Origin of the sequence: Paenibacillus terrae (assembly GCF_005217525.1) — a bacterium.
Taxonomy (GTDB): domain Bacteria; phylum Bacillota; class Bacilli; order Paenibacillales; family Paenibacillaceae; genus Paenibacillus; species Paenibacillus terrae_C.
On sequence record NZ_PNXQ01000002.1, the window covers coordinates 1,170 to 45,700 of the forward strand.

44 protein-coding genes, 2 tRNA genes, 2 rRNA genes and 1 pseudogene are annotated in these 44,531 nt (G+C 47.1%); 8 read left to right on the forward strand and 41 right to left on the reverse strand.

The annotated features are described in order from the left end of the window. Positions 1-75 precede the first annotated feature (75 nt). The 19 genes from C1I60_RS01725 to uptA all read right to left on the reverse strand — a co-directional run bounded on the left by C1I60_RS01725 (position 76) and on the right by uptA (position 15,357). Positions 76-151 (reverse strand) — tRNA-Ala (locus C1I60_RS01725). Between the two features lie 22 nt (positions 152-173). Continuing rightward, positions 174-250: transfer RNA gene (locus C1I60_RS01730), tRNA-Ile, on the reverse strand. A gap of 38 nt (positions 251-288) precedes the next feature. Continuing rightward, positions 289-405 (reverse strand): 5S ribosomal RNA (rrf, locus tag C1I60_RS01735). Positions 406-456: 51 nt separating this feature from the next. Further along, positions 457-1,577: ribosomal RNA gene (locus tag C1I60_RS01740) — 16S ribosomal RNA — on the reverse strand. 509 nt (positions 1,578-2,086) lie between these two features. Beyond that, positions 2,087-2,965, reverse strand: a complete 879-nt coding sequence (locus C1I60_RS01745) for a nucleotidyltransferase-like protein (protein WP_252361520.1) — start codon at positions 2,963-2,965, stop codon at positions 2,087-2,089. A 130-nt stretch (positions 2,966-3,095) separates the two neighbouring features. After that, complete coding sequence (locus tag C1I60_RS01750) at positions 3,096-4,814, reverse strand: glycosyl hydrolase family 18 protein (protein WP_137060234.1); 1,719 nt, start codon at positions 4,812-4,814, stop codon at positions 3,096-3,098. A gap of 164 nt (positions 4,815-4,978) precedes the next feature. Then, positions 4,979-5,425 carry a peroxide-responsive transcriptional repressor PerR gene (gene perR / locus C1I60_RS01755; protein WP_137060235.1) on the reverse strand — a complete coding sequence of 149 codons (447 nt, stop codon included), beginning with the start codon at positions 5,423-5,425 and terminating at the stop codon, positions 4,979-4,981. A gap of 110 nt (positions 5,426-5,535) precedes the next feature. Beyond that, on the reverse strand, positions 5,536-6,933 hold the full coding sequence (locus tag C1I60_RS01760) for a DUF4097 family beta strand repeat-containing protein (protein ID WP_137060236.1): 1,398 nt from the start codon (positions 6,931-6,933) through the stop codon (positions 5,536-5,538). A gap of 7 nt (positions 6,934-6,940) precedes the next feature. Next, positions 6,941-7,594, reverse strand: a complete 654-nt coding sequence (locus tag C1I60_RS01765) for a hypothetical protein (protein ID WP_137060237.1) — start codon at positions 7,592-7,594, stop codon at positions 6,941-6,943. A gap of 82 nt (positions 7,595-7,676) precedes the next feature. Then, a complete protein-coding gene (locus tag C1I60_RS01770; RefSeq protein ID WP_137060238.1) occupies positions 7,677-8,390 on the reverse strand; it encodes an MgtC/SapB family protein in 714 nt (237 codons plus the stop codon). Positions 8,391-8,466: 76 nt separating this feature from the next. Beyond that, positions 8,467-8,928: a GNAT family N-acetyltransferase gene (locus C1I60_RS01775; protein ID WP_137060239.1), complete on the reverse strand. Its 462-nt coding sequence runs from the start codon at positions 8,926-8,928 to the stop codon at positions 8,467-8,469. A gap of 164 nt (positions 8,929-9,092) precedes the next feature. Further along, positions 9,093-10,538 (reverse strand): Asp-tRNA(Asn)/Glu-tRNA(Gln) amidotransferase subunit GatB, encoded by a 1,446-nt coding sequence (gene gatB / locus C1I60_RS01780; protein WP_137060240.1) that lies wholly within the window; start codon positions 10,536-10,538, stop codon positions 9,093-9,095. Between the two features lie 26 nt (positions 10,539-10,564). Beyond that, positions 10,565-12,022, reverse strand: a complete 1,458-nt coding sequence (gene gatA, locus C1I60_RS01785) for an Asp-tRNA(Asn)/Glu-tRNA(Gln) amidotransferase subunit GatA (RefSeq protein ID WP_137060241.1) — start codon at positions 12,020-12,022, stop codon at positions 10,565-10,567. 27 nt (positions 12,023-12,049) lie between these two features. Then, positions 12,050-12,337 carry an Asp-tRNA(Asn)/Glu-tRNA(Gln) amidotransferase subunit GatC gene (gatC, locus tag C1I60_RS01790; RefSeq protein WP_044644442.1) on the reverse strand — a complete coding sequence of 96 codons (288 nt, stop codon included), beginning with the start codon at positions 12,335-12,337 and terminating at the stop codon, positions 12,050-12,052. 280 nt (positions 12,338-12,617) lie between these two features. Then, the gene (locus C1I60_RS01795; RefSeq protein ID WP_025684465.1) at positions 12,618-13,004 is read right to left on the reverse strand and encodes a hypothetical protein; all 387 of its coding nucleotides are present in this window, start codon (positions 13,002-13,004) and stop codon (positions 12,618-12,620) included. A gap of 81 nt (positions 13,005-13,085) precedes the next feature. After that, entirely contained in the window at positions 13,086-13,295 is a 210-nt protein-coding gene (locus C1I60_RS01800; RefSeq protein ID WP_137060242.1) for a hypothetical protein, read from the reverse strand. A gap of 243 nt (positions 13,296-13,538) precedes the next feature. Then, entirely contained in the window at positions 13,539-14,168 is a 630-nt protein-coding gene (locus C1I60_RS01805; protein WP_137060243.1) for an MBL fold metallo-hydrolase, read from the reverse strand. A 3-nt stretch (positions 14,169-14,171) separates the two neighbouring features. Beyond that, the gene (locus C1I60_RS01810) at positions 14,172-14,741 is read right to left on the reverse strand and encodes a thioredoxin family protein (RefSeq protein ID WP_137060244.1); all 570 of its coding nucleotides are present in this window, start codon (positions 14,739-14,741) and stop codon (positions 14,172-14,174) included. A 1-nt stretch (position 14,742) separates the two neighbouring features. Beyond that, positions 14,743-15,357 (reverse strand): undecaprenyl phosphate transporter UptA, encoded by a 615-nt coding sequence (uptA, locus tag C1I60_RS01815; protein WP_137060245.1) that lies wholly within the window; start codon positions 15,355-15,357, stop codon positions 14,743-14,745. 143 nt (positions 15,358-15,500) lie between these two features. Between uptA and C1I60_RS01820 the strand changes: the two genes are divergently transcribed. After that, positions 15,501-15,824: a dehydrogenase gene (locus C1I60_RS01820; protein ID WP_137060403.1), complete on the forward strand. Its 324-nt coding sequence runs from the start codon at positions 15,501-15,503 to the stop codon at positions 15,822-15,824. A 111-nt stretch (positions 15,825-15,935) separates the two neighbouring features. Here the strand turns inward: C1I60_RS01820 and C1I60_RS01825 are convergent, their stop codons facing one another. From C1I60_RS01825 to yyaC, 4 genes are all read right to left on the reverse strand, one after another. After that, positions 15,936-17,150 (reverse strand): class I SAM-dependent methyltransferase, encoded by a 1,215-nt coding sequence (locus C1I60_RS01825; RefSeq protein WP_137060246.1) that lies wholly within the window; start codon positions 17,148-17,150, stop codon positions 15,936-15,938. Further along, positions 17,137-17,793: a DUF6483 family protein gene (locus C1I60_RS01830; protein ID WP_137060247.1), complete on the reverse strand. Its 657-nt coding sequence runs from the start codon at positions 17,791-17,793 to the stop codon at positions 17,137-17,139. The genes C1I60_RS01825 and C1I60_RS01830 overlap by 14 nt, the downstream gene beginning before the upstream one ends. Before the next feature lie 205 nt (positions 17,794-17,998). Continuing rightward, the gene (locus tag C1I60_RS01835; protein ID WP_137060248.1) at positions 17,999-18,793 is read right to left on the reverse strand and encodes an alpha/beta fold hydrolase; all 795 of its coding nucleotides are present in this window, start codon (positions 18,791-18,793) and stop codon (positions 17,999-18,001) included. Positions 18,794-18,879: 86 nt separating this feature from the next. Further along, entirely contained in the window at positions 18,880-19,470 is a 591-nt protein-coding gene (gene yyaC, locus C1I60_RS01840) for a spore protease YyaC (protein WP_137060249.1), read from the reverse strand. A gap of 120 nt (positions 19,471-19,590) precedes the next feature. On the opposite strand from yyaC, the gene C1I60_RS01845 reads away from it, so the two are divergent. From C1I60_RS01845 to C1I60_RS01865, 5 genes and pseudogenes are all read left to right on the forward strand, one after another. Then, positions 19,591-19,818, forward strand: coding sequence for a DUF1128 domain-containing protein (locus C1I60_RS01845; protein WP_044644451.1), 228 nt, complete (start codon positions 19,591-19,593; stop codon positions 19,816-19,818). A gap of 171 nt (positions 19,819-19,989) precedes the next feature. Next, positions 19,990-20,106 (forward strand): annotated as a pseudogene (locus C1I60_RS25090) (phosphatase PAP2 family protein); the annotation flags it as partial. Positions 20,107-20,354: 248 nt separating this feature from the next. Then, the gene (locus C1I60_RS01855; protein WP_137060250.1) at positions 20,355-20,612 is read left to right on the forward strand and encodes a GlsB/YeaQ/YmgE family stress response membrane protein; all 258 of its coding nucleotides are present in this window, start codon (positions 20,355-20,357) and stop codon (positions 20,610-20,612) included. A 41-nt stretch (positions 20,613-20,653) separates the two neighbouring features. Next, on the forward strand, positions 20,654-21,058 hold the full coding sequence (locus C1I60_RS01860; RefSeq protein ID WP_137060251.1) for a YtxH domain-containing protein: 405 nt from the start codon (positions 20,654-20,656) through the stop codon (positions 21,056-21,058). A gap of 97 nt (positions 21,059-21,155) precedes the next feature. Further along, the gene (locus C1I60_RS01865) at positions 21,156-21,569 is read left to right on the forward strand and encodes a DUF5665 domain-containing protein (RefSeq protein WP_043922285.1); all 414 of its coding nucleotides are present in this window, start codon (positions 21,156-21,158) and stop codon (positions 21,567-21,569) included. A gap of 91 nt (positions 21,570-21,660) precedes the next feature. Here the strand turns inward: C1I60_RS01865 and C1I60_RS01870 are convergent, their stop codons facing one another. From C1I60_RS01870 to C1I60_RS01920, 11 genes are all read right to left on the reverse strand, one after another. Beyond that, positions 21,661-22,629 (reverse strand): magnesium transporter CorA family protein, encoded by a 969-nt coding sequence (locus C1I60_RS01870; RefSeq protein ID WP_137060252.1) that lies wholly within the window; start codon positions 22,627-22,629, stop codon positions 21,661-21,663. Positions 22,630-22,736: 107 nt separating this feature from the next. Next, positions 22,737-23,510, reverse strand: a complete 774-nt coding sequence (locus tag C1I60_RS01875) for a sigma-70 family RNA polymerase sigma factor (RefSeq protein ID WP_137060253.1) — start codon at positions 23,508-23,510, stop codon at positions 22,737-22,739. Then, complete coding sequence (gene rsbW, locus C1I60_RS01880; protein ID WP_137060254.1) at positions 23,507-23,959, reverse strand: anti-sigma B factor RsbW; 453 nt, start codon at positions 23,957-23,959, stop codon at positions 23,507-23,509. The genes C1I60_RS01875 and rsbW overlap by 4 nt, the downstream gene beginning before the upstream one ends. Before the next feature lie 18 nt (positions 23,960-23,977). After that, positions 23,978-24,316, reverse strand: coding sequence for an STAS domain-containing protein (locus tag C1I60_RS01885; RefSeq protein WP_137060255.1), 339 nt, complete (start codon positions 24,314-24,316; stop codon positions 23,978-23,980). Positions 24,317-24,428: 112 nt separating this feature from the next. Then, entirely contained in the window at positions 24,429-26,099 is a 1,671-nt protein-coding gene (locus tag C1I60_RS01890; RefSeq protein WP_137060256.1) for a response regulator, read from the reverse strand. Between the two features lie 19 nt (positions 26,100-26,118). Next, positions 26,119-26,988 (reverse strand): CheR family methyltransferase, encoded by an 870-nt coding sequence (locus tag C1I60_RS01895; protein WP_137060257.1) that lies wholly within the window; start codon positions 26,986-26,988, stop codon positions 26,119-26,121. A gap of 77 nt (positions 26,989-27,065) precedes the next feature. Continuing rightward, complete coding sequence (locus tag C1I60_RS01900) at positions 27,066-30,764, reverse strand: response regulator (protein WP_137060258.1); 3,699 nt, start codon at positions 30,762-30,764, stop codon at positions 27,066-27,068. Then, complete coding sequence (locus tag C1I60_RS01905; RefSeq protein ID WP_137060259.1) at positions 30,748-31,929, reverse strand: PP2C family protein-serine/threonine phosphatase; 1,182 nt, start codon at positions 31,927-31,929, stop codon at positions 30,748-30,750. The genes C1I60_RS01900 and C1I60_RS01905 overlap by 17 nt, the downstream gene beginning before the upstream one ends. Positions 31,930-32,164: 235 nt before the next feature. Further along, a complete protein-coding gene (locus C1I60_RS01910; RefSeq protein ID WP_137060260.1) occupies positions 32,165-32,506 on the reverse strand; it encodes a YflT domain-containing protein in 342 nt (113 codons plus the stop codon). A 100-nt stretch (positions 32,507-32,606) separates the two neighbouring features. Continuing rightward, entirely contained in the window at positions 32,607-33,125 is a 519-nt protein-coding gene (locus C1I60_RS01915; protein ID WP_137060261.1) for a hypothetical protein, read from the reverse strand. 51 nt (positions 33,126-33,176) lie between these two features. After that, on the reverse strand, positions 33,177-33,698 hold the full coding sequence (locus C1I60_RS01920) for a DUF948 domain-containing protein (protein ID WP_137060262.1): 522 nt from the start codon (positions 33,696-33,698) through the stop codon (positions 33,177-33,179). 259 nt (positions 33,699-33,957) lie between these two features. On the opposite strand from C1I60_RS01920, the gene C1I60_RS01925 reads away from it, so the two are divergent. Continuing rightward, positions 33,958-34,125 carry a DUF1328 domain-containing protein gene (locus C1I60_RS01925; protein WP_137060263.1) on the forward strand — a complete coding sequence of 56 codons (168 nt, stop codon included), beginning with the start codon at positions 33,958-33,960 and terminating at the stop codon, positions 34,123-34,125. Between the two features lie 139 nt (positions 34,126-34,264). Here the strand turns inward: C1I60_RS01925 and C1I60_RS01930 are convergent, their stop codons facing one another. Both C1I60_RS01930 and C1I60_RS01935 read right to left on the reverse strand, forming a co-directional pair. Next, positions 34,265-35,434 (reverse strand): C40 family peptidase, encoded by a 1,170-nt coding sequence (locus C1I60_RS01930; RefSeq protein WP_137060264.1) that lies wholly within the window; start codon positions 35,432-35,434, stop codon positions 34,265-34,267. Positions 35,435-35,625: 191 nt separating this feature from the next. Next, positions 35,626-36,495, reverse strand: coding sequence for a cation diffusion facilitator family transporter (locus C1I60_RS01935; RefSeq protein WP_137060265.1), 870 nt, complete (start codon positions 36,493-36,495; stop codon positions 35,626-35,628). A gap of 582 nt (positions 36,496-37,077) precedes the next feature. Here C1I60_RS01935 and C1I60_RS01940 point away from each other — a divergent pair. Next, positions 37,078-37,263 carry a hypothetical protein gene (locus tag C1I60_RS01940; protein ID WP_013311941.1) on the forward strand — a complete coding sequence of 62 codons (186 nt, stop codon included), beginning with the start codon at positions 37,078-37,080 and terminating at the stop codon, positions 37,261-37,263. Positions 37,264-37,438: 175 nt separating this feature from the next. On the opposite strand, the gene C1I60_RS01945 is transcribed toward C1I60_RS01940, so the two are convergent. The 5 genes from C1I60_RS01945 to C1I60_RS25095 form a co-directional block, all read right to left on the reverse strand. Continuing rightward, complete coding sequence (locus C1I60_RS01945) at positions 37,439-39,067, reverse strand: ABC-F family ATP-binding cassette domain-containing protein (protein ID WP_137060266.1); 1,629 nt, start codon at positions 39,065-39,067, stop codon at positions 37,439-37,441. A 258-nt stretch (positions 39,068-39,325) separates the two neighbouring features. Next, the gene (locus C1I60_RS01950; protein ID WP_137060267.1) at positions 39,326-40,141 is read right to left on the reverse strand and encodes an ABC transporter ATP-binding protein; all 816 of its coding nucleotides are present in this window, start codon (positions 40,139-40,141) and stop codon (positions 39,326-39,328) included. Beyond that, complete coding sequence (locus C1I60_RS01955) at positions 40,131-41,114, reverse strand: FecCD family ABC transporter permease (protein WP_137060268.1); 984 nt, start codon at positions 41,112-41,114, stop codon at positions 40,131-40,133. The genes C1I60_RS01950 and C1I60_RS01955 overlap by 11 nt, the downstream gene beginning before the upstream one ends. A gap of 14 nt (positions 41,115-41,128) precedes the next feature. Then, positions 41,129-42,064, reverse strand: a complete 936-nt coding sequence (gene isdE / locus C1I60_RS01960; protein ID WP_137060269.1) for a heme ABC transporter substrate-binding protein IsdE — start codon at positions 42,062-42,064, stop codon at positions 41,129-41,131. A gap of 158 nt (positions 42,065-42,222) precedes the next feature. Next, positions 42,223-44,531, reverse strand: a 2,309-nt coding sequence (locus C1I60_RS25095) for an NEAT domain-containing protein (RefSeq protein WP_252361522.1), incomplete at its 5' end; no start/stop codon positions are given.

A 44,531-nucleotide genomic window follows, 5' to 3' on the forward strand; every position in this document is an offset into this window, starting at 1 on the left:
CTGTAACCTGTGTGATTATCAGCCAAACTCCGAAGAGTTCACGATCACCATGCAGTTTTTTAATGAATTTGTAATTGGTGGAGCCAAGCGGGATCGAACCGCTGACCTCCTGCTTGCAAGGCAGGCGCTCTCCCAGCTGAGCTATGGCCCCAAAAGGTGATATAAAATTTATATGGTGGGCCCTAGTGGACTCGAACCACCGACCTCACCCTTATCAGGGGTGCGCTCTAACCAGCTGAGCTAAGGGCCCATAATAAACCACCAAAGAAGTTCTTCTTTAGTGGTTGCGCTTGGCGACGTCCTACTCTCCCAGGACCCTGCGGTCCAAGTACCATCGGCGCTGGAGGGCTTAACGGTCGTGTTCGGGATGGGTACGTGTGGAACCCCTCCGCTATCGCCACCAAACGTTTGAGAGTTTGAGCTCTCAAAACTGAGCAACGAGTGAGTAACAGGCCTAAACCTGGATTTGAAGCTTACGCTTCATATTTGAATGTTTCCGTTGCAGGAAACGATTCTCCATAGAAAGGANTAGCAATTCCGACTTCATGCAGGCGAGTTGCAGCCTGCAATCCGAACTGAGACCGGCTTTTCTAGGATTCGCTCCAGATCGCTCTTTCGCTTCCCGTTGTACCGGCCATTGTAGTACGTGTGTAGCCCAGGTCATAAGGGGCATGATGATTTGACGTCATCCCCACCTTCCTCCGGTTTGTCACCGGCAGTCTGCTTAGAGTGCCCAGCTTGACCTGCTGGCAACTAAGCATAAGGGTTGCGCTCGTTGCGGGACTTAACCCAACATCTCACGACACGAGCTGACGACAACCATGCACCACCTGTCTCCCCTGTCCCGAAGGAAAGGTCTATCTCTAGACCGGTCAGGGGGATGTCAAGACCTGGTAAGGTTCTTNCTACCAGGGTATCTAATCCTGTTTGCTCCCCACGCTTTCGCGCCTCAGCGTCAGTTACAGCCCAGAGAGTCGCCTTCGCCACTGGTGTTCCTCCACATATCTACGCATTTCACCGCTACACGTGGAATTCCACTCTCCTCTTCTGCACTCAAGCTCCCCAGTTTCCAGTGCGACCCGAAGTTGAGCCTCGGGATTAAACACCAGACTTAAAGAGCCGCCTGCGCGCGCTTTACGCCCAATAATTCCGGACAACGCTTGCCCCCTACGTATTACCGCGGCTGCTGGCACGTAGTTAGCCGGGGCTTTCTTCTCAGGTACCGTCACTCTTGTAGCAGTTACTCTACAAGACGTTCTTCCCTGGCAACAGAGCTTTACGATCCGAAAACCTTCATCACTCACGCGGCGTTGCTCCGTCAGGCTTTCGCCCATTGCGGAAGATTCCCTACTGCTGCCTCCCGTAGGAGTCTGGGCCGTGTCTCAGTCCCAGTGTGGCCGATCACCCTCTCAGGTNCGGTAGTTATCCCAGTCTGAGGGGCAGGTTGCCTACGTGTTACTCACCCGTCCGCCGCTAGGTTATTTTAAAAGCAAGCTTCTAAAATAACCCCGCTCGACTTGCATGTATTAGGCACGCCGCCAGCGTTCGTCCTGAGCCAGGATCAAACTCTCCATTAAAGACCAACCGAAGCTGGTTTATAGAAAGAGCGATTCGCTCATTTTGAAACTGACGAGATAAAATATCTCATTGTTCGCTTCCATTTTATACAGCCTGACGGCATATACCAAAATCTCAGCGTTGGATTTTGCAAGCAAAATCCGTACTCACTCGTTGTTCAGTTTTCAAAGATCAAACCTACATTATTTCTTACTTTTGTCTCACTTCGTTTCACCACCGCGTCTCAGCGGCGACTTAAATAATGTAACACATAACCTCATTTTACGTCAAGCATTTTTCGAAAATTTATTTTCATGCTTGTTTGCAACATATTTATCCTGCTGTAAACAGGTCTAAATTATTCATGTTGTTTAATGGGGCGAGTTATAACTTAGCATATCTTTTATAAACTCGTCAACCTTTAACGACAATTTTTATGTTTTGATCGTCAATGTGGTTCTATTACGCATAAAAAAAGGAAGAAAAATCCGTTATAACGGACTTTCCTCCCGCTGATTCGATGTATCCATTAAATAAGGGAATAACGTAATTCAATATGGTTTCCGCGATTCCTGAGATTCCCGCCAGCCGATTCCCTGATCAATGAGCGGTATACGAGCTTACGTAGCACTACGGTAAGATCCAGTTGAAGATTTTTTAGCTCAGGATGATTAATAAGCTCACCTATGGACCAAGGTTCCCGTCTGCTGCCTAAAATGCGGAATAGTAGTGCTGAACACCCCTCCATTTTAGACATCACTGAAAATTCGCAAGCAAGCAGCACAAGCTCAACCCGCTGCTCAAGAGTTTCCGTACTTAACGTGAGTTCGTTGTATAGCTTGTAGATCGTTCGATCCAACGGCTGTGTCTGAACCCACAAGTGAACCGTTGGATAAATCCCTCGCTCAATAAGCTCAATGGATGCCCAATGATCCAACGCCTTCAGAATACTCTGATGAGCGTCAATAATCCGACCTTCTCGCATCGCTCTTTTACCATGAACGTAATTAGCCAGAAAACGGGCAAATTCATGAAATTGCTTTTGCTCGCGTAACGGGTCGTTGAATTCGATAATTTCCCGCCTTAAAAGGCTGACCCTTTCATCCTGCTCCCACAGGATGCGGCCTTCCAGTAAATAATCTATTATGTTGGGATGTTCACCGGCGATAATCCACGCTTTCAGACAATCCAGTGTTGCGTACAACACCTGACACCTTAATCCATTAATCAGTAAATGCTGAATGGAACAGGTTGGCTTCCGGCTTTCTCCAATAATTAGTATGAGTTCATCAAAATCGTATAGCATGGTTCCATGAAAATATTCGCTCGGCTTTCTATACAAAATAATGCCGATCGAATCCTCCTGCAACAATTCATCATACATCAAGCTTAATTTGGTTAGCTGCACTTCTCCCTCCATACCTGTAAGGCGGCCATTACCGCTAAATTTAGATATATGTGAACATTTCTACATAAAAAAGAAACTTCCTTCTTCAATTCTATAAATTTTATATTTTATTTCAGGTTTTGCAAATTCCTCATTTACTTATTTCTTTTAAAGTATCCCAAGCGGCTTCATCCGCAAAGGTTCGGTTCCAAACACCGATTCCTCCAAGCTTCAATGACTTGGCAAGTTGCACCCTCGCTTTCAGGGATATACGATCCTCCAGCCAAATCTTTTTTACAACGCCATCCTCATTATACTCGACATAGTTCTGGCCTTCTGACGCTCTGAAATTAGGCTTCAGCTTAAATTTCTCGATAATCGCTGCTGTCGACTCCATACCAAGCGATTTAGAGCTAACCTTGATGCTGTCCCCTTTGGATGTTTCAGACCATACACGAGTGTATAGCGGAATGCCTAAGACAACTTTTTGAGATGGTACTTCATCCTCCTGAATGATTCGCTTGATCGACGCTTCCACCCACGGCAGCGAGGCGACAGAACCAGCCTTCGGGCTGGCTGCCCAATGCTCATCATAGGCCATAACCATGAGATAATCCGTAATGGAACCCAATGATTTTCGATCCAGAAAAGCAGACCACATTTCACTTTGAGACTTAGGTGTCACATCTATAGACAATATCAAATCATGTTCACGAGCCATCGGCTTAAGCTCTCGCAAAAATTGGGTGACATTGGGTCCATCCTTCGTATGAACATTTTCAAAGTCAATATTGATACCGTCCAGACCATTTTCCTCGGCAAGTGTAATTATCTGATCTATAATCGACTTTCGTCGTTCAAAGCTAGACAAGGCCTCTGTCGTTAATTCAGGATTAAAGCTGTTGCTCAACAAGCCCCATACTTCCATCCCCTTGCGATGCGCCCAACTGACATAGGCAGGATCCGCTTTGCTTTGTACGGTGCCCTCATTATCTATGACACTGAACCAGGTGGGGCTTACCACATTCACTCCAGGCATAGGGCCAAATTTGGAAGGATCGGGTTTACGATTGTAAACAGCCTCCCAGGCGAGGTTCACAGGTCTCCCCTCCCAGTGCTTCTCGGAGATAGATGGAGTATCTTTAGCCGGAGCAACCGCAAGCTCTTCTCCTTCAGAGACATTGGCTGCCTGCACATATCCAGCGTAGCCGTTATCCAGTTGAACAAAATACCAATCAGCCTGCTTGGACCAAATACGCACCTTCGTTTGTTGAGGTATATCCGTCAAAATAAAAGACAGGCTGGAGGCTTCTTTACGCAAAGCAATTCTGGCATCCTGTCGTCCATCCTTCTTCTCCACGTTCCCCAGTCTGACTTTCTCTCCGGCTTTCATCAGGATAACTGCACCCGTCACTGTGTCTTCATGAACGGATACACCATACACTTCACGGACAGCTTGCATAGGTATATAAACTGATCCACTAATAATCTGGGGAGCTGCGCTGAGCGTATATGATGTTCCATTCAATTCCCCTTGGGGCTTTGAAACGGTCATATGCAGCAAATTTTGCCTCGTAGCCAAAATAATAGTTTGGCTGTCGCCCTCATAACGGATCGCAGGATCAATTTTACTTTGCACAAATTTGAGCGGTACCAGCATGTTCTTGCCTGAGTTTTGGGCTTCATACCCGGTCAGCTTTCCCTGGATAAAAATAGGACGGACACTGCTTTGCCAATCGGGTTTTTCATGCAGTGGATTACCGAACCATACGACAGTAATTGCGCAGATGATCGCTGCGAACAATAGCAAGCTTGCTGCCCCTTTGAAACGTGAACGTTTACGGCGGCGTCTGGAATGATTTCTGGCCAATATTCAACCTCCATTGTCGGAACTTTGAATTACAGGATAACGTAAACTGAACTGGTTACTTAAACAAAAGTTATTTAAACAAAAAAACGCGGTAAATCCCCGCTTGTGGGGAATTTCTCACGTTTCCAACCCATTACAATATATACATATCGTACCAAAAAACTCTATTCCTTGTTTCGCTGAATTTCCTTGTTCATACAAGCTTTGCACACTCCGTATAACTCCATACGATGTCCATGCACTTCGAAACCTGTCTCCAACGAGGCATGGTGTTCCACATCAGCCAAGTACGGATAGCTGAAATCCTCAATCTTTCCGCATTTTTCACAAATGATATGATAGTGCTCCGAAACATTGGCATCATAACGACTGGCGTTATCTCCATAGGTCAACTCATGTACCATACCCGCTTCTATAAACATCTTTAAGTTATTGTAAACCGTAGCCACACTCATGCTTGGAAACTTGGATTCGAGCGCACGATATATTTCATCTGCGGTCGGATGCCCCATAGATTCCATCAAATAGTTTAATATGGCATGGCGCTGGGGTGTTATGCGTACACCTGTCTTCTTTAGAAGTTCCAAAGCATGCTGGACGCGAGCTGCCATATATGTCCACCGCCTTATCCCTTACTTACTATTCGCTTTATTACAACCATTTTACATTCTATTCACGTTATAAGGTCTATCCACATTGTACGGTCAATTCAAGTTTCTTGTCAACGCACTGCATTATCGTTGGATGTCTCGTTGGAGGCCCCGGTAGCGGGAGATTCAGCCGAAGGCGTTTTTGATGCATCAGGTATATTCGGTCCTACTGACTCGTCCAAGCCAGGTAGCGATGGCATCAGTAGCCTTTTGATCGTTAAATTACTGTTGCCTTCCACGTTGACCGTATACTTACCTGTCCCATTTTGGCCTGAGATACTTTTACTGTCTATTTTAAAAGGGAAGTCTGATCGAAGGTTACCGTAACTGCTGGACCCCTCCAACTGAAAGTCACCATTCGACGGAAGGTCCAATGCAATATCACCGACGGCACTGTATATTTTCCAATCTCCGCCTACCTGCTCGCTATGAACTTTGATCCCACCATTAAGCGAATTTGCATTCAGCTTTGCTGTGGGATTCAGAACGTTCATGTCACCGTTTTGAGTATCAACCGTAATATCACCTTCCGAGCGGGCAAGCTGGATGTCGCCTATCATCGTGCGCAGCGCAACTGTTCCTTCAATATCCCCTGCCTGCATATCGCCGCGATTGGTTCGAATATCTACATCTCCAGTGATACGATGCAGTTTGACCTGACCGTTCAAGGTGACTCCTTTGACATTGCCGATAGCACCATTAACCGTGAGATTCCCATTTCCGCTCTCAAGCCGGATGCTGTCGATGGCATCTACTCCGTTCAGGGTAATATCCCCGTTGGAGGTTCTGATCTGCATATTAAATCGCCGATCCTCCGGCACTGTAATTAGCATATTCGTACGGGGCTGACGTCTGCTCGATGCTCCGTATGACTGTACCTCCGGACGAATCTGAATGGTCTTGCCATCTGTAGAAGTCAGCGAGGAGGCTTGAGCAATCTTGTCCGCTTCGGCAGCAGGCGCTTGATCCACCCACAAGGTCGCACGTACCTCTACATTGGATACAGGTCGTCTGATTAGCGTTACATCGCCATTGACCGAATCAACTATCAAATCGGACGTCTGCATCGTTACAGGCACCAGGACGCCGCCCATATCATATCGGTTTCCCTTCGCCTGACTAAAATCCATGGACGCCGCGGTCAGATTCAAACTAACCTGGTTCCACAGGTACATATAATGATTTTGTTGGGTCATGGTAAAAACAGCAGCGGTCACTACCAATGCGGAGACAATTCCCTTCAGATCAGGTCTGAAACGCCGTCCGTTGTCGGGCTTGCCCTCCTTGCGGTAGTAAACCCCAAAAAAAACCAGATACTCCAGTCCCCACAGCACAAAAATAACGGGCCACCATACGAGGAGCAAAAGCATATATTCGGTATGCTGGACAACATCCAGGATAAGCAGAACACCTACAGCCATCAACAGAAGCGAAGAGGTGTAGCGCCCGACTCTTATTTTGCGGTGCACGCCAGCTTCACCCTCTTTCTTTTACCTTTTTATGCTTGACCGACAAGCCGACTTCTCGCATAAAGGCTAATAGTCCGATCAGCATTAATAAAATAGCTAGCGTCAAAAAGCCATAATCCTCGAAAAAGTTGCCCAGCCAGCGTGGTTTCATACGAAACAGAATCATAAGTCCGCCACCCACCACGAGCAGCACGGCAAAAGACAAGCCTTTCTCCCAAGCATAAAATGGACTGCTTCGCTGTCCTCGTGCATCCATCTGTGCATTACGATCTGGCTTACGGCGATAGCGAACCATATAATCCGCTGATTGTAACACGTCATATACATTATAAAAATATAAAACAGGAATGAACAAGCCGAGCAAAATAAGCAACGGAATGTTAATCCTCAAGCCGTCAGAAACAACATACAGCATCGCAAAAGTATCTAACAAAAGCAATACGATAAAAGTAAGCCCTCTAATGAATAGCCCCAAAAAGAGATGCCCCATTCCGGGTAACAATGCTGCCATTATAATGGAAATACCTTTGCGAAATTTAGCGTATTTAAAACGTTTACCCTGTTTGGGATGTTCCTGCTGTTCCGGCTCCGGTGACTGTTGTCCCTCTCCAGACAGTATCGGTTGTTCCGAGTCCATGCCATCCTCCCCCTTGAATTCCATGCGTGATCCGCAGCAAATGCTCCAATGGTTAGATAGTACCCCAATCGGATTCAAGAGTAACTGGAAAAATTATGTTAAACCCTCATTCCACGGAAACTGCCGCTACATCCTCCCACTGTCTGAGATCGGCAGCAATACGCACCGGATTAAATTCGCGGCGAACCAGCACTTCCAAGGAAACCTCCATGCTTTGCCGATTTGGATGCAGTTCGTGAAAAGGGACATTCTCATGCTCTTTAATCACTATTTTACGTATTTCCACTTTTTCTTGCTCTAAATAAGTCGAAATTTGCTCCAGCAATTGATGGGATGACAATCCGTACAATGTTATAAGATGAGCTTGTCGTCCACGCATATACCGCAATTCAACTTTGTTAAACACCCATAAGTTTAGAAATACAAGTACAGTCGCCGCAATAGATGGAAAATAAAAACCTGCCCCGACTCCAAGGCCAATGGCTGCTACGACCCAGATAGAGGCTGCTGTCGTTAAACCAGTGATGGACTCGCCTGTAAATATAATAGTTCCAGCGCCTAAAAAACCCACTCCCGTAATCACAGCCGTAGCCAAGCGAGCCGGATCAATACGTACATTTGCTTCCTTGATAAAATCGGCAAAGCCGTAAATGGAGAGCAGCATAATAAGCGTCGAGCCGAGACTGACCATAATATGAGTCCTCAAACCAGCCGCATGCTTTGAACGCTCGCGCTCAAAGCCAATGCATCCACCGAGGAGCATGGACAGCAAAAGCCGTAAAATGATATGCGAATTGTCTATAACCCAAGGATTATCCATAAAGCTCCCTTCTCCGGTTATGTTGTGCTTCCCTCGCCGGGTTCGTGGTTTCTGTGCTAGTAAGGCTATTTGAGTGCTATTTCACGTTATGCAGGTGGTATGTGGTTAACTCCACGCCCGGAGCCACCTCCACCGCCGATACGGGGCGACAACCATGTTTTCGATAAAGGGCCACTGCAGGAGCATTTAAAGTTCCTGTAGTTACGATAAACAGCGGTATATGATGATATTCATTCAAAACATGCTTCATTAAAGAGTCGGCAATCCCTTTGCGAAAATGATCGGGATGAACCATCATACGTGTAAGAGTGAGCGAGTCGGGTGACTCAGACTGCACCGCCAGCGCCCCTAACAGGTCGCCCTCCTCAATCCAGCCATAAAATGTCTCTCCGCAGCTTCGCAGCGTATCAAACGTATCCAAAAGGGGTGGTATTGTATCAAAACCGATCCGCTCAGCCTCCAGCCTGTAGGCGATATGCTGAAGACTCCATATCTGACTGACCATTTCATCATCTTCCAATGGACATATGCTAATCATGCTGTATCCCTCCTTTTATTCAACAGGGCAGCTATATTACTGTTTTCTATAGGAAAACTCGTAGCATGTCATTGCGCTTCCAAATTCCATACAGCAACTCTAACAGGGCCTATACAAAAAGGGACCTGTCCCTATTAAGACAAGCCCCTTTCAAATCTATGCCATTAGCGGTTTAACACTTCGGTCAGCAGCTTGTTGGCGAGGCCAGGATTTGCTTTGCCCTTGCTCTCCTTCATTACTTGACCAACCAGGAATCCGATGACCTTCTGCTTGCCAGCTTTGTAATCCTCAACCGACTGCGGGTTAGCCGCTACAACCTGCTCTACGATCGTCAGGATCGCACCCTCGTCGCTGATTTGCACAAGCCCTTTTTCTTCAACAATTTGCTGCGGCAGTTTATCACTCTCCAGCATTTCCTTGAAGACTGTTTTAGCAATTTTACTATTGATCGTTCCCTTCTCCAACAGCCCGATCATTTCACCCAAGCCCCGACCTGTCAGTTTAACCTGTGACAGCTCCACACCGACACTGTTTAAATAGCCGAGCAAATCCCCCATAATCCAGTTGGATACTGCTTTGGCATCCTTCGTGTATTGAAGACTATCCTCGAACAAATCCGCCAGTGGCTTGGAAGACGTAATGACCTGTGCATCATACTCAGGCAATCCATATTCCGAGGTGTAGCGTGCTTTACGTTGGTCAGGCAATTCAGGAATCGAAGCACGAATGCGTTCTTTCCATTCTGTATCAATATGCAGCGTAACAAGATCCGGGTCCGGGAAATAACGATAGTCATGCGCCTGTTCCTTACCGCGCATGGACAGGGTTTTGCCTTGAGCTTCATCCCAACGGCGTGTCTCCTGTACAATCGTTCCGCCTTCCTCCAGCGTCTGCTCCTGGCGGAACTGCTCATACTCCAATCCGCGCTGTACGCCACGGAAGGAGTTCATGTTTTTCAGCTCTGCTTTAGTACCCAACTCTTGCTGTCCATGCGGACGAAGGCTGATGTTCGCGTCGCAGCGAAGCGAGCCTTCCTCCATCTTCACATCGGATACGTCACAATACTGCATAATGGCACGTATCTTTTCCAAGTAAGCCTTGGCTTCCTCCGGTGAAGATATTTCCGGTTCCGAAACGATCTCGACCAACGGTGTACCGACACGGTTAAAATCAACCAAAGACGCATAGCCGCCATCGACGTGTGTTAATTTGCCTGCGTCCTCTTCCAGATGCAGTCGGGTAATACCGATACGCTTTGTCTCACCGTTCACTTCAATATCAATCCAGCCATGCTCGCCGATCGGCTGATCGTATTGCGAGATTTGGTAGGCCTTGGGTGAATCGGGGTAAAAATAGTTTTTGCGGTCAAACTTGCTCACATCAGCAATCGTGCAATTAAGCGCCATCGCCGCTTTCATCGCATAATCAACGGCCTGACGGTTTAATACCGGCAGTACCCCCGGATGTCCAAGACAAATGGGACATGTGTGCGAGTTTGGCGGTGCTCCGAAGGATGTCGAACATCCGCAAAATATTTTAGACTTCGTATGCAGTTCCACATGGACTTCCAGTCCGATGACCGTCTCATATTTGGGTGTAGTTGTAGACATAAATAGGTTCCCTCCTTTTCGGCAAATTACAGCTGCGGACGCTGCTTGTGAAATTCGGTATTTTGTTCAAATGCATGCGCTACACGCAGCACGGAAGACTCGTCAAAGGCTTTTCCGATAATTTGCAGTCCAACCGGCAATCCATCTGCAAGACCACAAGGGATGCTGATGGCTGGCACTCCAGCCAAGCTCACCGGAATCGTCAAGATATCGTTTAAATACATCGTTAATGGATCATCCACTTGCGAACCGATTTTAAAAGCTGTGGTCGGCGCAGTAGGTCCGATAATGACATCATATTGCTCAAACACACGATCAAAATCCTGTTTGATCAGTGTACGCACTTTTTGAGCTTTCAAGTAGTAAGCATCATAGTACCCGGAACTCAGCGCATAGGTGCCCAGCATAATCCGGCGCTTCACCTCGGGGCCAAAGCCCTGCGTGCGGGATTGATGGTACAGATCCAGCAGGTTGTCTGGATTGTCTGCACGTACGCCATAGCGTACACCGTCAAAACGGGCCAGATTGGACGATGCTTCGGATGAAGCCAGCAGATAGTATGTGGCTACCGCATATTCGGTGTGCGGAAGAGAAACTTCTTCCCATACCGCGCCCAGTCCTTCCAGCGTTTTCAGTGCGTCCAGCACCTTTTCCTTGACCTGTGGATCGACACCCTCACCCAGATACTCCTTAGGTACAGCAATACGAAGCCCTTTTACATCTCCGGTCAAAGCGTTCAAGTAATCAGGAACGTCTACCTTCGCAGAAGTGGAGTCCTTCTGATCATAGCCTGCAATGGCTTGCAGGACGTACGCCGAATCCTGAACATTTTTCGTAATCGGTCCAATTTGGTCCAAAGAGGAAGCAAAGGCTACCAGGCCAAAACGTGATACCAGACCATAGGTTGGCTTCAAGCCCACTACGCCACAATAGGACGCAGGCTGGCGAATGGATCCACCTGTATCCGATCCGAGAGTGAAATAAGCCTCGCCCGCTGCTACAGCCGCAGCCGAGCCGCCACTGGAGCCGCCGGGAACGCGTTCCAGATCCCAAGGATTTCGTGCCGGGAAGAAGCTGGAGTTCTCGTTAGAGCCGCCCATGGCGAATTCGTCCATGTTCATTTTGCCCAGTGTCACGGTTTGCGCCGTACGCAATTTGCCAACTACCGTTGCATCGTATACAGGATTAAAATTCTTCAAAAACTGACTGCCGCATGTTGTACGCAGCCCTTCTGTCACGATGTTATCCTTAATGCCGACTGGCAGGCCAAACAGCAACCCTCGTTCCTCTCCCGAGATCAAATGATCGTCCAGCTGACGTGCGGACGCACGTGCCTGCTCCTCGTCAACCGTAATGTAGGCCTTGATCTTGTCTTCCCGCGCACCAATCGTCTCCAGAGCGTGACCCACCAGGTCACTCACGGAAATTTCCTTTTGATGCAGCTTGTTATGTATTTCCGGCAATGTATGATCAAACAAGCTCAATTTGCATCCTCCTTTCAAATGTGAAATCTATTCCAGAACAGCAGGAACTTTAAACTGTCCGTCTTCTTCTTCAGGCGCATTGCGCATCACTTGCTCGTGTGTCAAACTTTCGCGAACTTCGTCGTCCCGCATGACATTGCTGACGTGCAGCACATGAGTGGTCGGTTTTACCTCTTCCGTATCCAACTCATTCAGCTTCTCCGCATAATGGAGAATGGCGTTCAATTGCCCTGTCATCGTGTCTTCCTCGGCTGCGGTCAGATTCAACCGGGACAGCTTGGCTACGTGACGGACATCTTCCGTGGAAATGTTCATACAAAAACCTCCTCGTGTATAAGAGGATTTTGCAAAAAAATTTTGCAAAATCCTGATATCAAAAATGCTGCACCGAACTTTGAAATAACGTTTTTAATTATAGGATAGAACCCTTTACAATTCAATCTTTGACGCGGTACAGAATCAAACTGTACAACCAAGCGGTAAATGTTGCTAAATGTATATAAAAAAAGCACCTCTCGGTGCTCTTTCGAAAAGCGATAGGAGCTAAGAACGTGCTAATTATATATTCTTAAAAAGAGTGGGCATTAGCCTCCACCTATATCCAAGCACGTAAATTGACTTGTCTAATAAAATCAGCCTGTGATAACAATTCTGTCGCGGTTTCTTCTTCCTCAGCCTCTACCGAATCAAGACCACCATTCATCACATGTCTGAACAGCTTCTCATTATGCGTAGCAAGGGCGTAATCTATCAGCGCTTCACGCTCAATTCGCTCGGCTTCCAGCTTCAAAATACTTTCTTCCAGCTCGATGTCCCCGGATGGCACAAAAAAGTTGCGATTCACCTTCGGGACGCGAATGACATAGTCAAAAGCATTGTCCGCATTACGGTCGTAAGCAATGATATAACCATGTTCGCCCACAGGAAGATTCTGCTCAAAAGCATCCGCGACGATCATAATTCTAGTTCCTAAATGATGCATCGTTAGCCCCCCCCGTTTGTCTGAACTTATCTGCTAAGTCTACTAAAAAAAAAGTAGCTTGTCTATATCATCTATGTATCTTCAAAATTGTCCGTCACCACGTCCCAGCCTGTACTCATTCAGCCTTGCGTGCCAATTCTGTGCGATGGTTCCATCCTGTTTTGTTACCTTTGTCCAAGTTATTATCTTCGCTTCAGAAGCCTGTACAGAAGCTCCATCTTCTTTCTTTATGGAAAAATGGCGGCTATCTCCATTCTCACGATGCAACCCAGATATATACTTCCTTTTCATTGATGCTCCCCCTTGTGATCTGACGGCAAATGCCTCTTTATCCTCTTAATGGGCAAAAAAAAGAACGCAAACCGGGATTCATCCACAGCTTGCGTGCTTCGCGAGTTTAGTATGTAACTTCAATATGTGTATGTTAACAAAAATAAAAACCTTTGTCTATACACTATTTATAATTTGTTGTCGAAATGGGGCAAAACCTGTCACAACCTTGATTATGCCCCAGTTGAAAACATTCATCACTTTTTATCGTATATACGGATTGTTGGCTTTCTCATAACCGATGAACGTTTTGGGACCGTGACCGGAATACACCGTAACGTCATCTCCAAGCGGGAACAATTTGTTCTGAATGGAATCGTACAAGTCTCGTTCTCGCCCGCCTATCAAGTCTGTGCGGCCGACACCCTGACGGAATAATACATCGCCAGAGAACAAGTCCTTACCACACAAAAAGCTGACGCTTCCGGGTGAGTGCCCAGGTGTATGGAACACCTTGAATGTATGCCCAATCAGGTTCAATTGCTGACCTTCCGCCAAATCATATTCGGCAGGCTCCGTCGAGATCGGCGGGGATGCCTCGGGCCACATCAAAGAGCCGTTTAATTTAGGGGATGTAAGCCAGTCCTGCTCCAAAGGATGCAGATAAACCGGACAACCCTTCGCTTTGCGAATCTCATCCACTCCACCGATATGATCAAAATGAGCATGAGTCAGCAAGATGGCTTCAATCTTCAGTGACTCAATGGCTCTCAGCAAAGGACCCGGATTCATGCCAGGATCAATGATAACGGCACGCTGCGGGTCATCCCCCTGAAGCAAATAGGCATTCGTTTGGAGCGGGCCCAGATTAAAGCTGCGAATAGACAACGTCATATTTTAAAATCCCGAGATGAGCTCGCGCAATTCCTGAACAATCACAGGATGAACCTCGGTTCCCTCCCCATATTTCTCAGCCATTTCTTTACGGGCCACCGCAATTTTTTCTTGATAATCATCGGCTTCCCGATCTGGATTTTCACGTTTGAACCCGATCATAATTTGTTGAACATGTGCAGGACGCGGCCCCCAGTGACCCAGTACATGGCCCCCTGTATCGGCAAAAATAACAATCGGCACAGCACGTCCGCCCATCGTCAGAAAGTCATCCATCAGCGCTTGATGATTTTCCAAAATCAATACTTCAGTCGGAATCCCGCTATTCTCCAGCGCACGGAATACGACCGGCACGTTACGTACTACATCTCCACACCAGTCGGCGGCCAAAATGAGTACACGCAGGTCATCCCGATGGTTCAGGCTTTCAAAATACTCACGGTCCTCTTCACGGTTCCACACAAACTGATCATACCCGGAGCGGAAGGTTTCCTTGTTCTTTTCCATCCCCTCCATAAACTGTTCGGGGCTCAGACCTTTTCCAAAATATTGCGACACGTTAGTACGACTCATGTTACACACTTCCTTTCTTGTTTTTGGACACAATCCATTTGATAACAAAATAAATGATCAAGAGCGCAAGAGCAACCAGCAAAATCGGTTTGATATAAGGTGCTGCCACTTCGTCAATCTGCTCCCACTTGTCTCCAAGCAGCATTCCTAAATATATAAACAGAACAGACCAAGGTATAACTGCCAGCGTCGTCAAAATAATAAAACGCCATACACTCATGCGAGCCAGCCCGGCAGGGATTGAGATCGCGTGACGCACAACAGGAATAAAGCGGGCTGTGAAAATGACCCCTGTTCCGTATTTGTTAAACCAGGCTTCGGCGTGGTCGACATGGCTTTTTTTGATGAGTATGTATTTTCCGTACTTATCCAATACCGGTCTGCCGCCATAGCGTCCAATCCAGTAAATAAACAGTTGTGCCAGCACTCCGCCAATGGTTCCAAACACGACCGCACCAAAAAAATTAATGTGACCTGAGGAAACTAAAAAGCCGCCATAAGCGAGGACAATTTCACTTGGAATGACCTCAACCATCAGGCCTAGCATAATACCAAAATACCCAAGACTACGAATGATCTCAAACAAATAATTAATGATACTAGATATATAGTCCATTTTCTTCCCACTCCCTGCTTGTTTCTCTATTTTCATTAGTGTATCACAGCGGCAGAACAAGTCGCCACTTCGCCCAAACAGGGAGGTCAGTGACCCTCGCTCTTCTGCCCGCATAAGTTGTGAGAGAGAGGAGGGGATATGATATGCCTCCCGGCAAAATCCCCAAACATAACAATCCGCAATCCCGTTTACCCACGGCTCGTGGTATCCGGCGTGCATGCAGCAAAGAGCTGTACCGAGCCTGCAAGCGTCTGCCTGTTCACATCGCCCCCGATCTGGTCAAGCAGGGCGAGGAGCTGTACTGCCGCAAGGTCGTCGGACACCTCATCTGGATCGCCGAAAACCACAGCAATCGCAGACTACTGTGCGACTGGTGGGATGAGGATGTCAGTGAGGAGCTCGCGGCATTGTGGAAGGTTGATCGCACCGTTTTGTGCACTGCCTTCAGAAGTGCCTATGGCGGATAGCTCTGCGTATCCAAGAATAGGCAAGGGAAGCAACCTTAAGCAGCAAACTGTAAACTGTGATTTGCAAAAAAAGTGGAGCCACACCGCAGTGGCCCCACTTTTGCTATATTTCTATCCCTGCTTCTTCGTTTGCCCTGCTCCCTCGGGAAGCAAATCCGCACAAGCACGCTCCAAATAAGGATCAGCATGAATAAAATCCCGAAATGCCGTGTATTCACGCCATAAAACAGAGCGTTCCCCGGCTTGGCCTTTGACAGCACGGATCAAAATATTTTTAGGCGTATGCTCCATGTCGATAAATTCCAGCAGCTGTGTCCGATATCCCATCATGTCCAGCAGCTTGGCCCGGATACCGTCTGTCGCCAGCGCTGAAAAGCGCTCCTTCAAAATACCATGGGAAAGCAACGGCTCCAGCACCGGATTTTCCAACTGGCTGAACAGCTCATGCTGACAGCACGGAACCGACAAAATGACAGATGCATCCCAACGAACTGCCTTCTCCAATGCGGCATCCGTTGCGGTATCACAGGCATGCAAAGTCACAACCATATCCACCTGCTCCAGCTCGTTATAGTCCGCGATGTCACCGACCAAAAACTCCAATTGGCGGTATTGCAGCTTTTGAGCCAGAAGATTACAGGTTTCAATAACATCTGCCTTCAAATCCAGACCGACGATCTGCAAAGGTCGTTTTTGCTGTACTGCCAAGTAATGATACAGTGCAAAGGTCAAATATGATTTGCCGCAGCCAAAATCCACAATGGTTAACGGGCGGCCTACGGGAAGGTTAGGCAGTACATCCTGCACCATTTCGAGAAAACGGTTGATTTGGCGGAACTTATCATACTTGCGGGCCAGTACCTTGCCGTCCTCATTCATGATCCCAAGCTCAATCAGGAAAGGAATCCGTTCCCCTTCTTCCAGCACATATTGCTTTTTGCGGTTATGAGACAGGTCGGCTGTACTTTTGCTCGGTGATTTTGTCAAAACAGACACTTTATATTTTTTACTGATCAGCACCTGATAGTCCGCATCCTTCGCACACAAGAGTCCTTGACGGAACGTGTCCTCAAACAAGGCGGTCATGCGCTCGTTAGCTTCGTCAGGGAGCAGGTTTTCATGAATGACCTTGTTGCTATAATGAAAAGCAAACTGGTAATGCAGCTTGTTCTTCAATTCCACAGGCTTGATTTGCACTTTAGTAAAGGAAGCATCCTCCCGTTTGCGAAGCTGACTCAGCGTAGCGGTTATGAGGGACCCTCCTGTAGTTAGTTGGTATATAAGCTCACGCAGTGAATCCAAAAGGTACATCTCACTTTCTTTCATGTAGTTGGGTAATCTCGACCAGACCCTCGGTTACTTCCCGGCGTGAAAGTCCACCCCGTTGAAGCTCCGCATCAGTCTTATTCAGCAATTGAGTATAAAATGCCTCTGCTTCCGGCAGCAGCTCCGACTGCTCCCATGCCAGTCCAAACCAGACATCAGCAGCCTCGTCCAATCTGTTCTCTCGCTCGTAATGGGCAGCCAGCAGCTTGCTTGTATCGACTGGCAGCTCATATTCCCGAACCAGATTGACAATACACACAATTCGCTCAGGCAGCACCTGAATGTCACGGGTTGCGCCATTCAAATCACTGTACAAATATAGATGAAGGGATTTAATCAAGATTCGTATGCCCTCGTCTGTTCTGTCGGTTTCCAAGTAAATAGCGGCTTCTTCTTCCAAAATGCGAGCCACCTGCTGAAGCTTGTCTGCTTCAATACCGGGACCCAATCGAAAAAGCTCTATAATTTGTTCCGGCGGCAATCGTCTGAGCAAATCTGAACGAAGACGAAACTGCTTGTTAAGCAGGTCATCCAGTTGTTTCAGCGCTTCGACGTGTTTATTTTCACGCCTTAGACCGAGCACCGATGCCACTGCGGATGTCATTTCTTCCATCATACTGAGCAAATAATCTTTTCTGAGCAAGCCGTTCGCTTCCTTTCATCCCGATGCCTCAACAACCAGGAGCCATTACACTTCTGATTGTAAGTCATCCTTGTACAAAAGCCAAATAGCTCAGTCGAGGCGGAATCCGGTTTGTAACAACCAAAATCAATTTAGAACGAAAAAAAACCGGAGACCCTCTGTATTTGTACCAGATGGTTCCGGTTTTTGGCTTGACTGCTTGAGCTTATTGCTGGATGTTTTGTTGTAAAAATGCCAAAATGGCATGTGCCACTTGTTCCGGCGCTTCGAACAGGCTCATATGACCAACTCCAGATATGGTGACCTGAGTGACCCCGGCCCGATCTGTCGTAAACGTCCGGGCGGGAGGAACCGCCTGATCCTGCTCACCCGCCACTAACAGAGTTGGCAAGGTGGAGGCTGACAGAACGTCGCGGCGGTCAGAACGCTCACGCATAGCCAAAGATGTGCCTACGGCTCCTTGCGGCGGCGTTTTATAACCGATTTCTTTGATCTTGAGTACCTGATCCGATAAGGACTCTACATGTTCTGGAGCAAATAGTCCAGGGACGAGTCCATCTACAAATGTGGTAATCCCTTCGGTTTGAATAGTGGATACGGCCTTGTTCCGTTTTTCTTTTCCTTCCTCCGTATCCGCGTATGCAGTGGAGTGAATCAGTCCGAAGGCTGTAAGCCGCTCGGGATGGCGCTGTACCGCAGAAAGCGTCAAATAGCCCCCGAGGGAATGACCAAACCAGGCAGCCTTTGGGATGTCCAGTTGCTCTTGAAGCTTAAGCACATCGTTCGCCATTTGATCAATCGTGTAGGCTCCAAGCGGAGCATCGCTACGTCCATGACCACGCAAGTCCGGAACAATGCAGCGATAGCTTTGGGACAGCAATGGAACAACCTCATCCCAATAGGAAGAGCTTCCACAAAATCCGTGCAACAGTATTATGGGCTCTCCTTTTCCCTGTTCGGCATAGCAGATCGTCGTTCCTTCACATAGTACCTTTTCCATGTGGAACCCTTCTTTCTCTGTATATAATCTATTGGAGCGAATATATTATGATTGGAACATGCTGATGTATATTATTAAGCAGACCATCAATATCTGAAACGGTAGCCCTCTGGAAATTCTTGCGAATCTGCTCTTAAACCAAACCCGCAAGACGCAGCATGGGCTATGTGTGCAGCCATCGTCATGACGAGATGTAGTGATGTCATTTGCAATGTCCAGTAGGGTTTGGGACTACGCTCATTCACAATAGCTGCGACGCTGTAATCTCCGACAGACGGCAGCGCCAGTCCGACCGAACGCGCCGGAGTTAACGGCTCACGGGCAACCAGAAACATCCCCGCCGCTCCTTGCTGTCCCAGACAAGCGTCGATGGCAATCACATGATGGTCCTGGGGAATACGCTCCAAATACGAAACCAGATGATCCGCGTCGCACGGCTCAGTCATTGTGCCGATCACGTGCGGAAAGCCCTGTCCCATAAGCATGGTGCCGACCAGCGGTCCCAGTGAATCGCCTGACGAACGATCCGTGCCGATACAAACAAAGGTCAGCTTATTCATCTCATGCTGAGAATGAATTTCCCGAAAAAACGGTACGAGCCCTTCACGATCTGTTTTTTCCGCACTACTGTCTATAGGAGAGCGTCTGGATACAGAAGCCCGATTATACAAAGACACCTTCGTCCATCCTCCTTGATCCGGCCATTGACCGATAATCTGACTTTCAGTACATTCTACAATAAAAACATGATACAATACAGGCAACTTCCCCTGATATGAAAGGATGGAACATTAACGATGGATTTGTCTGTACCGTCTCATGCCAACATTGAACATATGATTGAAGGCATCAAAACCAAGCTTCGTATGGCGAGTGGCGCTGCTATGCAGTCCTCCGCTTTCTCTCTGGAGCAATACGAGGATCTCCGTGATGTCTATGATATGGTGATAAACAAGCCTAATCTGAGTATTTCAGAAGTCGAGGCCATCGTCTCCGAGCTGGGAAGATTACGTAATCCCTCCTAATCAGAAGACAGATGCACGCCGTTTAGCATACTTGCAGCCTATCATCTTGGGTGACACTGTTCATGGTAGCGGCCTGTGCCCGTAAATAAAGCTCGTATCTCCGTTCGCATCAACAGACGCGCAACGGGATAGGAGCTTTATTTTTTATCATTCTCTTCTGGATTTTCTTCGCGGATGTCTTTCCTCCTTCCTTGCGTACTTGGCGCGCTTTTGATTCTCCCGATTGGGCTAAGCCTTATCTATCTGGGGGTTCACTGTCCAACCGACATCGCGGGCGGTTATATTGCCTGAATCATTTGGCTCGTGTTAACCGTTCCTGTTATCTATAGGCGACCACGGCTGCGGGGTCCTCTGCCTATTTCTGCCCCCTCCCGTAAGCGGTTCGAGGCGCTTTCTTGTTTCACACGGAGTCACGGCGTTTATATACGAAGTAAGCGAGACAATACAGCACTCTAAACTCACCACTCACAAAAAAGCGTTATGATTCTGTTAAACAGACGTTTCTGCTAAACTAAAGGATAAAGGAGGCGATCCTTGTGTGGGGAATAGTATTAAGTATTGTAATGGCTATTATTATCGGATTGATTGGCGACGCGCTCGCTGGCCATGAAATGCCCGGTGGCATTGCAGGCTCTATGATCGCCGGATTTGTAGGAGCTTGGCTCGGTGTCACGCTGTTGGGAAACTGGGGTCCGGTCATCGGTGATTTTGCAGTCATTCCCGCCATACTCGGAACCGCATTATTTGTGTTCCTGCTCGGACTTGTGTCCAGGCTTTTAAGAAGGGCTACCTAACATTTATATATTTTTTTATTCTATACGAGGAGTGATATGACATGAGTAACATTGATAATCAAAATACAGTAGGTAATACTTCAAGCTTTGCAAAAGGTTTATTTATCGGAGGTTTGATTGGTGCTGCGGCAGCCCTGCTGTTCGCTCCTAAACCGGGTCGAGATTTGCGCAGCGATTTGTCTGATAAAATTACAGTGGTTGCCGATAAAACAAAAGACGTTGCAACCGTAGTCAGCAGCAAAGCAACGGATCTGGCTAAAACGGTTTCCACTAAAACAGAAGATGTAGCTAAAACCGTATCCGATAGCAAAGACATTATTTTATCCAGCGTTGCCAGAGCCTCTGCCGATGTTGCTGATGAAGCAGTCAAGGCTGATCAAGAAATTAAGGATGCAGCGGCCCAAGCTGCCAAGGAAACGCAAAAACAATTAAACACTACTTCCTAATGACAGGGAATTCTATGTACAACAAGAATAGACCTTAAAACACTAAACAGCCAGCATGCACGAAGCTGGCTGTTTTTTAGATGACAGAAAGGCAGGGATGACGATGAGCAAGCCAAACTCGTATGGAGATGATCTTAGCGTAAACAACAAACGGACCTTTCATCCCCGACAGGGTCAGGATCAAACCAGGGATTTTGATGTGAATGAGCACCCTTTTGAGCTGCGTCATGAGGTGAAGCGGCTTAATAAGCGCTTAGATCAAATAGCCGACATGCTGGAAAGAGTAGAATTTCGCGATGTATTGGAAACGTATTCCAATCCTAAAAAAAGGATCATCAGCAACCTGACCGCAGGCATTGCAAGGGGTCTTGGCCTTACGCTGGGTACGGTCGTCATACTCGCCCTGCTCGCTTGGCTGCTCAGCTTCCTTGTACAACTGAATCTTCCGATCATCGGAGATTTTATTGCCGAGCTGCTGGGCTATATTAAAATGAGCCAAGGTGGAAATTAGACGGCAAACGATCCATAGTAACCAGAGGTTCGTGTGTACACGTAGCCCATTACCATGGATCGTTTTTATCTGTACATTTGGGATGACTCAGCTAAAGTTTGTGGCGCTTGTTCGTTTTCAGCAAATCTCCTGTCCATCCCTTCATCATCAGCCAGCCGTACATACCCACCATACTTAACAGGGTCGCCGCAATCACGGCGGTAAAGCCCCAGCCTGTTTTGATCCAGGGCAGATTCTCGAAGTTCATGCCCCAAATGGCGCCCACTACGGTTGCAGGCGTAAATACGGCTGTTACAATGGTGAGTGTCTTCGTAATCTCATTTCCCCTAAATGCAGAAATGGCATCGTCAATGGAGATCAACGTGTCAATTTCCTTTTCATAATGCCGGAACAGCCCTTCCATTCGATTGACACGGTGAAGCAACTGCTTAAAAAAGCGATTTTCCTCCAGCTCATCCAGATACGCTTCCCGGGAAGCCGTTACCAGTTCTGAAAATGGAATGAACATATTACTCCAATACAACAGCTCAAAACGCGCATTCAATATGGAGTCCATTAGCGTACGGGCATTTCTTTTCTCCATAGTCTCTTCCAGTTTTCTCAGGTTAATCTCGAATTTGTCCATCCCCGTATGAAAATAATGAAGAACGGCCCTTGCCAGTACAAACATGCCATCAGCTGCACTTTCACATCGGTCGAGCATTTTTTGACGTTCGGCCGTGTGCATGATTTCGCGGGTATTTTGATCCAGGTTTAAGGTTACTAATTTCTGGCCCACGACCAGGAAATAGAACTTGTTACCATCGCGTTGGCTGTCGATTTCCTCCTGAATGGAATAGATCAGCGATCCGCATATCAAGGGTTGAACGCCATCCAGAAAGCGCACAGAAATAAAACTGGATGGGATGTCCTCTACCTTGTCCAGCCATTCCCGGGCCTCCGAAAGTTTCTCTTTCAGCTCTTGTATAATGGGGTCCTGCCAGTCTGTAGCGCCAATATCCCACCATTCCCACCCTCCGCGAAAGGAGGAAATCTGTTCAAATGCTGCCGTAGATTTCAACCTTCCTCCCCTCCTTTTCCGCTTAAAAAAGGACACGCTTCCCTTATGGAATGGCGTGTCCTATTATGTGACGTCCAGTAATCGAAACCATGAAGTTCTTCTTCCTCTCATGAGATAGAAGAATTAGACATGATTTGCTTCAGCTTCTCGGTCGCCCGCTTCTGGATGCGGGATACGCTCATCTGCGATACGCCCAAGGTCTGCGCAATCGAACGTTGAGATTGACCATCCTGAAATGCCAGAAGGAGCACCTTCTGTTCCTGCTCTTTCAGCTGGCTTAAGGCTTGCTGCAGATCCATTCGTTTTTCCACAGTGTCGTAGTCGTTGGCATCCGAACTGATAAGCTCGCCTAACGTAGCCGCACTCTCCTCCTGGGATAAAGGGGAGTCTAGTGACACATAATGGTAGCACTCACGGCCTGCGAGCACTTCGATCGTTTCCTCTACGGTAAGGTCCAAATACTCCGCAATCTCGTTCACATTCGGCGAACGTTCCAGCTTAACGGTCAGTTCGTCGATGGCATGCTGAACGAGCGCACCCTTTTCCTTGATGCGGCGTGGAACCTGAATGTACCAGGATTTGTCGCGCAAATAATTTTTCATATGTCCCAGCATACTTTTCATAGCATACGGTTCAAAGGGGATACCCAAGCTGATATCGTATTGCTGAAGCAGACGTATCAATGCCATCTGACCGGTTTGATATAAATCCTCGTATAAGTCCGGACGGTTACGGGAGATTTTCCCGGCAGCCATCTTGACCATCGGCTCATACTTGCGGATCAGTACGGTAGCAATCTCGTTATCTTTGGTTTGCTGGTACTCCCAGATTAGACCAACGGCTTCATCCATCGACTCCGGGGGAGTTACCTTTTCATTCATACTTTTTCCTCGCTTCTGACCAGACGCTTTACAAGCACGACTTCAGTGCCTTTTCCAGTCTCATTCAAGATATGGACATCGTCCATAAGCGCCTGCATGAGATAGAAGCCCAGTCCGCCTACCTGTGCATCATTCAGCTCTTTGTCATGCAAGGATGCAAGTCGGGACGGGTTCTCCATTCGTTCAAAGCTCTCCCCTTCATCTTTGACACGGATGGACAACGAAGCTTCGTCAAATTCGAATGTTACTTCCACCACTCCGCCTTCATGACCGTAAGCATAAAGGACAGAGTTATTACAGGCTTCAGATACAGCCACTTTCATGTCTTCTATATCCTCGTAAGAGAATCCCATTTTCACGGCAATTCCGTACAAATTTAATCTTACAATATCGACAAAGTCAGCAGTTGCCGGCAAGTTAAGAACTACTTTTTGAATTTGAGCGTTCATTTCTTTTTCTTTCCTTTCCTATTGGGAATTCTCCTGGGGGACAAAGAATTTGGCAATACCGGTCACATCGAACAGTTTTTGAATTTGAGGGGGTACCTCCTGAACGGCAAACCGGGACTCCATCCCATGCCTTGCCTTCAAAATAGATAACAAAATACCGATACCTGTACTGTCAATGTATTTAAGTTCTTTTAAGTTAATAATCAAGTCTTGGGCGGATTCCCCCACCAAAGGCTCCATCACCAGACGAAAATCAGGTGCCACCGAAAGATCCAGCTCTCCGCTAAGGTAAACGGTGTTTACTCCATCACTTGTTTCTGTAATCGCATTGAATTTCTCATTTTTATTAGTATTCATAGGCCTACTCTCCCGAAAAAAGATTTCCTTACTTACTAACCCATTATACGATCGCTTGAATCACCATATGATGCTTTCTGCACCTTCCAAATGTCACCATCTACGCATCAGGCTACGCCTCATGAATTTGATCTTTGCCTGGTTGCATTGGAAAATGATCCGGAGAATGCCGCAGTAGAGCCTGTTTTACACTGCTGATTTTCACAGGCTTGCTGATATAATCGTTCATTCCGGCTTCAATACATCGGGGCTGAATACCATCCATCACATTCGCTGTCATGGCGATAATAGCAGGCTGTGACCTTCCCGCCAATTGTTCACGCACCTTGCCCGTACACTCTAATCCGTCCATCACAGGCATTTGCAGGTCCATGAAGATATAGTCATAATCCTGATTAGCCATGACCATATCAAGCGCCTGCTGCCCGTCTGCTGCCACATCCGCAGCCAAACCGAGCTTATCCAGTATATTGACCATCAGCTTCTGGTTGATTGGATGGTCATCTACGACCAATACGGGTTTACGGCTTAAGGAGTTCTGATGGGGAATTTCCCATTCGTAACTGGACTCTCCCTCCAGTTCATTGTCCTGAGCACAGCCAAGCTTCGTTGTAAAATGGAATGTTACCCCCTGCTCTCCACTTGGATCCACACCGATATCGCCGCCCATCATGTTCACCAATGTTTTGCAAATAGCGAGTCCCAAACCAGTTCCACCATACTTGCGCGTCATCGAGGAATCAAGCTGGGAAAAGGGCTGAAACAGCCTTCCAACCTTGGCTGGCTCAATACCAATGCCTGTATCCTTCACGGAAAATTCGACAGTAAGTCCTTCGGCGCTATGCTCTTTGACCGATGCGAAGACGTATACACCACCACGATCTGTAAATTTGACGGCATTGGATACCAGATTAATGAGAACCTGACGCAGTCTTCCCATATCACCGTATAATACTGGAGGTAGCTGTTCATCCAGAAAATAATCCATCTCCAGATTCTTTCGATTTACTTCCACCGTAAACAGGCTGAAAACTTCCTTGATACAGGAAACCAGATCGAACGGATATTCCTCTACCTCCATTTTGCCTGACTCCAGCTTGGTAAAGTCCAAAATATCATTAATGACCGCTACGAGCGCATCTGCACTGCGGCGGATGATATCGGCATACTCCTGCTGATCGCTGTGCAGCTCTGTTTCCATCAACAGGTCAATCATGCCAATCACACCGTTCATAGGAGTCCGAATTTCATGGCTCATCATAGCCAGGAACTCCGTCTTGGCATTAGCCGCGATTTCGGCTGCCTCCTTGGCGGCAATCAGTTCGCTATTCATCTTCTCCAGCTCATGTGTCTTCTGATGAAGCAGCATGGACTGTGTTTTCAGGCGTTTGTTGGTCAGATACATCTGCACAAAGCCTTCAATTTTGGACTTGAGAATTTGAGGGATGAATGGCTTCACCATATAATCAATACCACCCGCTGAATAACCGGCAAACAAATGCTCCGCTTCTTTACTGTTAGCGGAAATGAAGATAATCGGAATATCTTTCGTTTTCTCTCTGGCCTTAATCAGCTTTGCGGTCTCAATTCCATCCATACCCGGCATTTGTACATCGAGGACTACCAGTGCGAATTCATCTTTTAACAGACATCGCAGCGCTTCTTCCCCAGACGTAGCCTTTACCAAATTATATTGTTCACTCTCCAGCACCGCTTCAAGAGCGAGCAGGTTCTCAGGTCTGTCATCTACCAGCAGTATATGAATCGGTTCATGAAGCCCCATGGAATCCTCCTAAGCATCTCTATTTAATCTTCCGGTATATTTTTTCTATCCGGTCCAGCGGCTCGTAGGAATCACTATAATCGGTAAAATGTATGGATTCCTTGGCCCCCAGCACCAACACGCCAAAATAACTCAAGCTATCATAAAACAACCCATGTACATGGTTGCGAAGTTCATCGTTAAAATAAATCATGACATTCCGGCAAAAAATAACGTTGAACTCGTTAAAGGACCGGTCTGTCGCCAAGTTGTGCTCCGCAAAAATAATGTTTTTACGTAAAAAAGGATGAAGCATGACTGAATCATACTTGGCTGTATAATATTCGGAGAACGATTGCGTGCCTCCTGACTCCAAATAATTTTTGGTATACAGCTTCATTCGATCAATTCCGTATACGCCTTCCTTCGCCTGCTGTAAAGACAGGTTATTCATATCCGTCGCATAAATACGGGCTTTATCATATAAGCCTTCTTCATGCAGCATGATCGCCATCGAGTATACTTCCTCACCTGTCGAGCAACCTGCATGCCATATTCGAATGTACGGATATGTCCGTAAAATCGGTATTATTTTCTGCCTGAAATTTAAAAACAGCTCTGGATCGCGGAACATCTCGGTTACTGGAATCGAAAGGCTTTGTACCAGTCTGTCGAAGGCACTGCGATCATGCAGCACCTTCTCCTGAAGCCCTGATATCGTGCTAACCTTCTCGGACTGTGCATGATAATAAATACGCCGCTTGATCGAAGGCAGAGCATAGTTACGAAAATCGTAGCCGTACAGCCGATGAATTCCTTCCAGCAACAGCTCTATTTCAATCATTTCCCGCTCAGCTTCATTCGATTTCAGTTCAATAGCAGCATTATCCGCCGCATCCTTTGATGTCATAATCTCTCTCCAATTCCTGAGGTTTTGCCAGTACCGCCCCAATTCCTGTGTTGATTTATATTACCCATTTTTTCAAGCTACGAATACAGCCATACCCGCATTAATGACAAAAGCTGTTCGGTTTGAATCGGCTTTTTCACATAATCAGAAGCGCCTGCCTCAATACACTTGGAACGATCATCCTTCATAGCCTTGGCTGTGAGCGCAATGATAGGCAGCTTCTCGAATTGTGGCAACAGCCGGATTCGCCGCATGGCTTCATATCCGTCCATTTCCGGCATCATCATATCCATCAGCACCAGATCAAAATCAGGTGTCTGTTCCAGCATTTCCAGCGCTTCTCTACCATTTTCCGCAAAAGTAACCTCCATACGGTAACCTTCCAGCACGCTGGACAGAGCGAATACGTTCCGAATATCATCATCCACTAACAATATTTTTTTACCTTCAAACAATTCTTCCTTGTTATATAGCTTCTGCAAAATTTTACGTTTGTCCTCAGGAAGATTCGCCTCAACACGATGCAGGAACAGGGTCGTTTCATCCAAAAGCCGTTCCGGCGATTTAACATCCTTAATAATAATGGACTCCGCAAATTTGCGCAGTTGCGTTTCTTCTTTGCTGTCCAGATCTTTACCCGTATAAATAATAATCGGCAAATCGGTCAGTTGCTCATTGTCCCGAATGCGGTCGAGCAATTCAAAGCCTGTCATATCGTTCAGCATAAGATCCAGCACCATACAGTCATACCGCTGTACCCCCAGCTCATTCAGTGCTTCTTGCCCGGTGGACACCGCCGTAATAGCAACATCGTCATGGTCAATCAGTTCAATAATGGATTTACGCTGATTCTCATCGTCCTCGACCACGAGAAGACGTTTCACCATTTTATCTGTATATGATTTAATATGTGAAAATGCCTTATCCAGACTTTCCTTTGAAGATGGCTTTTTGAGATAGGCAATCGCGCCCATCATCAAGCCTTGCTTCACATCGTCGATGACCGAAATAACATGTACCGGAATATGCCGCGTCGATGAATTTCCTTTCAGCTCGCCCAAAATGGACCAGCCATCCATTACAGGCAATTGAATATCCAGAATAATGGCGTCCGGCAAATAGGATCTGGCCATGTCCAGCCCATCGTCTCCCTGTAGAGCGATAAGTGCCTTAAAGTCTCGGCTACGAGCCATATCGTACAGGATTTTAGCGAATTTAACATCGTCCTCTATGATCAGTAATACCTTATCCTTCGAGGCAATCTCGTTCCGGTCGTCGCCCGGGTGCACGATGTCCTCCGATTTTTCCTTTGAAGGCATCTGATACATAGGCAACTGCTCAGCGGGAACAAGCATAGGAGAATTCGACTCTGCGGATGCTGCGACGCCACCCATATCCAGTTCCGCACCCGATTGCGACTCCGCACTCTCTGTTGTTTGCGTTTGTTCCGGCAGATACAACGTGAAGCAACTGCCCTGTCCCTGCTCGGATTCTACTGTAATGACACCGCCCAGTAATCTGGAAAGCTCGCGGCTGATCGACAAACCAAGTCCAGTTCCGCCGTATTTACGGCTGGTTGTTCCATCTACCTGCTGGAATGCCTCGAAAATCAGATCCGTTTTATCCGAAGCAATGCCGATGCCCGTATCATGTACAGACAAGGCCAGATAGGATTTATGCGGATTTAGAAAACCGGGAAGCTGGCCACCGGTTGCCCTTGAAACACTAAAACGAACAGATCCCTCTGTCGTAAACTTGAATGCATTGGACAGTAAATTCCGTAAAATTTGTTTGAGACGATAACCGTCACTGATAATGGCTTCTGGCAAGCTTTCTTCTATCTCGGTATGGAGTTGAAGCTCACGTTTGGCTGCGACCGGAGCAAAATTTTGCTCCACAAACATCTCCAGCTCTTTCAGATTGACGGCTTCATGGTTAATATCCATTTTCCCGGCGTCCACTTTGGATAAATCCAGAATTTCATCAATCATTTTCAGTAAATCCGCGCCTGACATATAAATGGTTTGTGCATACTCAACCTGCTTGGGCTTGAGATTGCCATCCTTGTTCTCAGACAGAAGCTGAGAAAGAATGAGCAAGCTATTCAGCGGAGTACGCAGCTCATGAGACATGTTGGCCAAAAACTCGGATTTGTATTTGCTGGTGATGCCCAACTGCATCGCCTGCTGCTCCAACTGGGCACGCGCACGTTCGATCTCGTCGTTCTTTTCTTCCACTTCCCGAACCTGCTCTTCCAGCGCTCTCGTTTTGGCAATCAGCTCGGTGTTAAAATGCTCCAGTTCCTCCTGCTGACGCTGTAACAGCTCTTCAGAGCGTTTAAGCTCCTCCGTCTGCTCCTCCAAATTTTCGTTGGAACGCTTGAGCTCCTCTTGCTGGGTTTGAAGCTCTTCGGACTGGCATTGCAATTCCTCAGTCAACGCCTGCGATTCGCGCAGCAGTTGCTCTACCCGCATCCGTCCCTTGATGTTGTTCAAAATGATCCCCAAGCTCTCGACTAATTGAGCAAATAGCTTCGTCTCCAGATCACTAAAGCGGTCCAGCGACGCTACTTCCACAGCACCGATACAATCGTCCTCGAACAAAATAGGGAAAATCATAATTCCCACCGGCTTACTCGCCCCCAATGCGGAGCCGATGGACAAGTATCCATCAGGAGCTTCTGTAATCAGGATCGGCTTACGATCCTGAACACTTTGTCCAAGCAAGCCTTCGCCAACATGGATAACCTCCTTGATCGAATCTTCACCAGCCTCCTTCGCATAGGAGCCGTACAGCTTAAATTGGGCATCCTCCACTTCCTTGCCTTGCAAATAAATCGCTCCGTAGCTGCCTCCCAAAATGGGTGTGAACTCACTGATAAACATCTGTGCGACTTGCTCCAGTGAATTCACGCCCCGGAACAGTTCTGTTACCCGTGCTGTGTTGGCATTGAGCCAGGCTTGATCCTTCTGCGTCTGTAGAACGGAGTGCTCAAACTTGCGCTTTTCCTCCAGGTCGCCAGCCATTTGTTGAAATACACGGGCAACCTCCCCGATCTCGTCCCTGGAAGCTACATTCATTCGGCTGATCGCCCTGTATTTTCCTTTGCCAAAGCCGTTGATCATGAGGTTAACGATGTTCAGACCCTTCGCAATACTTGGAAGCACCCACAAAATAACCAATAACCCCATAAGCAGACCCGCGACCATCAGAATCGTGGTAATCTGTACAGATTCCTGATAAGCCTGATTGGCTTGCTCCATATCATGATCTATTTCCCGATCCTGAAAAACGGCAAGTGTAGAAACACTGTCCAGCGCCTCCTGTTGAGCAGGTAACCCCGTACTATTACGGAAAGCATTTGCTTCCTCAATACGATCTTGACTCAACAAGGAAATCAGCCTTTGCTCATAGCTCAGGAAGTCCTTCCAGGCGGCCGCTACCCGATCCACTTGCTGCTGCTCCTCACTGGTACCGGAATCGGATTCCAGTTGGTCCAGCACTTTATTCCCGGAAGCGGTAATACGATCAAGGTCGCGTTTGGCCTCACTGACAGAGGACCCCGGATTCAGGATCAGATTGGCCATAACCTTCGCCATATCGTTCACCTGACCGCGAATGGCCGTTGTTTTTCGGACCTTCATATAGCGGTCCTGGTAAACCTGATTCAGCTGCTCATTCAGACTCCCCATTCGATCATAGCTGATTAGTGTCAGCACAAGGAGGATCGCCATAAGCGACCCGAAGCCGATCAGCAGTTTATTTCTGATTTTCATGCAAGCCCTCTCCCTCTTTCAATGAAATCCAGATCAGGCACTTATCATCATCGCGATCCTGCGGTGCTTCTTTACGAAAAAAAGCATCCAGCATCGCTTCTTCATTCCATTCCTCATGCTGGCGCAGACACGCAGTCAAATATTCCAGTTGTTCCTCATATTCGCCCTCTACGGCCTCCAGCAAGCCATCGGTATACAAAGTGATATGCCCCGATCCTTCATAATGGATCGTGTGCATTTCCGCATCAATTTTATCAAACAAGCCTACCGGACTGCACGCACGGTCAAATTTGGTGATGCTGCCGTCCTGACTGAACAGCAAGCCGGGCGGATGCCCCGCATTCACATAATCAATCCGCCGAGAACGGGTATCAATGACCATATAGATCGCCGTAAAATAATACTGCACGAGCTGCTTGCCCAGATCCAGTTGATTAAAGCGACGATTCAGCTCCTGAATTACCTTTTCGGGCTCTACGTACGTGGTCACGGTATCCTTGAGTACAGAAGCAATGAACATGCAGAACAGTGAAGAAGAGATGCCATGACCCATCATATCCAGCAAAATGATGGCATATCTTCCTTCCCCGAGTGGATACCAGGAATACAAATCTCCCGCCAGTTCAAAGGAGGGCTGATACAGGGCATTGACTTGCAGCACCGGGTCTTGAATGGCAGGACTAAGCACCGCCTGCTGTACCATCGCGGCCAGCTTTAGTTCGTCTTGAATCCGCTGGTCCCGGTCTTTATGCCAATCCTTTTCCTGTTTGAGACGCAAGGCAAGCCGTATTCTGGCCATTAACTCTACCTTATTAATAGGCTTGGTGACGTAATCGACGGCCCCTACGTCCAGTGCCTCTGCCAGTTTCTTGGAATCGCCTACAGCAGTTACCATGATGATGGGTATATCTTTCAGATGCTCGTATTCCTGTACGATGCTGCAAGCTTCAATACCATCCATTTCAGGCATCATCATATCCAGCAGAACCAAATCAATATCGGAAGGTCGGGGGCGCAGACTAATGGTACGGTCGCCGATCCCCAGATGCTCCAACATTTCTGCGGCCGAGCTGGCAGAGATAACATCCCTATAATTTTCTTTCTTTAATATTTCACGAATAATAATGACATTGGTCGGATTATCGTCAACAATTAGGATTCTCATTTCTCTCTCCTTATCTGTAACCCATGTATTATACTATACCTGTTTAAGCGACATCACCCTTATGGACCTGAATAGCGTCTCCATAAGAAGGCATTCCAAAAACATAGATAAGGAATGAGGCCCTCGCCCCATTCCCTATCTATGTTTTTGGAGGAACCGCAAAGCACTTGTGCGGCGGTCAGCATCCTCTTTTTCAGCTCTAATGCCAGTCTATTTTCCTGTTCAACCGACGTTATCAAGCTTTTTGGGCAATGACTAGAACTTTGCCCTGATCCAGTTCTTTTTCGTAAAAATCAGCTTCCGTATCTGTAAATCCCAAGGAAGTAATTTTAGCGCGAAGCTCGTCACCACGGGAACGGAACAGATTGGCTAATGAGTCAAAAACGCCCTCTTCCTTCATCCCGATTTCCTTGGCATCCACCGTATCTGCAATACGATCCGTCCGGTCCTGATCATGAGCGAGCACGAACACATCCTCATAACGATAGCCCGTGTTGCGCAATTCATTCACCGCTTCGACGGCTTGTACACCGTTCTCTACCACTTTGGCATAAGATTTATGATGGGTCTGATTCATGTTTCTCACGCTCCTTATTAGGATTGACTTCTCTGACTATTACACGCTGTACATTCGTTTGAAACTTCCATGTTATGTCATGCTCTTAAAATTAAAGATATTACCATTCTGCTTCGTCAAAAAACTCGACATATTCGGGCTTATCGGACGCCTCATCCATAAACACTTTGATCGCACGCTGTCCACGAACGTATACCTCGCCATCCTCCGCTGTAAATTGTGAGCCACCCAGCGCTTTATCCAGCGTCTGCCGTTTCAGCGGCAGCCACTCATCATTGACCTTGATCTGTCCAGCAGCGGGATCTACATGCACATAAGAAACCATATCACCTCGCATACCGACCACGACGTCAGGATATTGATATTCCGTAGAAAGCAGCAGCGAATCCTCCTTTACTTGAAGGGGCTTGCCCCGTTTTTTCAATACATCCGCACGCGTATCGTCCAAAGATATGCCGTTTAGCGTATGAAAATCAGCCGGTACGGCATTTTTGGCGGGAATCGTCTGCACAGCCCTTACTACATGCCCCGCCGTATGCGGGGAAACGGCTTGCTGAACCGTATCCTGTCCGGAAAAGGGAGTGAGCAAACCAGCAGCTAGCCATAAAATCTTCATCATAAATCTCACCCTTTCAATGAATTTCCTATAATTTACGGTTCAGCCACTATGCTACTGACGCATTTTTTGCCACACCCCGGCAGCGATATCTACATAACCCAACCAGTTTTTGGCTGGCTTTGCTGCAGGCTCCTCGTAGGTCTCATTGTAGCTCTGAACCGTCCGTTCCGTTGAAGTTTGTGGCCTGTTCGAAGAAGCTGACTTGATCGCGGTTTCCGTACCTGTCTTTTTATCCACTGTATGATGCGGCTTCTGAAACCGGGTGATTAATGCCGCTGAAGCCTGCTTCGCAGCCAGAGTGACTTCGTTAAGCACCTCGCCCAAGTTTTTTACCGATTCCATCACAGGCTCCACCTGCTTCAATTTATGATCAACATCAGCGGTAATATCATTGGCATGTCGAACCGTTTGCTTTAATTCATAGCTCAGTTCATCTACCGTTTTTTGTACATCCTGGAGAGTCTGAGTTACCTTTTCCAGAGAGCCTTGTGCTGCTTTGAGTGTTTTAATGAGGAAAATAACGAGAACTGCAAATGCGATAGCGATAATAAAAATACTGACCTGTGTTAACATGGCCTAACCTCTCTTTCGTTTTTCACGATGATGTTTATGATTACTGCATAGTTACCCCTTACATTCAGACACGAAACAACGTTACACCTTGCTTTTCCCCCACTCCTGACGCTATGTTTCAAGGATTCGGGCACGGTTTAAAACAACATATAACGATGGCAGAGCCACGAAAGATTCAATGATTCAGCCGTCATCCGCAGCCACGCTCTATCGGGCGTGAGTATGCCACATTATATACAATTGAAGGAGGATGCAGAACATGCTGAAATGGTCCGCTTTATTTTTAGTTTTTGCCTTGATCGCCGGGATTTTAGGTTTTTTTGGTATCGTTGTATCCATAGCTGCTACAATCGCCAAAATATTGTTTGTGTTATTTCTGGTGTTGTTCGTCATTTCACTCTTTACCGGAAGAAGACGAGCGTCATAGGCGTAATAGAAGAAGTCAGAAACAAGTGTAGTGAAGATATATCATTATATAGCTTTAAAAATAGGATGTTCCCGCCCCAATTACAGGGTTGTGGAACATCCTTTTTTTGATGCGTAATTTTTTAAGGCTAATGATGCTTTTATTGGATTACGCTACCCCCGAACAGGAAACGATCCTGCCAAGGCTTGCTGAAATCCGTAACTTTCACACCGCCACCCGCTACAGAAAACGTATGAAGAAGCTTGTTGTCTCCCAGATATACAGCTACGTGTGTAATCGTTTGGGAGGAATTATCCAAGGACGTATACGCCCCTGAAGACGCGTTGTAATTAGTAAAGAAAAGCAGATCGCCACGCTTCAGCGTGGTCATGTCTGTGTTTGGCTGACTATTCTGCTTGATCCACTCACCCTGTGAACGTGAATCCGCCGGAAGCTGAATACCTGCAGCCTGACGGAAAATTTGACGTGTAAATGCCGAGCAATCAAAAGTAGCGGTACTGCTACGATCGGAACCATATTCATACGGAGTACCGAGATAAGTCATCCCTGTGTTAATAACCTGTTCAATGGCAGCAACTGCGTCACCAGAAGGCAAGTTTATGGATTCCGCAGGTGTTGCTACAGCAGGAATCGCGGTGGTGTCAGGAGCAGACGTCACCGGGGCAGCCACTGGCTGCTGTACAAGAACGCCCTCTCCAATACGGATATACTGTGGAGACGAGCTGACATAGCCCACCGTGCCATCAGCACTGGTAATCTTGAACCAATAAGCGTTGCTTGGATCGGTAATCGTCACGATATCTCCGGCATTCAAATAGCCCAAAACCTCGGATGAAGTGGATGCCTCCGCCCGTAAACGAACGGACGTTTGAATCGTAGCTTTCGTTTGACCGGCAGAACTATTCACTGAGGCTGGAGCCTCTTTGGCTGAACTGTTAGTTTTAAGCGATTCCTTGGCTTCCGGTTTACGGACGGCAGGCTCGGTGACAGCAGCAGCGACGCTGGTAGCGCCTACTTTTATGTACTTGTCGGAGCTGCTTGTGTATCCAGTTACCCCATCAGACGTCTTGATCTTATACCAATAGCTGTTTGTTTTCTCCAATACCGTTACGGCCTCTCCCTGCTTCATAAAGCTGACTACATCTCCCGTAGTAGAAGGGCCGGATCTAAGCTTTACAGCCGCCTGAATAACCGCCTTCTGTCCCGTAGATGCTGTCGATGCCGCTGCGTCAACCTGACCCGGCGCCATATGAATTGCTGCCAACAGCACGGCTGACGTCATGAGCATTCCCATCACGCGTCTTCTCAATGTTGCACCTCCTGGCTGTTTTTACGAATTTGAAGAGCAAGTCCAATTCCGACGAATATAGCCGGACATGCTTTCATTATAGTAAAAGCAACAGGAAGAGAGATATAATCCAAACGTCACAAAAGGCAGCGCATACACCTTTTATACATAGGTCTAAAGTCATTTTTACCACTAATCATTAAATAAATAATCTATAATTTGGGTTCCACATGGACATGAACATGCATCGTATTATGAACCTCTTGCAGGCGTTCCTCAATCCTGTCGCTGATCCGATGTCCTTCAATCAGGCTGAGTTGCGGATTCACCTCTATGACAACATCCACCAAAGCATGATTGCCGTGTACCCGTGCCTTGACATCACGAATCCCCTCTACACCGGGTATATGAGCAATCGTGCTACGTAAGTCTGACAGCTCCTGCTCATCAAAGCCATCCGTCAGGCTGTGTGTAGAGTCCTTGAAAATATCCCACGCCGTTTTACAGATTATAAATCCTACCGCTATCGCTGCAACCGTATCCAGCCATGGCAATCCAAACTGTGCCCCGATAATACCAACCGCTGCACCGATGCTGACAAGCGCATCTGACAGGTTATCCTTGGCAGCCGCCAGTAACGCCTTGTTGTTAATTTTCCGCGCCAGTCTGTTGTTGTACATATATACTCCCAGCATAATGACCGCACATATTACCGCTACTCCTGCGGAAGTAACATCAGGCGTCTGCTTGCCCCCTCTGAAAATACTTCCGATCCCGTCAATAAGCACCTGAAGACCGACGACAGCCATAATAAAGGATGCCAGCAATGCCGCTATTGTTTCTGCCCGAAAATGTCCATAGGCGTGGTCGGAGTCCGGCGGTTTTTGAGATATTCGCAGACCGATCAGTACGGCAACGGACACCACAATATCGGTGACATTGTTAAATCCATCAGCCAGCAACGCACTGGAAGCAAATATATAGCCGCTAATCAGCTTAAAGGTGGATAGAAAAAGGTAGGCGATAATGCTCACCCATGCCCCACGTTCACCTTTTCGTATTTCATCATACACATTCACCACAACGGGGGACACTCCTTCAAAAATAGAGTTTCCGACAGAACGTTCTCACCCTAATAATCACGGGAAAGCCATAAAGTCAGGATAAGCTTTTATACCATTTCATGCTGCGTCCAGCCCAAAAAACTTTGTAAACCTAAAAAACTTTGCAAACCTAAAAAATAAAAATAGCAGCTTAGCTGCCCTGAAAAATAAACCTCCAACCATGCAGCATAGCTGCCCTATGCAATGACCTTCCAACCAAGCAGCTTAGCTACCCTGAAAATAACCATTTGCCGTTGGGTAATGGTTATTTTCAGGATAACAGACCATGTTTGTGTGGGTCTAGAGAAACAGTCTTTCCGCTCCGCATCGCTGTAGGAACAACGAAAAAGTATTGCCAAGCCCCATCCCTGTGGGGTTTATAAAACATTTTTTCCTTTATGCAAAAAATAGGCATCCCCTCTTCCGGTTCGCCCCGTTGTCATGTTATCATTGTTACCCTTGTCCCATCTTTTAAAAACGTATAAAATGGGGACACAGCCGCGTTTTCCTTCAATCCAGCATGATTGACTTGAATTTGGCGGCAACAGGAGGAATTTATTTATGAGCGATGCTAATGAACCACGTAAAGTTAATCTCGCAGATGCCATTCGAGAAAAGCTGGCACAAAAAAAACAGCAGTCCGGCGCTTCACAGCAGGGCGGCTTTCAAGGCGGTTCCGCCAAAACACTGAAAAGCCAAAATACGAAGAAGCCGAACAACCAACGCCGTCGTACAGGCGGATCATAAGCCAAGCCATTAACCTATACCGCACCGGACTCAGGCAGAATTAATTCGCCTGTAGCCCTGACGGTGTAGCCATGGGTAATGGCCCAAACGAAAAAGAGGAGTCTCCCCCGCCATCATCAATGGCCTGAAGGAGCTCCTCTTTTTTGTTTATCGATTTACTGAAGGTTAGCTGGTTTTAGACGTTTTCTACTGGATACATACTTTCACGCAATTTCGTGATTTCATCGTTTTCCAAGTATTCATCATAGCTCATCGTACGATCGATTACACCGTTCGGCGTAATTTCCACGATGCGGTTTGCAATGGTTTGAATGAACTGATGGTCATGCGATGTGAACAATAGGGTACCGTCAAAGTCGATCAGACCATTGTTCAGCGCTGTAATGGATTCCAGATCCAAGTGATTGGTCGGTTCATCCAGCAGCAGCACATTGGCGCCATTCAGCATCATCTTGGCCAGCATACAGCGAACCTTCTCGCCCCCGGACAGCACGCTTGCTTTTTTGAGCGCTTCTTCACCTGAGAAAAGCATACGTCCCAGGAAGCCACGCAGGAACGTTTCGTCCTGATCCTTGGAATATTGGCGTAGCCATTCCACGAGATTCATATCCACACCTTCAAAATAGGTGGAATTGTCTTTCGGGAAATAAGCCTGAGTGGTGGTAATCCCCCAAGAGAATTCACCGCTATCCGCTTCAGTTTCGTTCATCAATACCTGAAAGAGCGTCGATTTAGGCAAGCCGTTCGGGCCGACAAACGCGATTTTATCGCCTTTGTTCACAACCAGACTGAACTCATTCAGCACTTGCTCGCCTTCAATGGATTTGCTGAGACGGTCTACCGTCAACAGCTGTTTGCCCGCTTCGCGTTCGGGCTTGAAGTTCAGGAACGGATATTTACGGTTCGACGGACGAATATCGTCCAGCGTAATTTTATCCAATTGTTTTTTACGTGAAGTAGCCTGTTTGGACTTGGAAGCATTCGCGGAAAAGCGCTGAATAAAGGCTTGCAATTCCTTGATTTTCTCTTCCTTTTTCTTGTTGGCATCACGAGTCAATGCAAGCGCAAGCTGGCTGGACTCATACCAGAAGTCATAGTTGCCGACGTACATCTGGATTTTGCCAAAATCAATATCCGCAATATGCGTACATACCTTGTTCAGGAAGTGACGATCATGGGATACGACGATGACGGTGCCTTCATAGTCCATCAAGAAATTTTCCAGCCATTGAATGGATTCGAGGTCCAAATGGTTGGTAGGCTCATCGAGCAGCAAGTTGTTTGGACGACCAAACAACGCTTGAGCCAGGAGAACACGGACCTTGTCATTACCGCTCAGCTCAGACATGTTCTTGTCATGCAGATCACGCGGAATACCAAGACCGATCAGCAAGGAAGCCGCATCCGGCTCGGCATCCCATCCGTTCAGCTCCGCAAATTCACCTTCAAGCTCGCCGGCACGCAGGCCGTCTGCCTCTGTGAATTCCGATTTAGCGTACAGTGTATCTTTTTCCTTCATGATTTCATACAGACGCGTATGGCCCATAATAACGGTTTCCAGAACCGGAAATTCATCGTATTCGTAATGGTTCTGCTTGAGCACTGCCATCCGTTCGCCCGGTGTCATGTGAACCTCGCCTGAATTGGCTTCGATTTCACCGGAAAGAATTTTCAAAAAGGTAGATTTGCCCGCGCCATTCGCCCCAATCAGGCCGTAGCAGTTCCCAGGAGTAAATTTGATATTTACGTCTTCAAAAAGTGGGCGTTTACCATAACGAAGCGTTACGCCGCTTGTACTGATCATATGAGCATACCATCCTTATCATTAGTAAAGTGCTAATCACAAAATTACCGACGGCAATAGTATAACACACAACGGATCGGATTCGAACCGTGTGTCAACCGAACAACCCTGAAACCTCCGTCAATATTCTGAAAATAAAATAAAAAATGCTTCCGTCCCCACGATTGTCTCCTGACAAAAACGTGGGCCAGAACCATTTTTTCTTGTTTCCAAATTCGATGCCACCAGGAGACAGACGAGCTATTCAGCAGACAATATCTACACTCCCTGTGCTTGTAAACGTATGGAAGAATCTGCGGAAGCCCCAACCCCTATCGGAATCAGATACATCCCCGCCTCAGCGTCATGTCTTACGACTACTTCCACGCCATAGACCGCCTGAATCATATCGGATGTGACGACCTCGGCGGGCGGACCGTTCGTTATAATGCGCCCTTCCTTCATGGCAATCATAACGTCGCTATAACGAATAGCCTGATTGATATCATGCAGCACCATTACGATCGTCAGACCGTGTTCCTGATTTAACTGCCGGATGAGTTCCAATATTTCAAGCTGGTAGTACATATCCAGATAGGTGGTCGGCTCATCTAAAAATAAAATCGGCGTCCGTTGTGCCAAGGCCATTGCAATCCATACACGTTGCCGTTCTCCCCCCGATAACTGGTCCAGTGTACGTGTTCTGCGTTCCTCCAGATTCGTACAGGCTATCGCCCATTCGACCGCTTGCTCGTCCTCCTCACGTCTCGCTGTGAACATGTTCTTATGAGGAAGCCTTCCAAAGCTGACTAGCTTTTCTACGGTCAAGTCAGAGGGTGCCTCATTCTGCTGATGAACCACCGCCAATTGACGGGCCAGCTCCTTGGGCTTGTATCGGGCAATCTCTTTACCGTCCAAAATCACCTGACCAAGGCGGGGAGTTGCATTGTTCGACATGACGCTAAGCAGCGTCGATTTACCACAGCCATTGGGACCAATGATGGTTGTAATTCGTCCCGGCTCAATGACAGCATTGATGGCGTGAAGACGATCTGTTTTCCGGTCATATGAAAAGGTAATATCCTTAATGTCCATAGGTGCGATCCGCCTTTCTGATCAGGAATATCAGGAACGGCCCGCCAATGACGGCCATAATAATGGAAGCCGGAATTTCATTGGGAGCAAGCACCGTCCGGCCCAGCGTATCCGCAAGCAATAACAACAAACCGCCGCACAAGGCGGAAAACGGAATCAGCCACTTGTGATCCGAACCAACCAAGTAGCGGGCACAATGCGGAACGAGCAGGCCGATAAAGGCAATAACTCCAGCAATAGCTGTAGCCGTTGCTGCAAGCAGCACAGCAATAACAGAAATTAAAAGACGCGCACGCGTCACATTGAATCCCAGGTTTTTAGCTGTTTTATCTTGCAGCGACAAAAAATTGCACCAGGAGAACACGAGTATGGCTAAAATCAGCCCAATCCCGCCATAGGTCACAATAACCTCGACATCGACCCATTTTTTCATGGACAAGGTTGAGGTTGTAACCTGATTAATGCTGGTGACCGCGTAACTGCCCCGATAGTTAAACGATTGCCCGAGACCCGAAAAAATCGCATTCACAGCAACCCCGATCAAGATCAGACGGATCGGATGCAGGCCGGATTTCCATGAAAATCCGTAAACCATGAGACAGGCCAGCGCACCACCGATAAAAGAAAAGAAGGGCATCCAGAAATAGAGTGCCGGAAAGATCGTAACCGCAATCAGCGAAACCAAAGCTGCCCCCGAAGAAATACCGATAACCCCGGCATCAGCCAGCGGGTTTTTCATCACGGCTTGCAATAAAACACCCGCCACCGCAAGCGTGGCTCCCGCCATCACGGCTACGATAATTCTCGGTAGTCTCAGATCCTTGACCACATTCACCTGATCATCCGTCCCTGTCCACAATCCGGTCACCAATTGACTCAAATTCACCTTGAGACTGCCTGTCATCGCTGAATAGAGAATGACGCTGATGAGCAAGGCGATTACAACGATAAAGCTCCAACCTTTTTTCGACATGTCTTCAGCTTCCTCTAATTCGTAGGATACAACATTTTTACTAGCTCATCCAGCGCCGAGTTTACCGCCAAATTTCCTGTTGTTCCAAACAGCGGCTCCGGCAAATCATAGACGTGTCCGTTTTTCACAGCGTTAAAATGTTTCCAAATATCGTTAGTTTTGAACTCTTCGTCGAACATTTTGACCACTTCATCCGGCATCCCGTGTGCAGCACGCAAAATAATATCCGGATTGGACTGTTGCAAAGCTTCTGTATTGTGGGCAATAAATTCAACCTTCTCACCCTGGACTACGTTCGTCCCGCCTGCAATTTTAACCAGATCCCCAATATAGGAATGCTCGGTAGCCACCAGATAGCTTCCCGGTACCCCCAGCAAGATCAATACTTTAGGGGATTTCTTCCCTTTGATCTTTTGTTGAATCTCGGCTACTTTAGCGTCCAAAGCTCCATTAATCTCCTTTGCCTTTTCGGCTTTGCCGAACGTATCTCCCAGCTTTTGAATTTCTTTTTGCATGTTGGCTAGACTTTCAAAATTCAAAAATTCGGCATTGATCTTCAAATCTTTAAATTTAGGCTCCAGATCATATTTTAGTGTCGTAACCGACAGTACGTCTGTCGGCTTCAACGACATCACCTTTTCCATATCAGGACTCATCGGATTGCCCACATCAGGGACATCCTTATAACGATCAGGCAGCACTTTCGTGCTTGTCGGCTTGCCTGCCAAATCCAGACCCAGCGCATCCGTAATTTCCGTAATGGCTACCGTTGTAGCAACAATACGTGATTGTGCTTTATCGCCGGACGTTGCCACTGATTTCGCACCTTCATGATCGTTCTGTTCGGCCGTCGCCCCTCCCGAGCATCCGGCGAGCAACAAAAGCACCAGACCCATCAGCATATAAAAGCAGAACGATTTCCCTTGTACCAAAGCTGTATATCGTTTCATGAAAGCTAAATCACCTCAATTCAAAATATAGAAGCAGCCTGAGCCTCAACTTTTCGGGTAATGAAATGCTGACAAGTCTTGATGCCAGGGCACCAAGACTTGCTTGCATACAAGCTATTCTGTTATTAGAGCAGGTTTGATGCTACTGCGACCTGATATTATTTTGCTTTCAGACTCGCTTCATCAAACTGGAATTGAACTGTATACCAGTGATCATATGGCACGCCGCCAAGAACTAAACCAGGTACAATGACGTGTGTGTAGGCACTGATTTTCTGAGACAAGTCCCCTGCTTCAAATTGAACGACACGCGTATCGCCAGATGTCGAGATGACCTCTACATCTTTCAGGCTGCCATTCTGCTCCACTTGTAGAACAGGCATCCAGGAGCTATTTTTCAAAGTAACTTGAATATAACGCTTGTCTCCCTTTTCAATCAATGTAGCAGGCTTGTCGAGGTACCCATCCATGACGGAAGCTTCGCTTGTTTTATCTTTAAAAACGTTGTAATTGATCGTGTATTGCTTCTCGGAAGTGACTGTTTGAGCTGTTTGCTCCACTACAGATTTCGTTTCAGCCACAGGTGTTGGCGTTTCTGCTGTCTGCTCAGTAGCTGGTGCGGTTGTAGCTGCATTGACTCCCTCACCTTTAAGCGATGCACGGTCAAATTGAATTTGTCCGCCGAACTTCTCATTCACAATAAATTTCTCAGGCAAGTATACCTGTGTGTACACGCTCAGCTTTTGGTCCAGATCAGGCACTTCAAAAGCGATGGTGTGCGTGTCACCTTTCGTGTTGGAACCAACAACGGTTGGATTGGCATATCGGCCTTCAAAGTCTGTTTGGAACAACTTCAAAGCCTGATTGTCCGTCACGGTGAGATGAGCCTGCACCTTACCATTCTTCACAATCAGCTTCGCCAGACTCTGTACAAAAGGAGCCACAAGAGAGTCCTTGTCCGTTCCATTCGCCAGCACACGGAAGTTCGCTGTGTACTCTCCATCGGCTAAATTGCTTTTCCCTTTTTCAACTTCGCCTGTCTTTTTATCGTTGTAATACGTTACATCGCTAGTATTGAATTTGAATTCAAAATCATATACCTTCTCCACACGATCCTCAGCCTTGAAAACCATCGGAGCAGCACTCGCTACCTTCGGAGCTTCGTAAACAACCAGTTGGCCTTTTACGTTGTTCTTAAAGTCGCTAACGCTAAAACGAACGTTCTTTGTATTACTTGCTGCATCTTCCTGGGTCACTTCTGCGTCTTTGTAGCCTCCGCTTGCCGTGTCCCAAATGCGCAATGCCTTCACTTCGTTGCTATTTTGCAGCTTCAGACCAATAAACCGTTTGTCGCCTTCCACGACCAATTGCGCTGGTTCATTGGCAATAAAGCGTTGAGCCGGAGAATTCTCTCCTGTTGTTCCATCCGCTAAAACAATACTGAATTTCAAAACATATTTACCATTGACAAGCTTGTCAAAATCCAATTTAACGATTGGATCTGCCGCTCCTGTAGAGGACGGTTCGACAAAGCTGCGAATGGTAGCAGGCTCGAATTGATACTGCACATCATATACGTGGTCATAAGGGATGCCACCCAAATCCAGACCCGGTACAATGACATGTGTATTAACCATAACTTTATCCGATAGATCTGCGACTTCAAATTGGACGGTTCTTGTATCTGCCGAGGTCGATTGATCAATAACCTGAGCCTCTGCACCGTTTACCTTGAACGTTTTAATCCAGCTGCTCTTGTCCATTTTGATCTGGATCAAATTCTTGCCGGATTGCTTCAACAGAGTGGCTGGTTTTTGCATATAGCCATCCATTACAGATATTTCATTGCTTCCATTTTTGAGTACGGAGAAATCAATGCTATATTTGCCGTTCTCAGTCCCAGGAGTTGTACCGCCATCCGTTCCTTTCACCGCAATGCTGCTACGATCAAATTGAAGACGAATCTTATGGTCCATCTCATAAACGGTTCCGTTATAGCTGGTACTTACATGAACTTGCGCATTCAGAATAGCGTCCAAGTCTGCCACTTTGAACTTTACAACACGAGTGTCCGCTTTCTTGTCCACATTTACGACATCTGAATCCGTCAACGTTCCGTTTTGTTCCGTTTTAAACTCCGTCACCGTGGCGCTGTCTTTGATCGTAAAGGAAGCTTCATACTTACCCTTTGATACCGTCAGCGTTGCTGGAGACAACAAATATTGCGCCATTGATGATTTTTGATCTTTCGTTGCATGCAATGCATCGAAGTTGATGGAGTATGTGCCGTCCGCCAAAGTCGATGGTGTACCTGGATTTGTTGGTGTCGAATCTTTAAGTGTTACACTATTTCTATCAAATTTGAGACGGATCGTATGGTCCATTTCATAAGGGGTTCCGTTGTAGCTGGTACTAACATGAACCTGCGCATTTAAAATGGCATCCACATCAGCCAATGGGAACTTCA

What these genes read in the sequence shown, in the direction of transcription:
- C1I60_RS01765 (WP_137060237.1), bottom strand. Translation starts at nt 7,594, where the DNA reads ATGGAATTCAAGGGGGAGGATGGCATGGACTCGGAACAACCGATACTG.
- C1I60_RS01900 (WP_137060258.1), bottom strand. Translation starts at nt 30,764, where the DNA reads ATGAAAATCAGAAATAAACTGCTGATCGGCTTCGGGTCGCTTATGGCG.
- C1I60_RS01940 (WP_013311941.1), top strand. Translation starts at nt 37,078, where the DNA reads ATGAGCGATGCTAATGAACCACGTAAAGTTAATCTCGCAGATGCCATT.
- C1I60_RS01810 (WP_137060244.1), bottom strand. Translation starts at nt 14,741, where the DNA reads ATGAGTCGTACTAACGTGTCGCAATATTTTGGAAAAGGTCTGAGCCCC.
- C1I60_RS01890 (WP_137060256.1), bottom strand. Translation starts at nt 26,099, where the DNA reads ATGGGGCTTCATGAACCGATTCATATACTGCTGGTAGATGACAGACCT.
- C1I60_RS01920 (WP_137060262.1), bottom strand. Translation starts at nt 33,698, where the DNA reads ATGTTAACACAGGTCAGTATTTTTATTATCGCTATCGCATTTGCAGTT.
- C1I60_RS01895 (WP_137060257.1), bottom strand. Translation starts at nt 26,988, where the DNA reads ATGACATCAAAGGATGCGGCGGATAATGCTGCTATTGAACTGAAATCG.
- C1I60_RS01805 (WP_137060243.1), bottom strand. Translation starts at nt 14,168, where the DNA reads ATGACGTTGTCTATTCGCAGCTTTAATCTGGGCCCGCTCCAAACGAAT.
- C1I60_RS01875 (WP_137060253.1), bottom strand. Translation starts at nt 23,510, where the DNA reads ATGAATGAAAAGGTAACTCCCCCGGAGTCGATGGATGAAGCCGTTGGT.
- C1I60_RS01845 (WP_044644451.1), top strand. Translation starts at nt 19,591, where the DNA reads ATGGATTTGTCTGTACCGTCTCATGCCAACATTGAACATATGATTGAA.
- isdE (WP_137060269.1), bottom strand. Translation starts at nt 42,064, where the DNA reads ATGAAACGATATACAGCTTTGGTACAAGGGAAATCGTTCTGCTTTTAT.
- C1I60_RS01905 (WP_137060259.1), bottom strand. Translation starts at nt 31,929, where the DNA reads ATGAGAATCCTAATTGTTGACGATAATCCGACCAATGTCATTATTATT.
- C1I60_RS01950 (WP_137060267.1), bottom strand. Translation starts at nt 40,141, where the DNA reads ATGGACATTAAGGATATTACCTTTTCATATGACCGGAAAACAGATCGT.
- C1I60_RS01955 (WP_137060268.1), bottom strand. Translation starts at nt 41,114, where the DNA reads ATGTCGAAAAAAGGTTGGAGCTTTATCGTTGTAATCGCCTTGCTCATC.
- C1I60_RS01825 (WP_137060246.1), bottom strand. Translation starts at nt 17,150, where the DNA reads ATGAAAGAAAGTGAGATGTACCTTTTGGATTCACTGCGTGAGCTTATA.
- gatC (WP_044644442.1), bottom strand. Translation starts at nt 12,337, where the DNA reads ATGAACATTTCCACGGAAGATGTCCGTCACGTAGCCAAGCTGTCCCGG.
- rsbW (WP_137060254.1), bottom strand. Translation starts at nt 23,959, where the DNA reads ATGAACGCTCAAATTCAAAAAGTAGTTCTTAACTTGCCGGCAACTGCT.
- C1I60_RS01775 (WP_137060239.1), bottom strand. Translation starts at nt 8,928, where the DNA reads ATGATTAGCATATGTCCATTGGAAGATGATGAAATGGTCAGTCAGATA.
- C1I60_RS01885 (WP_137060255.1), bottom strand. Translation starts at nt 24,316, where the DNA reads ATGAATACTAATAAAAATGAGAAATTCAATGCGATTACAGAAACAAGT.
- C1I60_RS01925 (WP_137060263.1), top strand. Translation starts at nt 33,958, where the DNA reads ATGCTGAAATGGTCCGCTTTATTTTTAGTTTTTGCCTTGATCGCCGGG.
- C1I60_RS01910 (WP_137060260.1), bottom strand. Translation starts at nt 32,506, where the DNA reads ATGAATCAGACCCATCATAAATCTTATGCCAAAGTGGTAGAGAACGGT.
- C1I60_RS01770 (WP_137060238.1), bottom strand. Translation starts at nt 8,390, where the DNA reads ATGGATAATCCTTGGGTTATAGACAATTCGCATATCATTTTACGGCTT.
- C1I60_RS01800 (WP_137060242.1), bottom strand. Translation starts at nt 13,295, where the DNA reads ATGAAAAGGAAGTATATATCTGGGTTGCATCGTGAGAATGGAGATAGC.
- gatB (WP_137060240.1), bottom strand. Translation starts at nt 10,538, where the DNA reads ATGTCTACAACTACACCCAAATATGAGACGGTCATCGGACTGGAAGTC.
- C1I60_RS01795 (WP_025684465.1), bottom strand. Translation starts at nt 13,004, where the DNA reads ATGCATCATTTAGGAACTAGAATTATGATCGTCGCGGATGCTTTTGAG.
- C1I60_RS01820 (WP_137060403.1), top strand. Translation starts at nt 15,501, where the DNA reads ATGCCTCCCGGCAAAATCCCCAAACATAACAATCCGCAATCCCGTTTA.
- C1I60_RS01945 (WP_137060266.1), bottom strand. Translation starts at nt 39,067, where the DNA reads ATGATCAGTACAAGCGGCGTAACGCTTCGTTATGGTAAACGCCCACTT.
- C1I60_RS01835 (WP_137060248.1), bottom strand. Translation starts at nt 18,793, where the DNA reads ATGGAAAAGGTACTATGTGAAGGAACGACGATCTGCTATGCCGAACAG.
- C1I60_RS01915 (WP_137060261.1), bottom strand. Translation starts at nt 33,125, where the DNA reads ATGATGAAGATTTTATGGCTAGCTGCTGGTTTGCTCACTCCCTTTTCC.
- C1I60_RS01865 (WP_043922285.1), top strand. Translation starts at nt 21,156, where the DNA reads ATGACGATGAGCAAGCCAAACTCGTATGGAGATGATCTTAGCGTAAAC.
- perR (WP_137060235.1), bottom strand. Translation starts at nt 5,425, where the DNA reads ATGGCAGCTCGCGTCCAGCATGCTTTGGAACTTCTAAAGAAGACAGGT.
- C1I60_RS01860 (WP_137060251.1), top strand. Translation starts at nt 20,654, where the DNA reads ATGAGTAACATTGATAATCAAAATACAGTAGGTAATACTTCAAGCTTT.
- uptA (WP_137060245.1), bottom strand. Translation starts at nt 15,357, where the DNA reads ATGGACTATATATCTAGTATCATTAATTATTTGTTTGAGATCATTCGT.